Annotated in this window: 49 protein-coding genes (2 of these 49 only partly in view); 23 read left to right on the forward strand and 26 right to left on the reverse strand. The window is 71.9% G+C overall.

The features are described 5' to 3' along the window. The 5 genes from atpA to NYO98_RS05525 all read left to right on the forward strand — a co-directional run. On the forward strand, positions 1-617 hold the final stretch of the coding sequence (atpA, locus tag NYO98_RS05505) for a F0F1 ATP synthase subunit alpha (protein WP_268110513.1). The gene continues 1,024 nt to the left of window position 1, outside the view; 617 of the gene's 1,641 nt are visible here — the last part of the coding sequence; its start codon lies beyond the left edge, outside the window; the stop codon is at positions 615-617. Between the two features lie 4 nt (positions 618-621). Beyond that, complete coding sequence (locus NYO98_RS05510) at positions 622-1,548, forward strand: F0F1 ATP synthase subunit gamma (protein ID WP_268110514.1); 927 nt, start codon at positions 622-624, stop codon at positions 1,546-1,548. A gap of 6 nt (positions 1,549-1,554) precedes the next feature. Continuing rightward, a complete protein-coding gene (gene atpD / locus NYO98_RS05515) occupies positions 1,555-3,012 on the forward strand; it encodes a F0F1 ATP synthase subunit beta (protein WP_268110515.1) in 1,458 nt (485 codons plus the stop codon). Further along, the gene (locus tag NYO98_RS05520) at positions 3,012-3,416 is read left to right on the forward strand and encodes a F0F1 ATP synthase subunit epsilon (RefSeq protein WP_268110516.1); all 405 of its coding nucleotides are present in this window, start codon (positions 3,012-3,014) and stop codon (positions 3,414-3,416) included. The genes atpD and NYO98_RS05520 overlap by 1 nt, the downstream gene beginning before the upstream one ends. A 77-nt stretch (positions 3,417-3,493) precedes the next feature. Next, on the forward strand, positions 3,494-3,937 hold the full coding sequence (locus NYO98_RS05525) for a DUF2550 domain-containing protein (protein ID WP_268110517.1): 444 nt from the start codon (positions 3,494-3,496) through the stop codon (positions 3,935-3,937). Here NYO98_RS05525 and NYO98_RS05530 read toward each other — a convergent pair whose 3' ends face one another. Next, a complete protein-coding gene (locus NYO98_RS05530; RefSeq protein WP_268110518.1) occupies positions 3,938-4,921 on the reverse strand; it encodes a LacI family DNA-binding transcriptional regulator in 984 nt (327 codons plus the stop codon). It abuts the gene before it with no gap. A 66-nt stretch (positions 4,922-4,987) separates the two neighbouring features. On the opposite strand from NYO98_RS05530, the gene NYO98_RS05535 reads away from it, so the two are divergent. Beyond that, positions 4,988-6,160: an MFS transporter gene (locus NYO98_RS05535; RefSeq protein ID WP_268110519.1), complete on the forward strand. Its 1,173-nt coding sequence runs from the start codon at positions 4,988-4,990 to the stop codon at positions 6,158-6,160. Here NYO98_RS05535 and NYO98_RS05540 read toward each other — a convergent pair. Continuing rightward, positions 6,157-7,137, reverse strand: a complete 981-nt coding sequence (locus tag NYO98_RS05540; RefSeq protein WP_268110520.1) for a sensor domain-containing diguanylate cyclase — start codon at positions 7,135-7,137, stop codon at positions 6,157-6,159. The genes NYO98_RS05535 and NYO98_RS05540 overlap by 4 nt on opposite strands. A gap of 83 nt (positions 7,138-7,220) precedes the next feature. Continuing rightward, on the reverse strand, positions 7,221-7,793 hold the full coding sequence (locus NYO98_RS05545; RefSeq protein WP_268110521.1) for a cob(I)yrinic acid a,c-diamide adenosyltransferase: 573 nt from the start codon (positions 7,791-7,793) through the stop codon (positions 7,221-7,223). A gap of 166 nt (positions 7,794-7,959) precedes the next feature. Between NYO98_RS05545 and NYO98_RS05550 the strand changes: the two genes are divergently transcribed. The 4 genes from NYO98_RS05550 (at position 7,960) to NYO98_RS05565 (ending at position 11,979) form a co-directional block, all read left to right on the forward strand. Next, entirely contained in the window at positions 7,960-8,280 is a 321-nt protein-coding gene (locus NYO98_RS05550) for an STAS domain-containing protein (RefSeq protein WP_268110522.1), read from the forward strand. A gap of 70 nt (positions 8,281-8,350) precedes the next feature. Next, the gene (locus tag NYO98_RS05555; protein ID WP_268110523.1) at positions 8,351-10,381 is read left to right on the forward strand and encodes a protein meaA; all 2,031 of its coding nucleotides are present in this window, start codon (positions 8,351-8,353) and stop codon (positions 10,379-10,381) included. 82 nt (positions 10,382-10,463) lie between these two features. After that, positions 10,464-11,375 carry an FAD-dependent oxidoreductase gene (locus NYO98_RS05560; protein WP_268110524.1) on the forward strand — a complete coding sequence of 304 codons (912 nt, stop codon included), beginning with the start codon at positions 10,464-10,466 and terminating at the stop codon, positions 11,373-11,375. Further along, a complete protein-coding gene (locus NYO98_RS05565; protein ID WP_268110525.1) occupies positions 11,368-11,979 on the forward strand; it encodes a histidine phosphatase family protein in 612 nt (203 codons plus the stop codon). Before NYO98_RS05560 ends, NYO98_RS05565 begins: the two co-directional genes overlap by 8 nt. Positions 11,980-11,986: 7 nt before the next feature. On the opposite strand, the gene NYO98_RS05570 is transcribed toward NYO98_RS05565, so the two are convergent. Both NYO98_RS05570 and nucS read right to left on the reverse strand, forming a co-directional pair. Further along, complete coding sequence (locus NYO98_RS05570; RefSeq protein ID WP_268110526.1) at positions 11,987-12,430, reverse strand: DUF952 domain-containing protein; 444 nt, start codon at positions 12,428-12,430, stop codon at positions 11,987-11,989. Beyond that, positions 12,430-13,116: an endonuclease NucS gene (gene nucS, locus NYO98_RS05575; protein WP_268110527.1), complete on the reverse strand. Its 687-nt coding sequence runs from the start codon at positions 13,114-13,116 to the stop codon at positions 12,430-12,432. The genes NYO98_RS05570 and nucS overlap by 1 nt, the downstream gene beginning before the upstream one ends. A 24-nt stretch (positions 13,117-13,140) precedes the next feature. On the opposite strand from nucS, the gene NYO98_RS05580 reads away from it, so the two are divergent. Together NYO98_RS05580 and NYO98_RS05585 are read left to right on the forward strand one after the other, a co-directional pair. Then, positions 13,141-14,235, forward strand: a complete 1,095-nt coding sequence (locus NYO98_RS05580) for a GNAT family N-acetyltransferase (RefSeq protein WP_268110528.1) — start codon at positions 13,141-13,143, stop codon at positions 14,233-14,235. Positions 14,236-14,281: 46 nt separating this feature from the next. Further along, positions 14,282-16,075, forward strand: coding sequence for a 3-hydroxyacyl-CoA dehydrogenase family protein (locus NYO98_RS05585; protein WP_268110529.1), 1,794 nt, complete (start codon positions 14,282-14,284; stop codon positions 16,073-16,075). A 508-nt stretch (positions 16,076-16,583) separates the two neighbouring features. Here NYO98_RS05585 and NYO98_RS05590 read toward each other — a convergent pair. Continuing rightward, positions 16,584-17,045 (reverse strand): VOC family protein, encoded by a 462-nt coding sequence (locus NYO98_RS05590; RefSeq protein ID WP_268110530.1) that lies wholly within the window; start codon positions 17,043-17,045, stop codon positions 16,584-16,586. A gap of 76 nt (positions 17,046-17,121) precedes the next feature. Continuing rightward, positions 17,122-19,539, reverse strand: a complete 2,418-nt coding sequence (locus tag NYO98_RS05595; protein WP_268110531.1) for a LuxR C-terminal-related transcriptional regulator — start codon at positions 19,537-19,539, stop codon at positions 17,122-17,124. A gap of 235 nt (positions 19,540-19,774) precedes the next feature. On the opposite strand from NYO98_RS05595, the gene NYO98_RS05600 reads away from it, so the two are divergent. From NYO98_RS05600 to NYO98_RS05615, 4 genes are all read left to right on the forward strand, one after another. After that, positions 19,775-20,536 (forward strand): hypothetical protein, encoded by a 762-nt coding sequence (locus NYO98_RS05600; protein ID WP_268110532.1) that lies wholly within the window; start codon positions 19,775-19,777, stop codon positions 20,534-20,536. Positions 20,537-20,623: 87 nt separating this feature from the next. After that, entirely contained in the window at positions 20,624-22,105 is a 1,482-nt protein-coding gene (locus NYO98_RS05605) for an MFS transporter (protein ID WP_268110533.1), read from the forward strand. Next, entirely contained in the window at positions 22,102-22,341 is a 240-nt protein-coding gene (locus NYO98_RS05610; RefSeq protein ID WP_268110534.1) for a hypothetical protein, read from the forward strand. The genes NYO98_RS05605 and NYO98_RS05610 overlap by 4 nt, the downstream gene beginning before the upstream one ends. Positions 22,342-22,364: 23 nt before the next feature. Further along, positions 22,365-23,132, forward strand: coding sequence for an alpha/beta fold hydrolase (locus NYO98_RS05615; protein ID WP_268110535.1), 768 nt, complete (start codon positions 22,365-22,367; stop codon positions 23,130-23,132). 12 nt (positions 23,133-23,144) lie between these two features. On the opposite strand, the gene NYO98_RS05620 is transcribed toward NYO98_RS05615, so the two are convergent. Next, positions 23,145-23,681: a CGNR zinc finger domain-containing protein gene (locus NYO98_RS05620; RefSeq protein ID WP_268110536.1), complete on the reverse strand. Its 537-nt coding sequence runs from the start codon at positions 23,679-23,681 to the stop codon at positions 23,145-23,147. Between the two features lie 38 nt (positions 23,682-23,719). On the opposite strand from NYO98_RS05620, the gene NYO98_RS05625 reads away from it, so the two are divergent. Beyond that, entirely contained in the window at positions 23,720-24,724 is a 1,005-nt protein-coding gene (locus tag NYO98_RS05625; RefSeq protein ID WP_268110537.1) for an EamA family transporter, read from the forward strand. Here the strand turns inward: NYO98_RS05625 and NYO98_RS05630 are convergent. The 5 genes from NYO98_RS05630 to NYO98_RS05650 all read right to left on the reverse strand — a co-directional run bounded on the left by NYO98_RS05630 (position 24,702) and on the right by NYO98_RS05650 (position 30,281). Then, positions 24,702-25,895 carry an AI-2E family transporter gene (locus tag NYO98_RS05630; RefSeq protein ID WP_268110538.1) on the reverse strand — a complete coding sequence of 398 codons (1,194 nt, stop codon included), beginning with the start codon at positions 25,893-25,895 and terminating at the stop codon, positions 24,702-24,704. The genes NYO98_RS05625 and NYO98_RS05630 overlap by 23 nt on opposite strands. A gap of 149 nt (positions 25,896-26,044) precedes the next feature. Next, a complete protein-coding gene (locus NYO98_RS05635; protein WP_268110539.1) occupies positions 26,045-27,379 on the reverse strand; it encodes a hypothetical protein in 1,335 nt (444 codons plus the stop codon). A 151-nt stretch (positions 27,380-27,530) separates the two neighbouring features. Continuing rightward, entirely contained in the window at positions 27,531-28,871 is a 1,341-nt protein-coding gene (gene ccrA, locus NYO98_RS05640) for a crotonyl-CoA carboxylase/reductase (RefSeq protein WP_268110540.1), read from the reverse strand. 114 nt (positions 28,872-28,985) lie between these two features. After that, the gene (gene mce / locus NYO98_RS05645; protein WP_268110541.1) at positions 28,986-29,435 is read right to left on the reverse strand and encodes a methylmalonyl-CoA epimerase; all 450 of its coding nucleotides are present in this window, start codon (positions 29,433-29,435) and stop codon (positions 28,986-28,988) included. Between the two features lie 87 nt (positions 29,436-29,522). Next, positions 29,523-30,281 (reverse strand): LamG domain-containing protein, encoded by a 759-nt coding sequence (locus tag NYO98_RS05650; protein ID WP_268110542.1) that lies wholly within the window; start codon positions 30,279-30,281, stop codon positions 29,523-29,525. A gap of 259 nt (positions 30,282-30,540) precedes the next feature. On the opposite strand from NYO98_RS05650, the gene NYO98_RS05655 reads away from it, so the two are divergent. Next, positions 30,541-31,746, forward strand: a complete 1,206-nt coding sequence (locus NYO98_RS05655) for an acetyl-CoA C-acetyltransferase (protein ID WP_268110543.1) — start codon at positions 30,541-30,543, stop codon at positions 31,744-31,746. Between the two features lie 7 nt (positions 31,747-31,753). Next, a complete protein-coding gene (gene meaB, locus NYO98_RS05660; protein ID WP_268110544.1) occupies positions 31,754-32,737 on the forward strand; it encodes a methylmalonyl Co-A mutase-associated GTPase MeaB in 984 nt (327 codons plus the stop codon). Here the strand turns inward: meaB and NYO98_RS05665 are convergent. From NYO98_RS05665 to NYO98_RS05675, 3 genes are all read right to left on the reverse strand, one after another. Continuing rightward, positions 32,734-33,225, reverse strand: a complete 492-nt coding sequence (locus NYO98_RS05665) for a hypothetical protein (RefSeq protein ID WP_268110545.1) — start codon at positions 33,223-33,225, stop codon at positions 32,734-32,736. The two genes, meaB and NYO98_RS05665, sit on opposite strands and share 4 nt — an antisense overlap. A gap of 139 nt (positions 33,226-33,364) precedes the next feature. After that, a complete protein-coding gene (locus NYO98_RS05670) occupies positions 33,365-34,096 on the reverse strand; it encodes an SDR family oxidoreductase (RefSeq protein WP_268110546.1) in 732 nt (243 codons plus the stop codon). A 76-nt stretch (positions 34,097-34,172) separates the two neighbouring features. Beyond that, positions 34,173-34,748, reverse strand: a complete 576-nt coding sequence (locus NYO98_RS05675) for a GtrA family protein (RefSeq protein WP_268110547.1) — start codon at positions 34,746-34,748, stop codon at positions 34,173-34,175. A gap of 57 nt (positions 34,749-34,805) precedes the next feature. Between NYO98_RS05675 and NYO98_RS05680 the strand changes: the two genes are divergently transcribed. Further along, positions 34,806-35,741 carry a tetratricopeptide repeat protein gene (locus NYO98_RS05680; protein ID WP_268110548.1) on the forward strand — a complete coding sequence of 312 codons (936 nt, stop codon included), beginning with the start codon at positions 34,806-34,808 and terminating at the stop codon, positions 35,739-35,741. On the opposite strand, the gene ppdK is transcribed toward NYO98_RS05680, so the two are convergent. From ppdK to NYO98_RS05700, 4 genes are all read right to left on the reverse strand, one after another. Continuing rightward, a complete protein-coding gene (gene ppdK / locus NYO98_RS05685; RefSeq protein WP_407673850.1) occupies positions 35,727-38,414 on the reverse strand; it encodes a pyruvate, phosphate dikinase in 2,688 nt (895 codons plus the stop codon). The genes NYO98_RS05680 and ppdK overlap by 15 nt on opposite strands. 6 nt (positions 38,415-38,420) lie before the next feature. Then, positions 38,421-39,164 (reverse strand): NUDIX domain-containing protein, encoded by a 744-nt coding sequence (locus tag NYO98_RS05690; protein WP_268110550.1) that lies wholly within the window; start codon positions 39,162-39,164, stop codon positions 38,421-38,423. A 9-nt stretch (positions 39,165-39,173) separates the two neighbouring features. Beyond that, positions 39,174-39,905, reverse strand: coding sequence for a hypothetical protein (locus NYO98_RS05695; protein WP_268110551.1), 732 nt, complete (start codon positions 39,903-39,905; stop codon positions 39,174-39,176). Between the two features lie 256 nt (positions 39,906-40,161). Continuing rightward, complete coding sequence (locus NYO98_RS05700) at positions 40,162-42,009, reverse strand: multicopper oxidase domain-containing protein (protein ID WP_268110552.1); 1,848 nt, start codon at positions 42,007-42,009, stop codon at positions 40,162-40,164. Positions 42,010-42,183: 174 nt separating this feature from the next. On the opposite strand from NYO98_RS05700, the gene NYO98_RS05705 reads away from it, so the two are divergent. Continuing rightward, positions 42,184-43,050 (forward strand): hypothetical protein, encoded by an 867-nt coding sequence (locus NYO98_RS05705; protein WP_268110553.1) that lies wholly within the window; start codon positions 42,184-42,186, stop codon positions 43,048-43,050. A gap of 25 nt (positions 43,051-43,075) precedes the next feature. Here NYO98_RS05705 and glgB read toward each other — a convergent pair whose 3' ends face one another. The 5 genes from glgB to NYO98_RS05730 all read right to left on the reverse strand — a co-directional run bounded on the left by glgB (position 43,076) and on the right by NYO98_RS05730 (position 54,081). Beyond that, on the reverse strand, positions 43,076-44,998 hold the full coding sequence (gene glgB, locus NYO98_RS05710) for a 1,4-alpha-glucan branching protein GlgB (RefSeq protein WP_268110554.1): 1,923 nt from the start codon (positions 44,996-44,998) through the stop codon (positions 43,076-43,078). Further along, positions 44,995-46,404 (reverse strand): maltokinase N-terminal cap-like domain-containing protein, encoded by a 1,410-nt coding sequence (locus NYO98_RS05715; RefSeq protein WP_268110555.1) that lies wholly within the window; start codon positions 46,402-46,404, stop codon positions 44,995-44,997. Before NYO98_RS05715 ends, glgB begins: the two co-directional genes overlap by 4 nt. Then, on the reverse strand, positions 46,401-48,128 hold the full coding sequence (gene treS, locus NYO98_RS05720; RefSeq protein ID WP_268110695.1) for a maltose alpha-D-glucosyltransferase: 1,728 nt from the start codon (positions 48,126-48,128) through the stop codon (positions 46,401-46,403). Before treS ends, NYO98_RS05715 begins: the two co-directional genes overlap by 4 nt. 23 nt (positions 48,129-48,151) lie before the next feature. Next, positions 48,152-50,131, reverse strand: coding sequence for an alpha-1,4-glucan--maltose-1-phosphate maltosyltransferase (locus NYO98_RS05725; protein ID WP_407673851.1), 1,980 nt, complete (start codon positions 50,129-50,131; stop codon positions 48,152-48,154). Between the two features lie 104 nt (positions 50,132-50,235). After that, positions 50,236-54,081, reverse strand: a complete 3,846-nt coding sequence (locus tag NYO98_RS05730; RefSeq protein ID WP_268110557.1) for a M36 family metallopeptidase — start codon at positions 54,079-54,081, stop codon at positions 50,236-50,238. Between the two features lie 105 nt (positions 54,082-54,186). Here NYO98_RS05730 and glgP point away from each other — a divergent pair, with 105 nt between their 5' ends. Together glgP and NYO98_RS05740 are read left to right on the forward strand one after the other, a co-directional pair. Next, positions 54,187-56,769 carry an alpha-glucan family phosphorylase gene (gene glgP / locus NYO98_RS05735; protein ID WP_268110558.1) on the forward strand — a complete coding sequence of 861 codons (2,583 nt, stop codon included), beginning with the start codon at positions 54,187-54,189 and terminating at the stop codon, positions 56,767-56,769. A 340-nt stretch (positions 56,770-57,109) separates the two neighbouring features. After that, positions 57,110-57,442, forward strand: coding sequence for a hypothetical protein (locus NYO98_RS05740; RefSeq protein ID WP_268110559.1), 333 nt, complete (start codon positions 57,110-57,112; stop codon positions 57,440-57,442). Between the two features lie 111 nt (positions 57,443-57,553). On the opposite strand, the gene NYO98_RS05745 is transcribed toward NYO98_RS05740, so the two are convergent. Then, a protein-coding gene (locus NYO98_RS05745) for a hypothetical protein (protein ID WP_268110560.1) crosses the window boundary here: on the reverse strand, positions 57,554-57,671 show its end. It continues 251 nt past the right edge of the window; 118 of the gene's 369 nt are visible here — the last part of the coding sequence; its start codon lies off the right edge, out of view — the gene reads right to left on this strand; it ends in the stop codon at positions 57,554-57,556.

Below are 57,671 nucleotides of genomic sequence, written 5' to 3' on the forward strand. Positions count from 1 at the left end.
TCCCGACCAACGTCATCTCCATCACCGACGGCCAGATCTTCCTGCAGTCCGACCTGTTCGCGGCCAACCAGCGCCCGGCGATCGACGTCGGTGTGTCGGTGTCCCGCGTGGGTGGCTCGGCGATGACCAAGGCGATGAAGGCCGTCACCGGCTCGCTCAAGGTCGACCTGGCGCAGTTCCGCGCGATGGAGGCCTTCGCGATGTTCGCCTCCGACCTCGACGCGGCCTCGCGCCAGCAGCTCGACCGCGGTCAGCGCCTGATGGCCCTGCTCAAGCAGCCGCAGTACTCGCCGTACCCCCTCGAGGAGATGACGGCCTCGCTGTGGCTCGGCACCACCGGTCGCCTCGACCGCGTGCCGACCGACGACGTCCTGCGCTTCGAGCACGAGTTCATCGACTACCTGCGCCGCAGCCACGAGGGCATCCTCGCCGGCATCCGCGAGACCACGAAGTTCGACGACGACGCCGAGGCCGAGCTCGCCGCGGCCTACGACTCCTTCCTCGACCAGTTCGAGACTTCCGACGGCCAGAGCATCAAGGCCGGCAAGGAAGAGCACGTCGCCCTCGAGGACGAGGACGTCGAGCAGGAGCAGATCGTCAAGCAGAAGCGGGGCTGACGCCATGGCTCTCTCCGTACGCGAGTACCGCGCGCGGATCAAGTCGACGGAGTCGATGAAGAAGATCACGCGCGCGATGGAGCTCATCGCGGCCTCGCGGATCATCAAGGCCCAGCAGCGTGCCCAGGCCGCGGCGCCCTACGCCCGCGAGCTGACCCGCGCGGTTTCGGCCGTGGCGACGTTCTCCAACGTCGACCACGCGCTGACCACCGAGCCGGAGGACCCGAAGAAGGCAGCCGTCCTCGTGGTCACCTCCGACCGCGGACTGGCCGGCGCCTACTCCTCCAGCGTCATCAAGGAGGCCGAGCGCCTCGTCGAGAAGCTCAAGGGCGAGGGCAAGGACGTCGACCTCTACACCAGCGGTCGCAAGGGTGAGGCCTACTTCAAGTTCCGCCAGCGCGAGGTCGTGCAGGCGTGGACGGGCTTCTCCGACCAGCCGACCTACGACGTCGCGGCCGAGATCGGCGCCACGCTGATCGCGGCGTTCCTCGCCGACGCCGACGACCCGGACTCCGACGTCCGGGCGGTCGACGAGGTCCACGTGGTCTACACGCGGTTCCGCTCGATGCTGAGCCAGGAGCCCACGGCCGTACGCCTCCTCCCGCTGGAGGTCGTCGAGGGCACCGAGGCGCCCGACAAGGACGACCTGCTGCCGCTCTACGAGTTCGAGCCGTCCCCCTCGGAGGTGCTCGACTCCCTGCTGCCGCGCTACGTCCAGAGCCGGATCTTCTTCGCACTCCTGCAGGCCGCAGCCTCCGAGCTGGCCGCCCGCCAGAAGGCGATGAAGTCCGCCACGGACAACGCCGACGAGCTCATCAAGAAGTACACCCGCATCGCCAACCAGGCCCGACAGGCCGGTATTACCCAGGAAATCAGCGAGATCGTCGGTGGCGTCAACGCCCTTGCCGACGCCAACGCCGGGAGTGAGTGAGAGAACATGACTGCAACCGTCGAAGAGACCCAGACCAGCGGCTCTGCCGGCTCGGTCGGGCGTATCACGCGCGTCATCGGCCCGGTCGTGGACATCGAGTTCCCGACCGACGCGATGCCGGCGATCTACAACGCCCTCAAGGTCGACCTGACCCTCAGCGGCGAGACCACCACCATCACCCTCGAGGTCGCCCAGCACATCGGCGACGGCATGGTCCGTGCCATCTCGATGAAGCCGACCGACGGCCTCGTCCGCGGCGCCCAGGTGACCGACACCGGTGAGTCCATCACCGTGCCCGTCGGCGACGCCACGTTGGGCAAGGTGTTCAACACCACCGGCGACGTGCTCAACCTCGAGGAGGGTGAGACCTTCGAGGTCAACGAGCGCTGGGGCATCCACCGCAAGGCTCCGGCCTTCGACCAGCTGGAGTCCAAGACCCAGATGTTCGAGACGGGCATCAAGGTCATCGACCTCCTCACCCCCTACGTCCAGGGCGGCAAGATCGGCCTGTTCGGTGGCGCCGGTGTCGGCAAGACCGTGCTCATCCAGGAGATGATCGCCCGCGTGGCGAAGGACCACGGTGGTGTGTCGGTGTTCGCCGGCGTCGGTGAGCGGACCCGTGAGGGCAACGACCTCATCGTCGAGATGGAGGAGGCCGGCGTCCTCGGCCAGACCGCCCTCGTCTTCGGCCAGATGGACGAGCCGCCGGGCACCCGCCTGCGCGTCGCCCTGTCCGCGCTGACGATGGCGGAGTACTTCCGCGACGTGCAGAAGCAGGACGTGCTGCTCTTCATCGACAACATCTTCCGCTTCACCCAGGCCGGTTCCGAGGTCTCCACGCTGCTGGGCCGCATGCCGTCGGCGGTGGGCTACCAGCCCAACCTCGCCGACGAGATGGGCCAGCTTCAGGAGCGCATCACCTCGACGCGTGGTCACTCGATCACCTCGATGCAGGCCATCTACGTCCCCGCCGACGACTACACCGACCCGGCCCCGGCCACGACGTTCGCGCACCTCGACGCGACGACCGAGCTGTCGCGCGAGATCGCCTCGCTCGGCATCTACCCGGCCGTGGACCCGCTGACGTCGACCTCGCGGATCCTCGACCCGCAGTACATCGGCGACGAGCACTACCGCTGCGCGGTGCGCATCAAGCAGATCCTGCAGCGCAACAAGGAGCTCCAGGACATCATCGCGATCCTCGGTGTCGACGAGCTCTCCGAGGAGGACAAGATCATCGTCTCCCGGGCCCGCCGCATCCAGCGCTTCCTGTCCCAGAACACCTACGTCGCCAAGCAGTTCACCGGCATCGAGGGTTCGACCGTTCCGGTGGCCGACACCATCGAGGCGTTCAACAAGATCGCCGACGGCGAGTACGACCACGTGGCCGAGCAGGCCTTCTTCATGTGCGGCGGTCTGGACGACGTCGAGCAGAAGTGGGCCGAGATCCAGAAGAGCCTCTGATGGCTGACTCCACCGACAAGGCCCTCCAGGTCGAGCTGGTCGCCGCCGACCGGCTCGTCTGGTCGGGTCAGGCCACCATGGTCATCGCCCGCACCACCGAGGGTGACGTCGGCATCCTGCCCAACCACGCGCCGATGCTGTCCTCGATCATCGAGGGCGTGGTGGACGTGCAGACGGCGGAGGGCGAGACCTGGATCGCGGCCGTCGACGCCGGGTTCATCTCGGTCGCCGACAACCGCGTCTCCATCCTCGCCGAGCGCGCCGAGATGTCCCACGAGATCGACCTGGAGAAGGCACGCCAGGAGCTCGAGCGGGCCAAGGCCTCGGGCGAGAACGACGACGAGGCCCAGGAGGCCGTGCGTCGTGCCGAGGCACGGATCCGCGCCGTGGAGCGGGCCTCCTGACGAGGCCCTGAACCCGACCGCTAGGGTGAGCGCACGAACCGCTGGGTTCGTGCGCTCACTGCGTTCGGAGGGTGTGGATGCCGGTCTGGGAATGGGCGCTCGACATCGTCGGGCTCTGCCTGCTCCTCGCCCTGCTCTACGGCATCGCCCTCATCGTCCGGCGCCGCCTCCTCGCCCGGCACGGCGGCACGTTCGAGCTGAGCTACCGCGCCCGCACCGAGCACCCGGGGCGCGGCTGGCTGCTCGGCATCGGCCGCTACTCCGGCCAGTCGCTGGAGTGGTTCCGGATCTTCTCGCTGTCGCCGCGGCCCAAGCGGGTGTGGGCCCGTGACCTGCTGGAGTACGCCGGTCGTCGCTCGCCGGAGGGCGCGGAGGAGATGTCGCTCTACGACGGCCACGTCGTGGCGTCGTGCCGCTACGCCGACGAGCCCCTCGAGGTGGCGATGAGCGAGGCCTCGCTCACCGGCTTCCAGTCCTGGCTCGAGTCCGGCCCGCCCGGGACGGACTGGAACCGCCGCTAGTCAGACCGTGGAGGGCGCCGGCCCCGTCGAGCCGCCCACCCGCATGCGGACCGGGAGCAGCACGTCGTCCGCCACCTCGCCGGCGATGCGTGAGAGCACGGCACGCGCCGTGGCCCGTCCCTTCTCGGCGAGCGGCTGCACGACGGTCGTCAGCTCGACGTCGAGCCACGGGGTCGCGACCCCGTCGAACCCGGCCACGCTGAGGTCGGCAGGGACGTCCATCCCGCGCCGTCGGGCCTCGAGCACGACACCCGCGGCCTGGACATCGCTCTGGCAGACCACGGCGGTCGCCTCGCCGCCGCGGTCCCACCACGCGCCGACCGCGAGCTGGGCGGCGACCAGGTCGCTGTCGCACGGGCCGATGACCTCCGCGTCCGGGAACACCTCGCGCAGCCCGGCCTCGCGCTCGCGCTGCGGGTGCGAGGAGTCGAGGGTGAGGGTGGCGACCCGGCGGTGGCCGAGGTCGTGCAGGTGCCGCGCGACGTCGGCGGCGCCGCGGCGGTGCTCGACGTCGACGTAGGTGGCCCCGGCCCACGCCGGGCCCTCGACGACGACCAACGGCACGCCGCGGGCGACCAGGTCGTCGTACGGCCCCCAGGTCTCGCAGCCGCAGATGTCGTAGATGACCGCGTCGAGGGGGAGCCCGGCGTGCTCGTCGCCGTGGGGCATCAGGAGCAGGCCCAGCCCGGCGGCGTCGAGCACCTCCGAGACGGCGTCGAGCATCGGCAGCGCCGCCGGGTCGCGGAAGGCCGTGCTGAGCCGGCCGACGGCCACGCCCACCACGCCGCTGCGACCGCGGCGCAGGTTGCGGGCCAGCGGGTTGGGACCGGCGTAGCCGAGGGCCCCCGCGGCGGCCAGCACCCGGTCCCGGGTCTCCTCGGAGACCGGCTTGTTGCCGGAGAAGGCGAGCGAGGCGGTGGACAGCGACACGCCGGCGGCAGCGGCGACGTCGGCCATGGTGGGGGTGCGGGTTGGACCGGACACGGTGGTGACGATAGCATCGAAACGATTCGATCGAAACGATTCGCCCCGCACCCGAGGAGCAGGACCGTGCCCACCCTGACCGCCGCGCGCAACGCCGTGGGGCTGAGCTTCTTCCTCAACGGGCTGGTGTTCGCCAGCTGGGTCTCCCGCATCCCCGAGGTGCGCGCGAGCTTCGACCTCACCAACGGCCAGCTCGGCCTGGTGCTCCTCGCCATCGCCCTGGGGTCGGTCCTCGCGCTGCCGACGACCGGTGCCGCGATCAACGCCCTGGGCACCGTGCGGATCCTGCGGCTCGGCGCGGGCGCGGCGACCCTCGGGATGGTGGCCGCGGCGTTCGGGCTGGGCCACGTGCTGCCCCTCACCGTCGCCGGGCTGTTCGTCTACGGGCTGGGCATCGGCGTGTGGGACGTGGCGATGAACGTCGAGGGCGCCGAGGTCGAGCGCGGCCTGCGACGCACGATCATGCCGCGCTTCCACGCAGGCTTCAGCGGGGGCACGGTCGTGGGCGCCCTGCTCGGCGCGCTGCTGATCGAGCTCGGCGTGCCGGCTGTGGTCCACCTCGTGGGGATCGTGCTGCTCGCCGTCGTGCTGGTGTGGCGCACGTCCCCGTCCTTCCTGCCCGTGGTGGAGCGGCACGAGGAGAGCGCCACCTCGGCGGCGCGCGCCTGGCTGGAGCCGCGCACCCTCCTGATCGGCGTCATGGTGCTGGCGCTGGCCATGACCGAGGGCACGGCCAACGACTGGCTCGCGGTCGCCCTGGTCGACGGCCACGACGTCTCGCACGCCGTCGGCGTGGCCGGGTTCGCCGTCTTCGTGCTGGCGATGACCGTCGGCCGCTTCGCCGGAACCGGCCTGATCGACCGGTTCGGCCGCGTGGTCGTGCTGTGGGGCACCATGGCACTCGCCGGTGCCGGCGTCCTGCTGATCGTGCTCGCGGACCAGCCGGTGCTCGTCGTGCTCGGCATCGTGCTCTGGGGCGTGGGCGCCTCGCTCGGCTTCCCCGTCGGCATGAGCGCCGCGGCCGACGACCCGGTCCGGGCCGCGTCGCGGGTCAGCGTCGTGTCGACCATCGGCTACGCAGCGTTCCTCGCCGGCCCGCCGCTCCTCGGCTTCGTCGGCGACGAGGTCGGCACGCTCAACGCGCTGCTGGTCGTCGCCGTGCTCCTGATGCCCGCGGCGCTCGTCGTCCCGGCCGCCCGCGAGCAGCGCGAGGTGCCGTCCGGCCAGCCGGTCGGCTAGGCCCGTCCCGCCCGGCGTCGACGCTTGTCGGCGTACATCGCCACGTCCGCCGCGGCCTCGGTCCGGGTCATGGTCCCTGCCCGCTCGAGCGTGGCGGTGCCGATGCTGGCCGACAGCCCGGCCGCGGCCAGCTCGGCGCGGATCCGGTCGGCGTACAGCGCGACCTGCGACGCCGTCGTCTGTGGGCACAGGACCGCGAACTCGTCGCCGCCGAGCCTGGCCACGACGTCGGTCTGGCGCGAGGACCCGCGCAGGACCTCGGCCGCTCGCCGGAGCATCGCGTCGCCGGCCGCGTGACCGTCCCGGTCGTTGACCAGCTTGAGGCCGTCGAGGTCCAGGACCACGATGCTCGCGTGGTCGCCCAGCCGGTGGTGGCGCGTCTCCTCCGTCTGGCAGGCACGCTGCCACGAGCGCCGGTTGCGCAGCCCGGTCAGGTGGTCGGTCTCGGACTCCTGGAGGGTCAGCTCGAGGCGCCGGGCCAGCGCGACGGCGCGACCGTCGAGGTTGCGGACCACGCTGAGCAGCTGGCCGAGCAGCTCCAGCTGCGGGCCGATCTCGGTGAAGGAGTCGGGACGGGCCTGGGAGTCGAGGCCGCAGATCGTGCCGAAGAGCGTGTCGTCGTGGTTGTAGACCGGGATGCCGACATAGCTCGCGACCGACAGCTCGCGCGCCGCGCGGTTGGAGGAGTAGGCGGGGACCCGGGAGATGTCGGGAGCCACCGACGGCCCGTCGTTGTCCCACATCTCGTGGCAGAGCGACTCCTCCCAGGCAGGTCCGTCACCGACGTCGAGGCCGAAGGCGTTGTCGGGCGTCACCTCGAGGTACACCTGCCGGCCCTCGATCACCCGCGACACGGTCCACATGCCCATCGGCACCTGGGCCTGCAGGTAGTCGAGGACCAGCCGCGAGGCGTCCTCGAAGCTGGTCATCGTGGCAAGGGCCGGCGCGAGGGCGAGGGCAGGGCTCTGGGCGGGCACGTCTCTCCTCGAACGTGTCGTCGGCAGGTCCGGAACATTGTCGCCGCATCCGGGTGGGTGCGCAGGCGGATGCGCAGGAAAGGTCAGCGCTCGCCGCCGGGCACCCACAGGACGTCGCCGTTGGCCCGGTTGGCGTGGCGGGCCAGGATGAAGAGCAGGTCCGAGAGGCGGTTGAGGTAGGTGATGGCGAGCACGTTCATGGTGTCCTCGTGCTCCGCCCACGCGGCCCACCCGGCGCGCTCGGCACGGCGTACGACGGTGCGCGCCACGTGGAGGTGGGCGGCCGCGACCGTCCCGCCGTTGAGGATGAACGACCGCAGCGCCGGCAGGGCCTCGTTGTAGTGGTCGCACCAGGCCTCGAGCCGGTCGACGTAGTCCTGCTCGATCCGCAGCGGCGGGTACTCCGGGTCCGCGACGACAGGGGTGCAGAAGTCGGCGCCGACGTCGAACAGGTCGTTCTGCACGCGGGTGAGGACCGCGACGACGTCGTCCTCGAGGCCGCCGTGGGCGAGGGCGACGCCGATGTGGGCGTTGCCCTCGTCGACGCAGGCGTACGCCTCGAGGCGCAGGTCGGTCTTCGACGTCTCGCTCATGTCGCCGAGCCGGGTGCGGCCGGCGTCGCCGGTGCGGGTGTAGATGCGCGTCAGGTTGACCATGTCACGACACTAGCGGCGCGACGGTGCGTCGAGAGCACGAGCCCGGTGCCGCAGACGCGCCGTAAAAGGTGAGGCATCGATGCAACCGAACGGGGTACAACAGCGTCAGGAGAAGTGACAGCAGTCACAGGCAGGCGTCGGGGGACGCCGGTGAGGAGCACACCGGATGGACATCGTCTCGGACATCGCACGTGACGGGCACGTGCTCGTGCTGCACGGGGACTTCGACGTGCGCAGCACGTGGGAGGTGCGCAACGCCATCTACGAGTGCATCGACGTCCACGACGACGACGTCGTCATCGACATGACCGACGTCTCCGCGATCGACGCCACCGCCCTGCGCCTCCTCGCGGTCGCCACCCGCCACGCGTGGCTGGCCGGCCACCACCTGGTCGTCCGCAACCCGGGCCCGGCCGTGCGCCGCATGGCTCACCTGACCCGGCTCGCCCACGCCATCGAGGTCGAGCGGGTCGCCGCGACCGCCTGAGCACGCTGAGGCATCCGTCACACGTCGGAGGCGGTGACTGGCGGGTAACCGTCGCCCTACCCTGTCGAGCATGACCGAGACTGGTGAGCCGGACCGCCCCGTCAAGGACCGGCCCTGGGTGATGCGCACCTACGCCGGCCACTCCACGGCCGAGGCGTCCAACGCGCTCTACCGCACCAACCTGGCCAAGGGCCAGACCGGGCTCAGCGTCGCCTTCGACCTGCCGACGCAGACCGGCTACGACCCCGACAGCCCGCTCAGCCGCGGCGAGGTCGGCAAGGTCGGCGTGCCGGTCCCGCACCTCGGCGAGATGCGCAAGCTCTTCGCCGACATCCCGCTGACCGGGATGAACACCTCGATGACCATCAACGCCACGGCCATGTGGCTGCTCGCGATGTACCAGGTCGTGGCGGAGGAGCAGAACCCCGACCTCTCGCCCGAGGAGGTGGCCCACCAGCTCGCCGGCACCACCCAGAACGACATCATCAAGGAGTACCTCTCCCGCGGGACCTACGTCTTCGGGCCCGAGGCGTCGCTGCGGCTGATCGCCGACATGATCGCCTACACGGTCCACGAGATCCCGAAGTGGAACCCGATCAACATCTGCAGCTACCACCTGCAGGAGGCCGGCGCGACGCCCGTGCAGGAGGTGGCCTACGCGATGTGCACCGCCATCGCCGTGCTCGACCAGGTGAAGGGCTCCGGCCAGGTCTCCGACGACGACTTCGAGAAGGTCGTCGGCCGGATCTCGTTCTTCGTCAACGCGGGCGTCCGGTTCATTGAGGAGACCTGCAAGATGCGGGCCTTCGTGCAGCTGTGGGACGAGATCACCCGCGAGCGCTACGGCGTGCAGGATCCGAAGATGCGGCGCTTCCGCTACGGCGTCCAGGTCAACTCGCTCGGCCTCACCGAGGCCCAGCCCGAGAACAACGTGCAGCGCATCGTGCTGGAGATGCTCGGCGTGACGCTGTCCAAGGACGCCCGCGCCCGGGCCGTGCAGCTGCCGGCGTGGAACGAGGCGCTCGGCCTGCCGCGGCCGTGGGACCAGCAGTGGTCGCTGCGCTTCCAGCAGGTGCTCGCCTTCGAGTCCGACCTGCTGGAGTACGACGACATCTTCGCCGGCAGCCACGTCATCGAGGCCAAGGTCGCCGAGCTGGTCGAGGGGGCGAAGGCCGAGATCGACCGGGTCCAGGAGATGGGTGGCGCGATCGCCGCGGTGGAGTCCGGCTACATGAAGCAGAACCTCGTCTCGGCGCACGCCGCCCGCCGGGCCCGGATCGAGTCCGGCGAGGAGGTCATCGTCGGGGTGAACCGGTTCGAGACCACCGAGCCCTCGCCGTTGACCGCCGACCTCGACTCGGCCATCCAGGCCGCCGACCCCGAGGCCGAGCGGGCGGCCCTGGCCAGCCTCGAGGCCTGGAAGGCCCAGCGCGACGGGACCGAGGTCGCCGAGGCGCTCGCGGCCCTGGCCGAGGCCGCCAGGACCGACGCCAACCTCATGGAGGCCACCCTCGTCGCGGCCCGCGCGGGGGCGACGACGGGGGAGTGGGCCGGAACGCTCCGCGAGGTGTTCGGTGAGTTCCGGGCGCCCACCGGGGTGAGCGGTGCGGTCGGCGTCGCGAAGGCCGGGGCCGACCTGTCCGCCGTGCGCGAGCGGGTCAGGGCGACCGGCGAGGAGCTCGGCGGCCGGTTGCGCGTGCTGGTCGGCAAGCCGGGGCTCGACGGTCACTCCAACGGCGCCGAGCAGGTCGCCGTACGCGCGCGCGACGCCGGCTTCGAGGTGATCTACCAGGGCATCCGGCTCACCCCCGACCAGATCGTGGCCGCCGCGGTGGCCGAGGACGTGCACCTCGTGGGGCTCTCCATCCTCTCCGGCTCGCACATGGAGCTGGTGCCCGACGTGCTCGACGGCCTCGCCGCCGCGGGGCTCGGCGACCTCCCGGTCATCGTCGGCGGGATCATCCCGGCCTCGGACGCCCGGGCGCTGGTCGAGCGGGGGGTGGCCGCGGTCTACACCCCCAAGGACTTCGGGCTGACCGAGATCATGAACGGCATCGTCGACGTGATCCGGGCCGCCCACGGCCTGGACGAGGACAGGTAAGGCTGTCCGCGAGCACGGCGCCGAGGGGGACGACCCCACCGCGCCGCGACAGGCCGGCGCCGGGGGCTGACAGACTGCCGCCATGGGGCGTGTGATCGTCGTCGGGGCCGGAGTCGTCGGACTCACGTGCGCGGTGCGTCTGCTCGAGGCCGGGCACCGGGTGGACGTCGTCGCCCGCGACCTGCCGCTCGAGACGACGTCGTCGGTCGCGGCGGCCGTGTGGTCGCCGTACTCCCACCCCCAGCAGCACGTGGTGCGCTGGGCGCGGGCGGCGTACGACACCTTCGCGGCGCTCTGCGACGACGACACGTCCGGTGTCGTCATGCGGACCGGCACGGAGCTCTTCCGGGAGGAAGGTGGCGACGTGTGGTGGCGCGAGGCGCTGCCGCCGGGCGCCGGCCCCGACCGCGAGACCAGCCTGCCGCCGGGCTACGCGTCCGGACTCACCATGCGCACGCCCGTCGTCGAGATGCCGGTCTACCTCGGCTGGCTCTCGGGCCGCGTCCACCAGCTCGGCGGGTCGGTCACCCGGCTGAACCTCTCCGCCCTGCCGGCCGGGGACGCCCTCGTCGTCAACGCCAGCGGCATCGGCTCGCGGCTGCTGGGCGGCGACCCGTCCGTCGTGCCGGTGCGGGGCCAGGTCGTGCTCGTCGAGCAGGTCGGGATCGACCACTGGTGGATCGATGCCGCGACACCGGCGTACGTCGTGCCGCGCAGCCGCGACGTCGTCCTCGGCGGGACCGCGATCGAGGGTGAGTGGAGCCGCACCCCCGATCCGGCGGTCGCGCGGACGATCCTGGAGCGGGCCGCGGAGATCGAGCCGCGGCTGGCCGGCGCCCGCATCCTGCGCCACAAGGTCGGGCTGCGGCCCGCCCGCCCGGCCGTGCGGCTGGAGCGTGAGGGCGACGTGATTCACTGCTACGGCCACGGGGGCTGCGGGGTCACCGTCAGCTGGGGCTGTGCCGACGACGTGGTGGCGCTGGCCGATGGGTGACCTCCAGTGTGCGGCGCGGATCCTCGTCGCGCGCCACGGTGCCGCCGACTACGAGAGCGAGCTCCTCAGCGACGCCGGCGGCTGGCTGAGCCCCGCCGGCCGGCTGCAGTCGCGCGACCTGGCCGACCAGCTGGCGGGGGAGCGGATCGCCCGGGTCTGGACCAGCGACATGTCGCGTGCCGTGCAGACCGGCGAGATCGTCGCTGCCCGGCTCGACGTGGACGTCATCGTGCGCACCGGGCTGCGCGAGTTCGGGGTCGGCGACGCCGCCGGGACCACGGGCGACCCCGATCCCTTCGCCGCGACCTTCGCGGCCTGGCTCGACGGCGACCTCACCGCCCGGATCCCCGGCGGCGAGAGCGGCCTCGAGGTGGTGGCTCGCTACGAGGCCGTCCTCGACGAGGTCGCCGACGCGCACCGCGGGGAGTCGGTGCTGGTGGTCAGCCACGGCGGGGTGATGTGCCTGGTCCTGCCGCTCCTGGCCCGCAACCTGGCGCCCGACCACACCCGCGAGCTCCCGCTGCCCAACTGCGGCCTGGTCGCCCTCGAGGTCGACGACGACGGCTGGGTCGCTCGCTCCTGGGCGGGCCGGGCGCTGGGCTGACGGCGCGTCAGCGCGTGACGCCGACGACCCACAGCAGCAGCGCCACGGCTGCCATGGCGACCAGCGCCAGCCCCATGCGTACGGCCATCCCCTTCATCCACAGCGACATCAGGGTCTCGGTGCGGCCGTTGCGGCTGAGTGGCGTGACGTCGATGACTGCGCCGCGGGCGATCGGGCCGTAGACGTGGGGGTAGGTGTCGTCGCCGACCGGCTCGACCCGCACCTCCACGTCGCCGAGTCGTGCCGTGTCGATGGTGAGCAGCACGAGGTGCTCGCCCGCGTCGCGGTAGTAGCGGTCGAAGACCCCAGCCACCTGGTCGCGCCGGCTGGCGTGGATGAACCCCTCCTCCTCGAGGCTGCGCCCGATGGTGGAGGTGGTGTACGTCCCGGTCTCGAGCGTCCGCCGCCAGTCCGCCGCCGTGGCGATGTGGAAGATGCGCTCGGGCACCATCAGAAGAGCCGGTGCTCGGCGTCGTCCATGCCGCGCAGGGCGTCGTAGTCCACGAGCGCGCAGGCGATGCCACGGTCGGTGGCGAGCACGCGGGCCTGGGGCTTGATCTCCTGGGCGGCGTAGATGCCGCGGACCGGGCCCCTGCTGGTCAGCAGCGGGTCGCGGTTGAGGAGCTCGAGGTAGCGGGTGAGCTGCTCGACGCCGTCGATCTCCCCGCGCCGCTTGATCTCGACAGCGACGGACAGCCCGTCGGCGTCGCGGCACATGAGGTCGACGGGGCCGATGGCCGTCATGTACTCGCGGCGGACGAGGGTGAGGCCGTCGGCGAGGGTGGCGGGGTGTTCGGCGAGCAGCTCCTGGAGGTGCTTCTCGACGCCGTCCTTCTGCAGCCCGGGGTCGACCCCGAGGTCGTGCGAGGTGTCGTGGAGCACCTCGTCGATGAGGATGCGCAGGGTGTCGTCGGACTTCGTCGCGGTCACCAACCACTCGGCGCGACCGTCCTCGGAGAGGCCCTCGCGGACGGTGCACGGCGGCGACATCCAGTTGAGCGGCTTGTAGGAGCCGCCGTCGGAGTGGATCAGCACCGACCCGTCCGACTTGAGCATCAGGACGCGGGTGGCGAGCGGCAGGTGGGCCGAGAGACGTCCGGCGTAGTCCACCTGGCAGCGTGCGACGACGATCCTCACGACGGGCGAATCTACAGTGACCCCGTGACCGACCACACAGTACGCCCCGCACGGGCGCGCGACCTCCCGCTGCTTGCCGCGATCGAGGACTCGGGGCTGGCGATGTTCGAGGAGGTGCTGGGCGACCTCACCGGCGACGCGCTGGCGTCCCCGGCCGTCAGCGGGCACGACCGGGCGGCCGAGCCGGGCTTCATCCTGGTCGCGGGCGACCCGGCCGTCGGCTTCGCGCACGTGCGCGACCTCGAGTCCCACGCGCACCTCGACCAGATCTCGGTGCACCCCGACCACGCCCGGCGCGGGGTGGGCGCCGCACTCCTGGAGGCGGCGGCGGAGCGCGCGACCCTCAAGGGGCACGGCTCGCTGACGCTGACGACGTACGCCGACATCGCGTGGAACGCGCCCTTCTACGCCCGCCACGGCTTCGTCGAGGTCGGCGCCGACGAGCCCCGCACGGCGACCCAGCTCGCGATCTCGCGCACGGAGGACGAGCTGGGCCTGGGCCGCCACGGTCGCCGGATCTGGATGCGACGGGTGCTGCGCGCCCACCGGACCACGGACGAGATCGCCGGCTTCCTGCCGACGGTCGACGCCAGCCCGCGCGAGGTCGGCATGCTGCGCGCCGTCGTACGCCGGCCGGGGCCGGGGCAGCGCGAGGTGCTCGACGTCGGGCACCTCGACGTCGCCGAGGGCCTGGTCGGCGACACGTGGATCGAGCGGGGGAGTCGCCGGATGCCGGACCGCTCCCCGCACCCGGACATGCAGCTCAACCTGATGAACCACCGCCTCGTCGAGTTCCTCGCCCAGGACCCGGACCGCGAGCGGCTCGCCGGCGACCAGATGTTCGTCGACCTCGACCTCTCGCACGACCACCTGCCCGCCTGGAGCGAGCTGCACATCGGCGGGCCCGATGGCGCCGTCATCGTGGTCACCGACCAGCCCCACAACGGGTGCGGCAAGTTCATCGCGCGCTTCGGCAAGGACGCGCTGGCGTTCGTCAACGGCCCCGAGGGCGCGCCGCGCCGGCTGCGTGGGCTGTGCGCCAAGGTCGTGCGTCCCGGCCCGGTCCGGCCGGGCGACGAGGTGCGCGTCGTACGACCGGCGGGCGCCCCGGCGGAGTGACGGTTGCCACACCCGAGATGCCGGGACGGCATGGGAGCATGCGTCCATGACTGACACGGCTACCCGCGAGTTCACCACCGTCGGCGTCATCGGCCTCGGCACCATGGGAGCCGGCATCGCCGAGGTCTTCGCGCGCAACGGGCACGCGGTCATCGGCGTCGAGGTCAGCGACGCGGCCGTGCAGCGCGGGCGCGAGCACCTCGAGCACTCCACCGGCCGCGCGGTCAAGCGCGAGAAGATGACGCAGGAGCAGGCCGACGAGCTGCTCGGCCGCATCACGCTCACGACCGCGATGGAGGACCTCGCCGACGCCGACCTCGTCGTCGAGGCCGTCGTCGAGTCGCTGGAGGTCAAGAAGTCGATCTTCCGCCGGCTGGACGACATCGTCCGTCCGGACGCCGTCCTGGCGACCAACACCTCCTCGCTCAGCGTCACCGAGATCTCGACCGCGAACGCGCGCCCCGGCCGGGTGGTGGGCGTCCACTTCTTCAACCCCGCGCCCGTGCAGAACCTCGTCGAGATCATCCGCACCGTCGTCACGGAGCCCGACGTCCTCGCTGACGTGCAGTCCCTGCTGGTCGACCTCGGCAAGAACCCCGTCGTCTGCGGCGACAAGGCCGGCTTCATCGCCAACACGCTCCTCTTCGGCTACCTCAACCACGCGGTCGCGATGTACGAGGGCAAGTACGCCTCCCGCGAGGACATCGACGCCGCCATGCGCTTCGGCTGCGGCTACCCGATGGGGCCGCTGGCGCTGCTCGACCTGATCGGCCTCGACACGGCCTACGAGATCCTCGACACGATGTACAAGCAGGGCCGCGACCGGCTGCACGCGCCGGCCCCGATCCTCAAGCAGTACGTCACCGCGGGCCTCCTCGGCCGCAAGTCGGGCCGCGGCTTCTACACCTACGAGGCGCCCGACAGCCCGGTCGTCGTCGCTGACGCCCACACCCCGAGCGCGGACGACAAGCCGCAGCTGCACCACGACATCCGGCTCGTCGGCGTCGTCGGCACCGGCACGATGGCCTGCGGCATCGTCGAGGTCTTCGCCAAGGCGGGCTACGACGTGCTCTTCACCGGTCGCGGCCAGGACAAGGTCGACGGCGTCGTCGCCGCCATCACGAGGAACTTCGACAAGCAGATCCAGCGCGGCCGCGCGACCGAGGAGCAGAAGGCCGAGGTGCTCGGGCGGGTGCGCGGCACGACCTCGCTCGACGACCTCGCAGACGTCGACCTCGTGGTCGAGGCGATCGCCGAGGACCTCGCGATCAAGACCACGCTCTTCGAGAACCTCGACGAGATCTGCAAGCCGGGCGCGATCCTGGCGACCACCACCTCCTCGCTGCCGATCATCGCGATGGCGAAGGTGACCAAGCGTCCGCAGGACGTCATCGGGATGCACTTCTTCAACCCCGCCGCGATCATGAAGCTGGTCGAGGTCGTGTCCACCGTGGCCACCGACGAGGCGGTCACCGAGACCGTCCTCGCGCTGTGCGAGAAGGTCGGGAAGGTGGCGGTGCGCTGCGGTGACCGCTCCGGCTTCATCGTCAACGCGCTGCTCTTCCCCTACCTCAACGACGCGGTGAAGATGCTCGAGGCGCACTACGCGACGGCCGACGACATCGACACCGCCATGAAGCAGGGCTGCGCGCTCCCGATGGGGCCGTTCGAGCTGCTCGACGTGGTGGGCAACGACGTCTCGCTCGCCATCCAGCGCGAGCTCTACCTCGAGTTCCGCGAGCCCGGCTTCGCCCCGGCCCCGCTGCTCGAGCACCTCGTCACCGCCGGCTACCTCGGGCGCAAGACCGGTCGCGGCTTCCGCGACTACAGCGCGCGCTGAGGCGCCCGCTGGGATCGTCCGACGCTGGCCCGGTCCCGCGTCATACGAACCGGTACACATAGGTGCGGGTTCGCATGACGCAGCGGGGTCGACGCGCAGGACGTCATACGGACCGGCACTCATAGGTGCGGGTCCGCATGACGCAGCGGGGTCGACGTGCAGGACGTCATACGGACCGGCACTCATAGGTGCGGGTCCGCATGACGCAGCGGGGTCGACGTGCAGGACGTCATACGAACCGGCACTCATAGGTGCGGGTTCGCATGACGCAGCGGGGTCGATGCGCAGGACGTCATACGAACCGGGACCCATAGGTGCGGGTTCGCATGACGCAGCGGGGGCGGTGCGCAGGACGTCATACGAACCGGGACCCATAGGTGCGGGTTCGCATGACGCAGCGGGGTCGATGGGCAGGACGTCATACGAACCGGCACTCATAGGTGCGGGTTCGCATGACGCTGAGGCGCCAGCCGGGACGTACGACGACCGGCGGCCGTCGTCCGCGGGGTCAGTCCAGGCAGAACTCGTTGCCCTCGGGGTCGGTCATGACGATGTGGCCGGCGCTCATCGGCGGGGCGGGCTCGCGCCGCTCCACCCGGGAGGCGCCGAGGCCGACGAGTCGCTCGCACTCGGCCTCCAGGGCCGCCATCCGCTCCTCGCCCTCGAGGCCGGGCGCGGCCCTGAGGTCGAGGTGGACGCGGTTCTTCGCCGTCTTGCCCTCGGGCACCCGCTGGAAGAACAGCCGCGGCCCGTCGCCGTCGGGGTCCTGCGCGGCGGACGCGGAGTTCCACTCCGACTCCGGGACACCGACGTCACGGAGGAAGTCGTGCCAGGCGTCGAAGGGGTCCTGGCCCGGCGCGAGCTCGCGCCCGGGCGGCGGCGGGTTGACGTAGCCCATCGCGTCGGCCCAGAAGCGGGAGAGCGTCTCGGGGTCGTGGGCGTCGAAGGTCACCTGGATGGTCCGGCTCATGCCGGTCATCCTGCCGCGCACCACCGACAGCGGCCACCGGGAAGGGACGGGCTACGTCCCGCCGACGGCGAGCGGGTCAGCGGTCGTCGACGACGAGCGCCGCGAGACGGGCGCGGGTGTTGATGTCGAGCTTGCGGTAGATGTGGGTCAGGTGCGCGTCGACGGTGCGCGGGGAGACGTAGAGCTCCTCGGCGATCTGCCGGCTCGTCAGCCCGTGCGCCACGCGCTCGGCGACCTGGCGCTCGGCGGCCGTGAGCGCGTCGAGCACCGACGGTCGTGCGGGCGTGGCGCGGTTGAAGACGGCCGTGATGAGCGGGACCGCGTCGGCGGACAGGTCGTCGCCGTCGAGCCACTCGGCGGGGGCCCGGTTCGCCGGCACCACGTCGTAGTCGGCGGAGTAGCCCCAGCGGACCGCCTTGCGCGGTGTGCGGAGGGCGAAGGCGGCGGCGGCGAGCGAGCGCGCCTCCGGGAGGTCGCGCGCCCGCGCGACCCCGGCGAGCCCGTCGAGCACGTCGGCGGCGCGCAGCGGCAGGCGCATCGTGCGGCAGTGGTCGAGGGCGGTGAGGTAGGTCGTCGTGGCCTGGTCGAGGTCACCGAGGTCCACCAGCGCGCGGCCGAGGAGGAGGCGGGCGTCGACCCCGTCGCGGCCCAGGCGCGCGGAGTCGGCCAGGGCGACCACGTCCGCGGCCAGCCCGGCCGCCCGCTTGGCGTCGCCCCGCTCCAGCAGGTCGCGTCCGTCCTGGGCGAGCACCGGCAGGCGTACGGCCCAGGGAAGGGTCTCGCGCACCACGTCGGTGGCGACCCACGTCGGGTCGAGGTTGCGCAGGAGCGTCTCGGCCAGCAGCCCGACCCGGTCCTCGGCGAGCTCGCGGGCCTCCACGACGACCGCCCGGGTCCCGGCGACGGCCTCGGCGATGCGCCCCTGCTCGAGGGCGATGCGGGCCAGGAGGGTGCGCAGCGACAGGTCGATCCAGCGCTCGTCGCCGGTGGCGCGCGCCGGCATCGCGGCGACGGCGGCCTCGGTGGCCTCGGCGAAGCGCCCCTGCGAGGTGTAGACGTCGGCGAGCGTGCGGGTGGCCTGACGGGTGATCGACCCGTCGGGGTCGAGCTCGATCGCCCGCTTCGCCTCGACCTCCGCGCTGGCGAGGTCGCCCGCGTCGAGGTGCATCTCGGCTCGGATCGACGCCGTCTTGGAGAGCTGCTCCTCCGGGATGGGCGCGGCCGAGGCGTGCTCGTCGGAGCGTGCGAGCAGCCACAGCCCCTCGTAGGTGCCGCGCACCTCCGAGGCCGCGATCCCGGCCCGACGCGCGATCTGGGCGCCGATGCCGGGCGGGCCGTCCCCGCTGGCGAGCGCGCCCTCGAGGATCTCGACGGCCTCGCGGGCACGCATCGAGGTGTAGAGGGAGGAGAAGATGCGGTTGGCCACGGAGTAGCCCTCCGCGCGGGTCTCGGGGTCGGCGCAGGCCGTCAGCACGGCGTGCCGCATGGCCGGCAGGTCGCCCAGCCACTCGGCGTCGGCGGCGCCGTAGTTGTCGTGCGCCGGCGCGTTGGCCTGCGCCCAGGTGAGCAGCCCGGCGTTGACCGCGGCCACGTCGTCCGGACGGGCGAGGGCGCGCGCCCGGCCGCGGATGGGCGAGAGCATGTCGAAGTGGCCCTGCGCGTCGACCTCGAGCAGGCTGCGCCGCACGAGGTTGCCGGCGAGCTCGGCGGCCTCCGGGACAGAGACGTCGAGCACGTGCGCCAGCACGCCCAGCCCAGCGTGGAAGTCGAGCAGGCCGATGCGGCGCAGGGCGGCCGCGCTGCGCTCGTCGAGGAGGTCGTGGGCGGAGTCGACGGCCTGGTCGAGGCTCACCGCGGACATCGCGTTGCTGAGCCCGACGAGGGCGGACTGCACGGCGACCTGCTCGATGAGCAGCGGCAGCCCCCCGGTGGCGCGCAGCAGCCGGCGTACCTCGTGCGCCTGCTCGGCGAGGTCGACCTGCTGCCCGCCCGCGGCGCGGATGCGGCGGAGGAACAGCTCGACGGCGGGGCCCTCCAGCGGGGCGCGCGGGGAGGGCACGGGCAGCGGGCCCACTCGCACGACGGACTCGGCCGGCTGGCCGGCGGTCGTCAGCGCTGTCACCACCACGCGCGCGTCGCTGGTGGCCTCGAGCACGGACTGGAGGACGGGTCCGGCCTCCGTCGTGTCGAGGTCGAGCCCGTCGAGGACCAGCAGGCACTCGCGACCGTCGACCGCGCGACCGAGGGCTCCGGTCAGCGAGTCGCCCGGTGCCGTCTCCGACTCGAGGCTGGCCAGGGCTGCGACGAGCACCTCGTCGATGGTGTGCAGGCTGCGCGCGTCGACCCACGAGGCGACCACGGTCGCGGCGACGTGGCGCACGAGCAGCGTCTTGCCGCTGCCGGGCGGACCCACGACGGTGACCCACCGCGACTCCTCCAGCGCCTCGTGCAGCGCTCGCTGGACGTCCTCGCGACCGAGACAGGGGGACAGCACGACCTGAATCTATCGCTCCTACGCACCTGAGTTACGTAGGACTACGGATGCCGGGACGTGCGGGTTCGCGGGAGTCTTCTCGTACGCCGATGGCATCGAGGCCGCACGAGGGGATGGCCCCGCTGCCCACCGGCCGCTTGTCGGAGCAGGTCGCACATCGTCGGGGGTCGATGGGCGGCCTGCTCTTGCAGGTTCGTGGCCGGGCGACCTTGTCGTCGATGCGTACCCTGTGGCCATGGAACTCGTGCTCCTGCTGGTCGTCATCGGCGGCCTCGTCGCGGTGGCCGTCACGGCCGGCAAGACGGGCAAGAGGCGTGAGCTCGCGCGTGTCGAGTCCGAGGTCGCCCCGGTGAAGAGGCTCGCCGAGGAGGACGTGACCGCACTCGGCGTGGAGCTGCAGGACCTCGACATCGAGCTGGCCGGGCACCCCCTCGACGCGGGCGCCAACGCCGACTACCAGCGCGCCCTCGACTCCTACGAGTCCGCCAAGGTCGCCGCCGCTGCACTCACCCGCCCCGAGGACGTCAAGCACGTCACCGTGATCCTCGAGGACGGCCGCTACGCGATGGCGTGCGTGCGCGCCCGGGTGGCGGGCGAGCCCCTGCCGCAGCGCCGCCCACCGTGCTTCTTCGACCCGCGCCACGGCCTGTCCGTCGCCGACGTCCCGTGGACCCCGCCGGGCGGCGCGCCGCGCGAGGTCCCGGCGTGCGCGCTCGACGTCGAGCGCGTGCGCGCCGGCGCCGAGCCCGACATCCGCAAGGTGATGGTCGGCTCGCGACGCGTCCCCTACTGGCAGGGCGGCCGGGCCTACCAGCCCTACGCGCAGGGCTACTTCGGCGCCTTCTCCCCGATGGACTGGATGTTCATGGGAATGCTCTTCGGCGGTGGCTTCGACGGCCTCGGTGAGGGCATCGGGGCGATCGGTGAGGGCATCGGCGACATGTTCGGCGGCATCGGCGACGACATCGGCGGCATGTTCGACGGCTTCGACTTCTGAGCCGTTCCACCCCCAGGGAGGGCGTCTTCGAGCGACCCCCCTCCGGGGTGTGCTGGGAGGCGCACCGCGGGCCTAGCGTCGCGAGGCATGGCCGGAGTCGAGACAGGCACCATCACCACTGACATCCCCGCGCGCATGGACCGCCTCCCGTGGGCGCGCTGGCACTGGCTGGTCGTCATCGGCCTCGGCACCGTCTGGATCCTCGACGGCCTCGAGGTGACGATCGTCGGCTCCATGTCGGAGGCCCTCAAGCCGGAGGACACCGGGCTCGGCCTGTCGAGCAGCGACATCGGCCTCGCCGGTGCGATGTACGTCGCCGGCGCCTGCATCGGCGCCCTGTTCTTCGGCCAGCTCACCGACCGGTTCGGCCGCAAGAAGCTCTTCCTGATCACCCTCGGCGTGTACACCGTGGCCACGGTGCTGACGGCGTTCTCGATGAACCCGACGTGGTACTTCGCCTGCCGGTTCCTCACCGGCATGGGCATCGGCGGGGAGTACGCCGCCATCAACTCCGCGATCGACGAGCTGATCCCGGCGAAGTACCGCGGCCGCGTGGACGTGGCCATCAACGGCTCGTTCTGGGTCGGCGCGGCCCTGGGGTCGCTGTTGACCATCCCGCTGCTCGACCCCAACGTGGTCGACCCCAGCTGGGGATGGCGTGCCGCGTTCGGGCTCGGCGCGATCCTGGCCGTCGGCATCCTGGTCGTGCGCCGCCACGTGCCCGAGAGCCCGCGCTGGCTGTTCATCCACGAGCGGGAGGACGAGGCCGAGGACATCGTCCGGGACATCGAGCACACGGTCGAGGAGGAGACCGGCAAGCACCTGCACGGCGTCGACCAGACGATCACCATCCGGCAGCGCAAGACGATCAGCCTGCCGCTGATCGCCAAGACGGTGTTCACGATGTACCCCCGGCGCACCATCCTGTGCTTCTCGCTGTTCGTGGGCCAGGCGTTCCTCTACAACGCCTTCTTCTTCACCTACGGCGACACCCTGAGCACCTTCCTGGGCGTCGAGCAGACCGGCTGGTACCTCGCGATCTTCGCGGCCAGCAACTTCGTCGGCGCGCTGGTGCTCAGCCCGCTCTTCGACACCGTCGGCCGGGTGCGCATGATCGCCGGCACCTACATCCTCTCGGGCGTCCTCCTCGCGGTCGCGGGCACGATGCTGGGAGGGCTGACGGCCGTCACGCTGACGCTCTTCGGCGCCGTCATCTTCTTCTTCGCCTCGGCCGGCGCGAGCGCGGCGTACCTCACCGCCTCCGAGATCTTCCCGATGGAGACGCGCGCGCTGTGCATCGCGTTCTTCTACGCGATCGGGACCGCGGCCGGCGGCATCACCGGTCCGCTGCTGTTCGGCCGACTCATCGACTCGGCCAGCGAGGACGGTGACATCACCGGGATCGCCATCGGCTACTTCATCGGCGCCGCGCTGATGATCGTCGGCGGCATCGTCGAGATCTTCCTGGGCGTCAAGGCGGAGGGCCAGTCGCTCGAGGACATCGCCCAGCCGCTCACCGCGGAGGACCAGCCGGCGGACGACCAGTCGGCGGAGAGGAGCCGGGCATGAGCCCGATGCCACCCCCCAAGCCGACGACGGAGGGCCGCCGCGACCGGCAGGTCTTCCACGAGATCGGCCAGATCGTCCGGGCGCTCGAGGCGCAGGGGCCCACGCCGCCCGAGCAGCTGCGCGAGGTCGTGGGCGGCCGCTGGTGGGAGGAGGGGCGGTTCGACCGTGCCCTCGCCCTCGCGGCCAGCGACGGGCTCGTGCACCTCACCGACGACGGGTCGGTTGTCGCCACCTGAGCGTCCTGCGGGAGGATGGCCGCGTGAGCCTGCACCGCATCGAGCTCGGCGAGTCCGGGCCCCGCGTCGTCTTCTGCCACGGCCTCTTCGGGCAGGGCAAGAACTGGACGCAGGCCGCCAAGGCCCTCAGCGCCGACCACCGGGTGATGCTGCTCGACATGCCCAACCACGGTCGCTCGGCCTGGACGGAGACCTTCGACTTCCTCGAGCTAGCGGACCTGGTCGCCGCCGAGATCGGCGACGAGCCGGTCGCGCTCGTCGGGCACTCCATGGGCGGCAAGATCGCGATGTGCCTCGCCCTGCGGCACCCGGAGCTGGTCGAGCGCCTGGCCGTGGTCGACATCGCCCCGGTGGCGTACGACAGCGGGCGCGAGTTCGTCGGCTACATCGAGACGATGCGGGCCCTCGACCTCCGCTCCCTCGAGAGCCGCGGACAGGCGGAGGCCGCCCTGGAGGAGGCGGTGCCCAACCGGGTGGTGCGCAGCTTCCTGCTCCAGAACCTCCGGCGCACCGACGACGGCTGGCACTGGCAGGTCAACCTCGACCTGCTCGGCGAGCACATGGCCGAGCTCGTCGGCTGGCCCGGCGACCGGCTCGGTGACGCGTCGTACGACGGTCCGGTGCTTTGGGTCGGTGGCGCCCGCTCCGACTACATCTCCGACGACCACGCGGGAGAGATGGACCGTCGCTTCCCGCGCAACCGGCGGGTGCTGGTCAAGGACGCGGGCCACTGGGTCCACTCCGAGCAGCCGGAGGTGTTCCTCGAGGTGCTGCGGCGCTTCCTGCCCTGAGCCCGACCGGCGTCAGGTCCGCTGGCGCGCGCGGTAGGCCGCGACGGCCTCGCGGTTGCCGCACGTGGTGGAGCAGTAGCGCCGCGAGCGGTTGCGCGACAGGTCGAGGACGACGTCGTCGCAGTCGTCGGCCGCGCACGTGTCGAGGCGCGACATCTCGTCGGCCCGGATGACGTCGACCATGGCCATCGCGGTCTCCACCACGACCCGCTCGTCGAGCGGGCGGTCGGGGTCGACGGCGTGGAGGTGCCAGTCCCAGTGGTGGTGGCGCTGGAGCTGGGGGAGGGCCTTGGCGCGGGCGAGCATGTCGTTGACGATGCCCGCCGCCTCGTCGCGGTCGGCCAGCAGCAGGGCCCTCAGGGCGGGCCGCAACCGGCGCACGGACTCCAGCTCCTCCGCCGTGGCGTCGTGGCGGCCCGTGTAGGGCCACGAGGCCAGGAACGCCGACAGGTCGTCGACCGATCCCAGGGGCGCCCCCGGCTCGTCGGTGGAGTTGACCAGCGCGACGGCTGCCTGCAGCGCCGCGTCCGTGTCATCCGTGAAAAGCATGTTGACACATTACATGGGGCCCGCCTACGGTCATGACCGTGACGGCTTTGACTCATGACACCTCCTCGAACCGGACCGCGGTCGGGCTGGTGCTGGCGGTCGCCTCGGCGGTGACGTTCGGCATGTCGGGCGCCCTCGCCCGGGGACTGCTGGACACCGGGTGGAGCGCCGGCGCGGCGGTCACCCTGCGCACCGTCATCGCGGCGGTCGTCCTCCTGGTGCCGGGCCTGCTGGCCCTGCGCGGCCGGATGCACCTGCTGCGGGCCAACGCGGGCCTCGTCACCGTCTACGGCCTCACGGCGGTCGCCGGAGCGCAGCTCTGCTACTTCTACGCGGTCACCTACATGCAGGTCAGCGTGGCGCTGCTGCTGGAGTACACCGCGCCGGTCGCGGTCGTCGTCTGGCTCTGGGCGCGCCACGGCCACCGCCCGTCGGGGCTGACGCTCGTCGGCGCAGCCCTCGCGGCGGCCGGGCTGGTGCTCGTGCTGGACGTCGTGTCCGGGGCCGAGCTGAGCACGGTCGGGGTGCTGTGGGCGCTGGGGGCCATGGTCGGCGCCGCGAGCTACTTCATCATCTCCGCCGACGAGGGCAACGGGCTGCCGGGCATCAGCCTGGCGGCGGGCGGTCTGTTCGTGGCCAGCGTCGTGCTCGGCGCCGCCGGCGCGATCGGCGTGCTGCCCTTCCACACGTCGTCGGCCGACGCGACGTACGACGGGTTCACCCTCCCGTGGTGGGTCACGGTCCTGCTGCTGGGGCTGGCGACGGCGGCCTTCGCCTACGTCACCGGCATCGAGGCCGGCCGGCGCCTGGGGAGCCGGCTGGCGTCCTTCGTCGCGCTCGGCGAGGTCCTCGCCGCCGTGATCTGGGCGTGGCTGCTCCTCGGCGAGCTGCCCCGCCCCGTCCAGCTGGCCGGCGGCCTGCTGGTGCTGGCCGGTGTCGTCGTGGTCAAGCTGGGCGAGTCGCGAGCACCGCTCGCGGTGGAGCCCCTTCCGGAGCCCGAGCGCGACCCGGAGCCCGACCTCAGTGGGCGTCCTGCCGCCTGAGGAACACCTCGCGGTGCAGCAGCAGCAGCGCCGCGGCGACCGGGACCGCCAGCAGGGCACCGATGATGCCCATGAGGGAGCCGCCGACGAGCGCGGCGACGACCGTCACCGAGCCCGGCAGGTCGACCGACTTCCGCATGATGCGCGGGTAGATCACGTAGGACTCGAACTGCTGGTAGGCGATGTAGTAGACGAGCGCCACCAGCGCGACGGTCGGGGAGATGGTCAGCGCGAGGAGCGTCATCAGCGCCCCTGACACGAAGGCACCGACGACCGGGATCAGCGAGAAGAGCCCGACGACGAACGCCAGCGCGAAGGCGTACTCGCTGAGGCCGACGACGAACGAGAAGATCAGCGTGCTGATGCCGGCGCAGATGGCGACGACGAACGCGCCGGCGACGTAGGCGCCCGTGGACCGGATGATCCGGTCGCCGAGCTCGCTGACGCGGGGACGGCGCGAGGCCGGGGCGAGGGAGTAGGCGGCGTGCTTGATGCTCGGCAGCGAGGCCAGGAAGTAGATCATCAGCACGATGACGATGAGGCTGTTGGTCACCGCGGACAGCACCCGCAGGCCGACGCCCAGGGCGCCGCCGAAGACCCGCTGCCCGAAGTCGCCGTTCTGGATGTACTCCCGCGCCTTGGCGATGACGTCGAACTGGTCGTCGAGCCTCTGCATCTGCCGGTTGGCCTGCAGCTCGTCGAGCCAGTCGGGGGCGTTGCGGGTGATGAGGGCGATCTGGTCGCTGATCACGGGAGCCACGGCGACGACGAAGAGGGACAGCACGGCGATGACCGCGACCAGCACGAGCAGCACCGACAGGCCGCGGCGGATGCCGCGCCGCATGAAGAACTCCACGACCGGGTTGAGCCCGATGGCGAGGAACATCGACATCACGAGCAGCACCAGGACCGAGGAGATGCTGAGCAGCTGCTCGGTCAGGAAGATCGCGGCGACGGCGCCGAGGGCGCCGAAGAAGCCGATCTTGAACGGCGAGTGGCGCAGCAGCAGCGGCGTGGGAGCGGGCTCCGCCGGGACGTAGGGGGCGGGGGCCTCCTCGTCGACGACGAGGTCGGTGGCGTCGTCGATCTGCTCGGCGATCGCGGCGGCCGACACCGCGGACGCCTCGGCCGAGTCGGCAGCCTTCTCGGCCCGATCGGCGTCGTCGGACACCTGGTCGACGACCTCCTCGAGCGCCTCGGGCAGCTCGGCCGGGTCGGCCGCCGCCGCGCGCAGCGCAGCGGCGGCATCCGGTTCGGCGGTCCGCTCCGCGGTGCCGTCCGCTCCGGAGGTGACCAGCTCGCGCAGCCGGACCCGCCAGCTCAGGACTCGTCCTCGTCGAAGCCCGCGACCACGTCGCGCAGGGCACCGAGCTGGGCGGTGATGGCGTCACGGCGCTTGGCGGCGCGCTCGACCTCGGCCTGGATGTTGGTCAGCTCGCGCTCGGCCTCGGCGACCCGGGTGGCTCCGATGGAGTCCGCCTGGGTGCGGGCCGAGGCGACGATCTGCTCGGCCTCGCGCCGGGCCCGCGTGAGGAGGCCCTCCGACTCCGACTGGGCCTGCTGGCGGTGCGTGTTGGCCTGGGCCGTGGCCTCGCGGGCGCGCTGCTCGGCGGCGTTGGCCCGCGCCTCGGCCTCCGCGACGAGCCGCTGGGTCTCGGCGGTGGCGTTGCTGTGGTGCTCGGCCGCCTCGCGGGTCAGCCGCTCCTTCTCGACCGCGAGCGTGCGCCGGGCCTCCTGGACCTCGCGGTCCGCGGCGGCGCGCGCCTGCTCCGCCTCGCGGGTCGCGGTCACGCGCATCTCGTTGGTCTCCTGCTGCGCGGCGAGGCGGACCTGGTCGGACTCGCGGCGCGCGGAGGCGAGGAGGTCCTCCGCCTCGGCCTTGGCGAGGCTGCGCTCGGTCTCGGCGTCGGCGGTGAGCCGCGAGCGCATCTCGTCGAGCTCCTTGAGCTGCACCATGCGCATGTCGTCGGCCTCGCGCGCGGCGTCGGCACGGATGCTGTGGGCGTCGCGCTCCGCCTGGGCGAGGATCTCGTCGGCCTCCCGGCGGGCGGCGGTGCGCACGTCGGCGGCCTCGTCCTCGGCCATCTTGAGCATGGAGGTGGCGCGACCGCCGAGCCCGGCGTAGGTCGGGTTGGTGTTCTCGGCGACTTCGCGGCGCAGCCTCTGGAGCTCGTCCTCGAGCTCGATGACGCGCTCCTCGCTGCTGGCGAGGCTGGTCGCGAGGCCGGACTTCTCGCTCTGGAGCTGGTGCAGGCGCTGGTCGACCGCTCCCTTGTCGTAGCCACCACGGCGCACGACGGGGAGGGGGGTGGCGGCGGCCGGGGTGGGCATCGCGGGACGCGGTGCGGCCGGGGGGATGACCGGCGAGCGCCGGGTCGTCTCGTCGGCGGCAGCGGGCGCCGGGGAAGAGGCCGGGGAGGCAGCCGGCGAAGCAGCCGGGGGAGAGGCCGGCTTCGTGGGCGTCTGCGCGGACCGAGGCGGGGCCGGCTCGGCCGGGGTGTCGTCCGCGGCGGCCGGGGGTTCGTCCTTCGGGGTGACCGGCAGCACCTGGGTCTCCTCGCCGGCGGTCCCACGGGCGGTCGAAGCGCCGGATGTGGCCTTGCCGTCGGCGGACTCCGGCTCGTCGAAGATGGACAGGCCCTGGTCGGAAGCCATGGTGAGGCACCCTCTCTCACGTCGTACGGACTGCGTCTGGGCCAGTCTCGCCGATGCGTCGGGAAGAACCCACCCCGGCTCGCGGGCGACTTCGTGCGAGTCGCGCGAACCGGGGTGGGAAAGGTCTCAGACCCGAGATCCCGAGCGTGGATCAGACGCCGCGGAACCGGTTGATGGCGGTCTCGTGCTCGGCGCGCATGTCCTGGTCGAGCACGCCGAGACCCTCCGAAGGGGCGAGGCAGAGGACGCCGACCTTGCCCTGGTGGGCGTTCTGGTGGACGTCGAGGGAGGCCTGGCCGACCTCGTCGAGGGTGTAGGTCCTCGACAGCGTCGGGTGGATCTTGCCCTTGGCGATGAGGCGGTTGGCCTCCCACGACTCGCGGTAGTTGGCGAAGTGGCTGGAGATGATGCGCTTGAGGTTCATCCACAGATAGCGGTTGTCGTACTCGTGCATGTAGCCCGAGGTCGAGGCACAGGTCGTGATGGTGCCGCCCTTGCGGGTGACGAACACCGAGGCGCCGAAGGTCTCGCGGCCGGGGTGCTCGAAGACGATGTCGATGTCCTCGCCGCCGGTCAGCTCACGGATGCGGGCGCCGAAGCGCTTCCACTCGCGCGGGTCCTGCTCGGTGCCCTCGTCGTTCCAGAACTTGTAGCCCTCCTCGGAGCGGTTGATGATCAGCTCCGCGCCCATGCTGCGCGCGATGTTCGCCTTCTCCTCGTTGGAGACCACGCACACCGGGGTGGCGCCGCCGTTGAGGGCGTACTGCGTCGCGAAGCCGCCGAGCCCGCCGGAGGCACCCCAGATGAGGACGTTGTCGCCCTGCTTCATGTCGCCCCCGTTCTTGCTGACGAGCTGGCGGTACGCCGTGCAGTTCACGAGGCCGGGGGAGGCGGCCTCCTCCCAGGTCAGGTGCTCGGGCTTGGGCATCAGCTGGTTGGCCTTGACCATCGCGACGTCGGCGAGGCCGCCGAAGTTCGTCTCGAAGCCCCAGATGCGCTGCTCGGTGTCGAGCATCGTGTCGTTGTGCCCGTCGGGGCCCTCGAGCTCCACGGACAGGCAGTGGGCCACGACGCGGTCACCGGGCTTCCATCGGGTGACGCCGGGACCGGTCTTGAGCACGACGCCGGAGAGGTCGGAGCCGACCACGTGGTAGGGCAGGTCGTGCCGCTTGGTCAGCTCGCTGTTGCGGCCGTAGCGCTCGAGGAAGCCGAAGGTCGAGACCGGCTCGAAGATCGAGGTCCAGACGGTGTTGTAGTTGATGGCGCTGGCCATGACGGCTACGAACGCCTCACCGGGACCGAGCTCGGGCAGCGGCACGTCCTCGACGTGGAGCGACTTGCGCGGGTCCTTCTCCTTCGACGGCACCCCCTCGAACATGTCGACCTCGTCCTTCTTCACGAAGGCGGCGCGGTAGGACTCCGGGAGCTCGAGGCTCGCGAAGTCCTCGGAGGTGGCGTTGCCGGACTGGATGGCGTCGAGGATGTTCTGCACGGGTGTCTCCTGGTGAGGCATCGGGTGAGGCATCGGTGGCACGGATGGCGGTGAAGATACCGGCGAGTAACCTCGAGCGGTCGATGGTGTGACGTACGTCGCTCGGCTCGGGCGTCAGTGCGCCCCGGCGGCCGGCTCGACCAGCTCCACCAGCACGCCGCCGGCGTCCTTGGGGTGGATGAAGTTCACGCGGCTGTCCGACGTGCCGCGTCGGGGGGCGTCGTACAGCAGGCGCAGGCCGCGCCCGCGCAGCACGTCGGCCACGTGCTCCACGTCGTCCACGCGGAAGGCGAGCTGCTGGATGCCCTGGCCGTTGCGGTCGAGGAACTTGGCGATGGTCGACTCGGGCGTCAGCGGCGCGAGGAGCTGGATGCACGACCCGGAGTCGCCCACCCCGACCATCGCCTCGCGGACGCCCTGCTCCTCGTTGACCTCCTCGTGGAGCACCTCCATGCCGTAGGCCTCGCGGTAGAAGGTCATCGCCTCGTCGAGGTCGGGCACGGCGATCCCGACGTGGTCGATGGCGGTGAAGAGGTGCCGGACGTCACTCAGCTCGGGGGTCATGGGGTCATGCTGTACGACGGCGGGCCCGGGGGCGAGGGTGTGTGACCGTCGCCACTCTGCTGCCCGGACCCGGCTCGTCGAGATCGCCTACTGGGGCAGGCTCGCGTCGAGGTCGTAGTGGCCGATGACGGCCGCGGCGTCGATGTCACCCACGAAGCCGAGCGGGCTCGCGCACGGCCCCATGTAGTCGCCGAGGAAGAAGTCGTCGCCCGTGGGCATGCCGTAGTAGATGCTGACGGGGGCGGACACGGGCGTGCCCACCTGGGCCCCGTCGACGTACAACCGGAGCTGCTGGCCGTCGAACGCGCCCCGCACCGTGTGCCACGCGCCGTCCCAGAGCCCGGCCCCGGCGTCCGCCGACAGGTGCACCCGGGTCCCGTCGGAGACGTAGAACCGGAGCCCACCACCCTCACCGGTGTAGAGGCCGTAGGACGCGTTCTCGCACTGGAAGGCGCCCTTGGACATCACGTAGCGGAACGCGCCCGGACCCGTGCTGCGCACCCGAGCCACGACGGTGACGCCGTCGGGCTCGAGCGACGGAGCGTCGGGCATGCGGACGCTCTGCGCGCCGTTGAAGCGCAACGCGGCCCGCTTGAGCAGGAGCAGCCGGGGGAGCGAGACCCACTGCGGGTCCTGCGGGTCGGCGGTCGCGGACGACCCGAGCTGGCCGCCGTTGCCACTGAAGGAGAGGTCGTTGGCCACCTGCCCCGCGCCCTCGTTGAGCGGCCACCAGCCGGCCAGGTCGTTCGTGCCGGCGCCGGCGGGGGGTGCGGTGAGGGCCACAGCGAGAGCGGAGGCCGTGGCAAGGGCCGCGACGGAGGTGAAGGGACGGCGGAACGGGTTCATCGACTCACTCCTCGGGAAGCGACGGATGCGATCCCCGAGGACCAGTGACGAGGTCAAGCCCACCATGTGCGTCCACCCGTAGGGGTGGGTCGGTTCGGGGGCTCCCACAAATTGGTGACGGCTCGGACTGCCGGGCAGTCGTGTGACGAGCGCCTCATCCCGGGCGCCGGGGCCACCCTCCCGGCGGCGGTGTCACGGTGGGTAGTGTCCGAAGGAGCAGGACCCCTCAATCTCGCACGGATCGCTGGAGGCACCCGTCATGTCCGACTCAGCCCGCTCAACCTCGGTCATCGTCGCCGGGGCCCGCACCCCGATCGGCCGCCTGCTCGGCGGGCTCAAGGACCAGTCGGCCGCCGACCTGGGCGGCGTCGCCATCAAGGGCGCTCTGGAGAAGGCCGGTGTCACCGGCGACCAGGTCGACTACGTGATCATGGGCCAGGTCATCCAGGCCGGCGCGGGCCAGAACCCCGCGCGCGTGGCCGCGGTGAAGGGCGGCATCCCGATGACGGTGCCCTCGATCACCATCAACAAGGTGTGCCTGTCCGGCCTCAACGCCATCGCGCTGGCCGACCAGCTCGTGCGGACGGGCGAGTGCGAGATCGTCGTCGCCGGTGGCATGGAGTCGATGACCCAGGCCCCGCACTTCCTGCCCAAGTCGCGCGAGGGCGTGAAGTTCGGCGACGTGAAGCTGGTCGACTCCATGGCCTACGACGCCCTCTTCGACCAGTTCACCTCCCAGGCGATGGGCCTGCTCACGGAGGAGTGCAACGCCGCTGGCGCCAACCTGACGCGCGAGGAGCAGGACGCCTTCGCCGCCTCCTCGCACCAGAAGGCCGCGGTCGCCTGGAAGAACGGCGTCTTCGCCGACGAGGTGGTGCCGGTGGAGATCCCGCAGCGCAAGGGTGACCCCGTCGTGGTCAGCGAGGACGAGGGGGTCCGGGGCGACACCACCGTGGAGTCCCTCGCCAAGCTCCGTCCGGCCTTCAGCAAGGACGGCACCGTCACCGCCGGGTCGGCCTCGCAGATCTCCGACGGCGCCGCCGCGGTGGTCGTGATGAGCAAGGCCCGGGCCGAGGAGCTCGGCCTGACCTGGCTCGCCGAGATCGGCGCCCACGGCCAGGTGGCCGGACCCGACTCCACGCTCCAGCTCCAGCCCGCCGCGGCGACCGCGAAGGCCTGCGAGAAGGAGGGCATCTCGCCCGCCGACCTCGACCTCGTCGAGTTCAACGAGGCCTTCGCCGCCGTCGGCATCGCCTCCGCCCGCGAGCTCGGCATCGAGGACGCCAAGGTCAACGTCAACGGTGGCGCGATCGCCCTCGGCCACCCCGTGGGCATGTCCGGCACGCGGGTCGTGCTGACGCTGGCCCTCGAGCTCCAGCGCCGCGGTGGCGGCGTGGGCGCGGCCGCGCTCTGCGGCGGCGGCGGCCAGGGCGACGCCCTGATCGTCCGCGTGCCCACTGCGTGAGGAGCGCATGACCCCGGGCGGGACGAGGCGGGGCGCCCACGCGGTCCCCGACCTCGTCGCGCGCGCCCGCGAGGGTGATCCGGCCGCGGTGGCGCGGCTCATCAGCCTCGTCGAGGACGCCTCGCCGCTCCTGCGCGAGGTGATGTCGGCCCTCGGGCCCGACGCCGGCCGGGCGCACGTCCTCGGCATCACCGGCGCCCCGGGCGTCGGCAAGTCCACCTCGACCAGCGCCCTGGTCGCGGCGATGAGGCGCGCCGACAAGCGCGTCGGCGTCCTGGCGATCGACCCCTCCTCACCGTTCTCCGGCGGTGCGCTCCTCGGCGACCGGGTGCGGATGGGCGACCATGCCCTCGACCGTGACGTCTACATCCGATCGATGGGCGCCCGCGGGCACCTGGGCGGCCTGGCCTGGTCGACCCCGCAGGCGGTCCGCGTCCTCGACGCCGCCGGCTGCGACGTGGTCGTCGTGGAGACCGTCGGCGTCGGGCAGAGCGAGGTCGAGGTGGCCGGCCTCGCCGACACCACCCTGGTGCTCCTCGCGCCGGGGATGGGGGACGGCATCCAGGCCGCCAAGGCGGGGATCCTGGAGATCGGTGACGTGTACGCCGTCAACAAGGCCGACCGCGAGGGCGCCGACCGCACGCGGCGCGAGCTCCGCACGATGCTCGCGATGGCCGAGCGACGCGACGGGGCCTGGCGTCCGCCGGTGCTGCAGACGGTCGCCAGCACGGGGCAGGGCATCGACGAGCTGCTGGCGGAGGTCGACCGGCACGCGGCCTGGCTGCGCGCGTCGGGGGAGCTCGCCCGGCGTCGTACGCTCCGGGCCAGGCGCGAGGTGGAGGCGATCGCCCTCGCCGCGTTGCGCGAGCGCTGGGGACGTGCCGGTGCCGGCACCGACCTCGACGCGCTCGCCGGACGGGTGGTGGCGGGCGAGGTGGACCCCTACGCCGCTGCCGACGAGCTGCTGGCCGACGGACGGGTGTCCGGCTAGGCCGTCGCCGACAGGGCCAGGTGGATGTCGTCGGCGAGCCGGCGGGTCCACGCCTCGAGCACCTGCACGCTCACGCCCTGGGCGGTCACGGTGAGCAGGTGGCGCCCGTGCTCGGGTGCGGGCACCGACGCGATGACGGTGTGGCGCAGGCCGAGGGTGAGCTCGACCGTGTCGACGGCCTGCTCGGGGTCCGGACCGCCGGGGGCGCGTGCTGCGAAGGCCGCCCGGCTCTGGCGCGCGACCCGGGCGACGTCCCCCTGGGCGAGGCCGTGCACCGCCACGGCGTCGCCGTCCGCGGTCGCGAGCAGCGCGGACGACGGACCGTCGATGGCACCGAGCACGTCGACGAGGGAGGCCCACAGGCAGCCGATCGGCGAGTCGGGCCCCGGCGTGTGCTCGAGGAGCGGCTCACGACCGCGCCGGGAGGCTCGTCCGGTCCACGAGCACCCCCGCGCGAGCGGGTGCGGGGTGACCAGGTCTGCGGTCAAGAGGGCACGTCCTTCCGAGCGACGAGGGAGCGGCCGACCCGAGACGGCGGCGGGGTCTGTGGCTCCCGCGTGGCTTCCGTGTGGGTGAAATGTAACCGTGCCGGTCGCCGTCGCGCGGCGTTTCGGAGATGTTTCCCGGTCAGCTGAGGCGCAGCGTCTGCCCGGTGATGCGCGCGGCGGCGCTGCTGGCGAGGAACAGCGCGGCATCGGTCACGGCGTCGCCGATGCGGGGCTGGTTGCGGACCAGGGTGTCGCCGGAGACCCGGCTGCCGTGGACCGGGGCGGCGCCCGGGGCGTACTGGCGGGGGAGGACCGAGCGCCCGTCCGGGAGCACGGAGTTGACCCGCACGCCCAGGCCCGCCCAGTTGCGACCCGCGCGCGCGGTCGACTCGGCCAGCTCGCGCTGCGCCGCCTCCGGCGTGCTGGCCAGCTGCAGCCAGCTGGTCACCGCGCCGGTGTTGACGACGCACCCGCCGCCGAGGGCGGGGCTCTGGCTGAGCTTGAGCCGGAGCCGGGTCGTCAGGAACGTCGGTCCGAGCAGTCCGGAGCGGGCGGCCTCGGCGATGAAGGCGTGCTCGCTGGGGGGCAGGCCGTAGGGCAGGCTGCAGGACGCTGCGAGCACGAGGACGTCGAGGTGGCCGACCGTGCCGACCAGGTGGTCGATCGACTCCTGCCGAGCGAGGTTGACCGACTCGTAGTCGAACGCCGAGAGGTCGGTGTCGTAGAGGGAACGCAGCATCATCGTGCCGGTGACCGTCACCGATGCCCCCGACGCGGCGAACGCGGAGGCGATGCTGTGTCCCTCGCCGCGCGTGCCACCGACCACCAGCACCTGGTAGCCGTTGAAGTCGTACGACCCCGCTGTCGTCATGGCGTCGTGTCCTCCCGTCCGAACCCCGGCATGTTCTACCACGCAGTAGCTGTCGGGCGACAGGCGCCCGAGGGCGTCAGTCGACGCGGACGTCGTCGGTGCGGCGCTCCTCGAGCAGGCCCAGCCGGGCGCTGCGCACGGCGGCGAAGGTCCACAGCTTGTTGAGGACGAACGACACGGGAGTCACCACCGCGATCACGATCAGCTGCGCCCAGTAGAGGCGGTTGCGCAGACCCGAGGAGTCGTCGAAGACGTCGCTGGGGAGGCTGATCGGGGAGCCGGGATGCATGAGCAGCGTCAGCAGCGCCAGCCCGATGACCTGGCACGCCAGCCCGACCGCGAGGAAGGGCCAGTACTCGCGCCACCACGGGGCGGCGAGGTTGCTCTTGAACGTCCACGTGCGGTTGAGCTGGAAGTTCGACAGGTTCGCGACCAGGAAGGCGATCGTCGAGTAGACGTGGTACCAGCGCAGGTTGAACCCGGACGAGCCGAGAGCGACGACCGCCTCGTCGAAGTGGGGGCCGAAGCGGCGCAGCACGACCAGGGTCAGCAGGTTGACCACCACGCCCGAGGCGCCGACGACGCCGAACCGGACGAGCTGGCCGACGTTGCGCCGGTGCCGCGTGACGAGCGCGGCTCCCCGGGATCCCATGCAGCGAGGCTACCGACCCCCGCGCCCCCGCGAGGCCCACCTCCCTAGGATTGGCCCATGACGCAGCAGCCGTTCAGCCGCCCAGGTGCCATCGACCTCTCCGGGCTCGGCCGACCGCCGGCGCCGCAGCAGGCGGCCCCGAGCGCCGGCAGCGGGTCCGCCGGAGGCGCGTACTCCGTCGCGATCACCCAGGACAACTTCCAGCAGGTGCTGCAGGAGTCGATGACGGCGCCCGTCGTCATCGTGTTCCACTCCGCGCGCCAGGCGCCGGGCAGCGAGCAGTACGCCGCCGACGTGGCCGCCGAGGCGGAGCGGCTCGAGGGCCGCCTGCTGGCCGCGCTGGTCGACGTCGACGCGCACCCCGAGATCGCCCAGGCCATGCAGATCCCGCAGGTGCCGCTGACGATGGTGATCCTCGACGGCCGGCCCGTCAGCCAGCCGATCCCCGGGGCCCTGTCGCCCGAGGAGCTCTCCACCCTGTTCGGCCAGCTCGGCCAGCAGCTGACCGCCCAGGGGATCACCGGGCGGCACCAGCCCCGCGCCGGCCGCGCCCCGGCGGCCGAGGGCGAGGAGGACGTCGTCGACCCGCGCTACGCGCCCGCCCAGGACGCGCTCGCGGCCGGCGACATCGACGGCGCGGTCGCGGAGTACCAGAAGCTGCTCGACGCCAACCCGGCCGACGTGGAGGCCGCCGGCGGCCTCGCGATCGCCAAGGTCATGCAGCGCACCCAGGGCGTCGACCCGACCGCCGCCCGGTCCGCGGCGGCCGACGAGCCCGACGACGTCGACGCGCAGACCCTGGTGGCCGACCTCGACATGCTCGGCGGGCACGTCGAGGACGCCTTCACCCGCCTGGTCAACCTGGTGGCCCGCACCTCCGACAAGGACCGGGAGAAGGCGCGCGACCACCTGCTGGGCCTCTTCGCGGCGGTCGGCAACGACGACCCGCGCGTGCTGGCGGGCCGCCGCAACCTGGCGTCAGCGCTCTTCTGAGTCCCGCTTCCCGAGCACCGAGCGTCCGGCCTCGAGGCGGGCGACCGGCACCCGGAAGGGGGAGCACGAGACGTAGTTGAGCCCCACCTCGTCGAAGAAGTGGACGGACAGCGGGTCGCCGCCGTGCTCGCCGCAGACGCCGACCTTGAGGTCGGACTTGGTCTTGCGGCCCTTCTTCGTCCCCATCTCGACCATGCCGCCGACCCCGAGCTGGTCGAGCGACTCGAACGGCGAGACGTCGAAGATGCCGTGCTCGAAGTAGCGCGAGAAGAACGACGCCTCCACGTCGTCGCGGGAGAAGCCCCAGGCCATCTGGGTCAGGTCGTTGGTGCCGAAGGAGAAGAAGTCGGCGGACTTGGCGATGCGGTTGGCCAGGAATGCCGCGCGCGGCAGCTCGATCATCGTGCCGATCGCGATGTCGAGCTTGACCCCGCGCTCCTCCTCGACCTCGGCGATCTGCTGGTCGATCTCGGCCCGGACGATCTCCAGCTCGCGCACGCTCGCCACCAGCGGCACCATGATCTCGGGCCGTGGCGTGCCGTGGGCCGCCTTCCGGTCGGCGGCGGCCTCCGCGATCGAGCGCGCCTGCATGCGGAAGAGCCCGGGGATCTGGATGCCCAGGCGCACGCCGCGCAGGCCCAGCATCGGGTTCTGCTCGTGGAGCCTTCGGACGTGGGTCAGCAGGCGCTGCGCGTGCTCGTCGACCTCGCCGCGCTCCTCCGCGACCGCCACCTCGACGCTGAGCTCGGTCAGGTCGGGCAGGAACTCGTGCAGCGGAGGGTCGAGCAGCCGGATCGTGACCGGCAGCCCGTCCATCGCCTCGAGGATCTCGGTGAAGTCCTGCTTCTGCAGGGGGAGCAGCTCGTCGAGCGCGGCCTCGACGCCGGCCTCGTCCTCGGCGACGATCAGCTTCTCCACCAGCGCCCGGCGTTCGCCGAGGAACATGTGCTCGGTCCGGCACAGGCCGATGCCCTGCGCGCCGAAGCGGCGGGCGCGGGCGGCGTCGTCGGGGGTGTCGGCGTTCGTGCGCACGCGCAGTCGACGGGCACCGTCGGCGTGCGCCATGATCCGCGCGACCGCCTGGGCGAGGTCGTCGTCGATCTTCTCGCCCTCGAAGTGGCGCACCACCACCGAGTCGGCGACCGGGACGGAGCCGGCGAACACCTCGCCGGTCGTCCCGTCGATGGAGATGACGTCGCCCTCGCGGATCGTCTCGCCGTCGCGGACCCGGAACTCCTTGGCCTTGGTGTCGACGTCGAGCGACTCGGCGCCGCACACGCACGTACGACCCATGCCGCGCGCCACGACCGCCGCGTGGGAGGTCTTGCCGCCGCGGCTGGTGAGGATGCCGCGGGCCGCCACCATGCCGCGCAGGTCGTCGGGGTTGGTCTCCTTCCGGACGAGGATGACGTCCTCGCCCCGGCCGGCCCACTCCACGGCGGTGTCCGAGTCGAAGACGGCCTTGCCGACGGCCGCGCCGGGGGAGGCGTTCATGCCCTTCGCCAGCAGCGTGCGGTCGGCGGACTCGTCGAAGCGCGGGAACATCAGCTGCGCCAGCTGGTCGCCGGTCACGCGGAGCACGGCCTCGTCCATCTGGATCATGCCCTCGTCGACCATGTGCACCGCGATCCGGAACGCAGCCTCCGGCGTGCGCTTGCCGACGCGGGTCTGCAGCATCCAGAGCTTGCCGCGCTCGACGGTGAACTCGATGTCGCACATGTCGCGATAGTGGCGCTCGAGCCGCGTCATGATCGTCATCAGGTCGTCGTGGGACTTGCGGTCGATCTCGGCCATGTCGGCCAGTGACACGGTGTTGCGGATGCCCGCGACGACGTCCTCGCCCTGGGCGTTCTGGAGGTAGTCGCCGTACTCACCCTGGGCGCCGCTCGCCGGATCACGCGTGAAGGCGACGCCGGAGCCGGAGTCCATGCCGAAGTTGCCGAAGACCATGGCCTGCACGTTGACCGCGGTGCCGAGGTCCTCCGGGATCCGCTCCTGGCGCCGGTAGAGCCGCGCCCGGTCGGTGTTCCACGAGTCGAACACGGCGCGGATCGCGAGGTCCATCTGCTCGCGCGGGTCCTGCGGGAAGTCGCGTCCGGTCTCGGTCTTGATGATGGACTTGAACGTCTCGACGACCTCGCGCAGGTCGTCGGCGTCGAGGTCGAGGTCGTTGTCGGTGCCCTTGGCCTTCTTCACCTCGTCGAGGGCCTCGGAGAACAGCTCGGAGTCGACGTGGAGCACGGTGCCGCCGAACATCTGCAGCAGGCGGCGGTAGGAGTCCTGCGCGAAGCGGTCGGACTCGCTGCGGGCCGCCAGGCCGCCGACCGAGGTGTCGTTGAGGCCGACGTTGAGGACCGTCTCCATCATCCCGGGCATGGAGAACTTGGCGCCCGATCGCACCGACACCAGGAGCGGGTCGTCGGCATCGCCGAGCTTCTTGCCCATCGCCTCCTCGAGAGCCGCGAGGTGCTCGGTGACCTCGTCGGCGAGCCCGTCGGGCTCGCCCCCCTCGGAGAGGTAGGCGCGGCACGTCTCGGTGGAGATCGTGAACCCCGGCGGCACCGGCAGGCCGAGGTTGGTCATCTCAGCCAGGTTGGCGCCCTTGCCGCCCAGGAGGTCCTTCTGGTCCTTGCTTCCCTCTGCGAAGTCGTACACCCAGGTCATGAGTGGCATCCTGCCTCAGCGACCGGACTCCGTATACGGCTGACCGCCCTCGACCGCCGCGCGCACCCTCCGAGAGGTGAAGTCGGCCGCGAGCTCGTCGACCTCCTCCAGCGTGCAGAACCGGACGTCACGGATCTCGCGCTCCTGCATGACCACGCCGGCGAGCACCTCGGGACCGTGGGTGCCGCCGTCGAAGACGAGGCACACGGCGTCGTCCCAGCCACCCCACGCGGGCAGCCAGTCCGTGAGCACGAGCTCACCGGCCGCGAGCGCGAGGCCGAGCTCCTCCTCCACCTCGCGCTGCACCGCGACCCGAGGCGACTCGCCGACCTCGACCACGCCTCCGGGGAGGTCCCAGTCGCGCTTGTAGGTCAGCTGGCAGAGCAGCACGCGGCCCTCCGGGTCGCGCACGAGCATCTGCGAGATCGCCCGCTTGCGCGGGAGGAAGGAGTTGAGCAGCGACCGGAAGCCCTCCGGGTGGTCCACCGGGCGGTCGTCGCGGACCCGGGCGTACACCACGCGGTCCGCCACCTCGCCGTCGAGCGTCAGTCCTCTGCTGACACCCTCCCTGAGCAGGCCGGCCCACGTCGCGGAGCGTTGCGCGTCGCGGTCCTCGAGCCCGACCAGCGCCTCCACGCGTGCGTGCTCGACGAGCGCGGTCGCCACCTCGCGGCGCAGGTCGTCGACGGTCGCCCGGCCGTCCCAGTCGATCCTCGCCACGCCGTCGGTCACCGTGGTCACGCGGATGGATGAGGGCACTCCCTCACCCTAGCGAGGCGCGGCCAGCGCCAGCGTCGCCACGTGGGCCCGTGCGAGGCACGCCGCCTCGCCGGGGTGCAACCGCCCGACGCTGACCGCCACGCCCAGCCCGTCCACGAGCGCGTGGAGCACTTGTGCGTGGTGTGCGACCGCAGACGCATCGAGCTCGGGCGCCGTGACCCGCACGACGATCTCGAGTCGGTCCGCGAGATCCTCTTCTCGCGTGTGCCGCGCGGCGACCACCACGTCCAGCTCGCCGTCGTCCGTCGTGGGCGGCCGGGGCGACTCGACGCGGGCATGGAGCACGTCGGACGGGATGTAGCCGTGGTTCGCGACCGCGAAACGGTGGTGCAGCGGGCCGTCGTCGTCGCCGTCGCCGTCGGCCGTCAGCCGCGCGGTCGTCGGCGCTGCGAGGACGAGCCTCCACCACACCAGCTCCTCGGCGACCTGGTCCGGCACGGCCGGGATCAGTGGCAGCAGCAGGCGGGCGCCTTCGTCCGGCCCTGTTGCTGCCGTTGCCGGCCTGAGCCGTCGCCGACGCCGGTAGGCGATCTCGTTGAGCGCGAGCTGGCGCAGGTCGGCCTCGGGGTTGAGCAAGCGCCGGACCGTGCTGATGGAGGTGGCCAGCACCCTGGCCAGCCCGTGCCGGCTGAGCCGGTCCACCCCGTGGTCGCGCACGAGCGTGAAGCTCGCCAGCTCGAAGAAGGCGAAGCGACCTACGTAGTCGACGATCTTGGGCACGCGCCCATTGCAGCAAGCCGGGCGAGGATGTGCGATCCGTCCTCCACAGGCGTCGCGGTGGTGGCACACGCTGAGCCATCACTCGTCGCGCAGTCGTCGGCGTCGTGGCACGGCCCGGGTCGGATCCGCAGCCACGGTCGACTCGATCCCGTCACGCTCTGTGACACCTCGACACGATCCTGAAGCAGGGTCGTAGCACAGGGGGTGTCAGAACAGGGACAGACCCGCGAAGGGTGACGGTCGGCGCCGTGTCACATCAGCGGACGACGTCGAAGCGGGCCATCATGCCGTGGTCCTCGTGGTCGAGCATGTGGCAGTGGATCATGAAGGGACCGGTGTAGTCGGTGAACCGGGCGGCGACCTCGACCTCCTCGCCGGGCTCGAGCCGCCAGGTGTCCTCCAGGCCGCGCTCCCACGGGGGCGGGCGCTCGCCGTTGCGCAGCACGGTGCGCCACTGCTCGGCGTGGATGTGGACGTAGTGGGTGACATCGCTGGTGTTGCGGAAGCGCCACCGCTCGACCGTGTCGAGCCGGGCGCGGTGGTCGACCCGGGCGGGGTCGAACGCGCGGCCGTTGATGGACCAGAAGCTGCCGTGGTGCGAGGAACCCTCGAGGCCGAAGGTCCACGTCTTCGACACCTTCGCCGGGACCGGCGAGACCAGCTTCGGTGACGGCAGCCGCGACGGCAGGCGCGAGGCGTCCCGCGCCGGCTCACCCACCCGGAACTCCATCACGGGGGTCTCGCGGGCATCGTCCCCGGAGGTCCCGCTCGGGGCCGGCTCCGATGCGAGCACGAGCCGCTGGCCCGTCGCACCGCTGAAGTCCACGACCACGTCGGCGCGCTGGGCCGGCCCGAGCAGCACGCTGGACCGCACGACGGCCTTCGGGAGCAGTCCGCTGCCGGTGCCGACCTGGAGGAACGGCCTGCCGTCGGACAACGTGAAGTTGTAGCTGGAGAAGGGCGAGGAGTTGAGCAGGCGCAGGCGGTAGCGGGTCGCCGACACGTCGAGGTACGGCGCGTAGCGGCCGTTGACCAGGACCTTGTCGCCGACCGTCGCGTCGTCGGGCGGGGCGTGGGGGCCGGTCCACGCCATCTGGCCGTGGTGGCCCACCATCTCCGGGCCGTCGGCGAACGGGTTCGTCAGCTGGTTGTCGGAGGTGAAGGAACGCTCGGAGACCATCAGCGGCAGGTCGCGACGGCCCGTCGGCAGCCGCACGTCCCGCGAGGGCGGATCGGTGACGATGAACATGCCCTGGAGGCCGCGCCAGTTGTTGCGGGCGGTGCGGTCCATCCGGTGGTCGTGGTACCAGAAGAACGAGCCGGGCTCGGGACGTCCGTCGACCACGAGCGGGTAGTCGTAGGTCCGTTCGCTGCCTCGCGCGATGAGGTGGGTCGTCGGCTGGCCGTCGTCCGCGGAGGCGTGGTGGTCACCGTGCAGGTGCGTCGACATGGAGCCCGCGCCGCGGGGGAGGCGGTTGACGACCGTCACCTCGGTGCCGCGCCCGCCCCGTCGCCGGATGGTGGGCCCGGGGTAGCTGCCGTCGTAGGTCCACATCGACGTGCGCCGCCCGTGGGGGAGCATCCGGACCTCCGCCCGCTTCATGACCAGTCGGATGTCGGCGCCGGTGCGCGTGGGAGGCACGACCAGTGGCTGCTCGAAGCGCGTGTCGACGGGCTCGACGCCACCGGCGACGCCCTCCACGGTGAGCATGCCGCGCATGTTGGGGTGGAACTTGCAGAAGAAGGCCCACGCACCTGCCGCGAGCGCCTCCACGCCGGGGACGGTGGCGCTCGTGCCGGCAGGAACACGTACGTCGAACAGCGGGGCCCCGTCGGCCCCGCGTGCCACCGACGTGACGGTGTGGTCGAAGGAGTCGAGGTTGACCACGGTGACGGCGCCCCCGCCGCCGACGGTCACCTCGGGTGTGGCGAAGCCGCTGTGGGCGCCACCCGCCTCGATCAGGATCGTGGCGTTGCGCACCGGCTCCGCGGACGCCGTGCGCGTGTCCTGCCCCGGTCCCACGTCGAGGGCCACGAGCGCGGTCGCGCACGCCACCATGCCGACCAGCCAGGCCGTCCTCCGGCCGCGCAGGATCCCCGTCATCGTCCCGAGTGTGCAGCAGCGACCGGGTGCCGGCATCCCCATAAATCGGTGGTCTGGACCTCGCCCGGACGTCATCGAAATCGGTGATGACGCGCCCGCCGACACGTGCAACTACTGGAAGGTGGTGCCGAGGACGGCACCGCACCTCTCGAGAAGGGTTGGACCATCATGCACGTGCCCACCGGAATGCGCAGGGTGGTGGCGGTCGTGTGCGCAACAGCGCTCGCGAGCTCGCCCGTCCTCCTTGCACCCACGACCGCCGGTGCCGCCGGTGCCGCAACGACCAGCGCACGGGCAGCAACGCCGCACCTCAGCGCGCTGCTGACCAAGAAGACGATCGTGGTGAAGGGCGCCGACGACCTCAAGGCCGGACGGGCGCACCTCGAGGTCCGGGGCCGCGGGATCGTCGAGTTCGCGACCTTCAAGGCCGGGTACGACGTCGCGGACTTCACCGCCGACGTCAACAAGTTCGGCGCGAAGAACGACATCAAGGCGTTGAAGCGGGCCCTCAAGAACACCACGATCATCGGCGGCCTGGCGGGCGGGGGCAGCGGCACGATCGTCTTCCCGAAGCCCGGCGCCTACACGCCGTTCTCCCTCGGCGATCGCGGTGTGGTGACCGGCAAGACGCTCGTCGTCGCCGGACCCAAGCGCTCGTCCAAGACACCCCGCACCGACGGCTCCATCATCGGCAAGAACGGGCCGGCGTGGGGAGGAGCCTCGCAGCTGCCCGCGAAGGGCCGCTTCGAGTTCAAGAACAAGGCCGACCAGCCGCACTTCGTGGCCATGCAGCAGGTGCAGCCCGGCACGACCACCGACCAGGTGCTCGCGTTCCTGCAGAGCGAGGAGGAGGGGCCGCCCCCGTCGTGGTTGCTGCCCGCATCGATGGAGACCGGGACGCTCAGCCCGGGCCGCAGCATGACGGTGGACTACGACCTGCCCGCGGGCCAGTACGTCGTCATGTGCTTCTTCCCCGACCCGAAGATGGGCGGCATGCCGCACGCCCTGATGGGGATGCTGAGGATGGTCACACTCAGCTGACCGGCGGTCCGGCTCCGGGTCGCCGTCAGTCGGCGGCCCGGAACCAGACCGTGGCGAGCGGGGGCACCACGATGTCGGCGTGGGCCGGCTGGCCGTGGTGCTCGCCCTCGACCGCCGTGATGGAGCCGAGGTTGCCCACGCCCGAGCCGTGGTAGACCTCGGCGTCCGTGTTGAGAACCTCCTGCCACGTGCCGGCCGATGGCAGGCCGACGCGGTAGCCCTCGTGGGGGTTGCCGGCGAAGTTGGCCACGCACACCAGGTCCGGCTCACCGGGGGAGCGGCGCACGAACGAGAAGGTGTTGGCGCCCGCGTCGTTGGCGTCGATCCACTGGAAGCCGGCCGGGTCGTTGTCGCGACCCCACAGCGCGGCCGTCTCGGCGTACGTGCGGTTCATGTCGCGCACCATCGCGTGGACGCCCGCGTGCTCCGGGTGCTCGAGCAGCCACCAGTCGAGCTCGCGGCTCTCGGCCCACTCGGCCTCCTGGCCGAACTCGCAGCCCATGAAGAGCAGCTGCTTGCCGGGGTGCGCCCACATGTAGGCGAGGTAGGCGCGCAGGTTGGCCAGCTGCTGCCAGCGGTCGCCGGGCATCTTGCGCAGCAGCGAGCCCTTGCCGTGCACGACCTCGTCGTGGCTGATCGGCAGGACGTAGTTCTCCGCGAACGCGTAGACGAGCGAGAACGTCATCTGGCCGTGATGGTGGCTGCGGTAGAGAGGGTCCTTGGAGACGTAGTTGAGCGAGTCGTGCATCCAGCCCATGTTCCACTTGAAGCCGAAGCCGAGGCCCCCCTCGCTGGTGGGACCGGTGACGCCCGGCCAGGCGGTGGACTCCTCGGCGATGGTGACGATGCCGGGCACCCGCTTGTAGACGGTGGCGTTCATCTCCTGGAGGAACTGCACGGCCTCGAGGTTCTCGCGCCCGCCGTGCTTGTTGGGCGACCACTCGCCGTCCTCGCGGGCGTAGTCGAGGTAGAGCATCGACGCGACGCCGTCCACGCGGAGGCCGTCGGCGTGGTACTCCTCGAGCCAGTAGACCGCGTTGGCGTAGAGGAAGTTGCGGACCTCGTTGCGGCCGAAGTTGAAGATGTGGGAGCCCCACTCCTTGTGCCAGCCCCGCTGCGGGTTGGGATCCTCGTAGAGCGGGGTGCCGTCGAAGCGGGCCAGGGCCCACTCGTCGGTCGCGAAGTGCCCGGGGACCCAGTCCAGGATCACGCCGACGCCCGCCTGGTGCAGGCGGTCGATGAGGCGCTTGAGCCCGTCGGGGTCCCCGAAGCGCGAGTCGGGGGCGAAGTAGGAGGTGACGTGGTAGCCCCACGAGCCGCCGAAGGGGTGCTGCATCACCGGCATGAGCTCGACGTGGGTGAAGCCGAGGTCGGAGACGTAGGGGACCATCGCGTCGGCGATCTCGTCCCACGAGTAGAGCTCGCCGGAGTAGTGCTTGCGCCACGAGGCGAGGTGCACCTCGTAGGTCGACATCGCCTCGTCGACGGGCTGCTTGGTGCGGCGCGCCTCGATCCACGCGTCGTCGTTCCACTGGTGCTGCGAGCGCCACACGCGCGAGGCGGAGCTCGGCGGCTTCTCGGCGTACTGGGCGAGGGGGTCGGCGCGGTCGACCCACTGGCCGTCGGCGCCGCGGATGCGGAACTTGTACTGCGACCCGACGCCGGCGGCCTCGACGTGGGCGTGCCACACGCCCGAGCCGTCGAGGCGCGTCATCGGGTGGGCCGCGCCGTCCCAGCCGGCCCACTCGCCGGCGACCTGGACCTCCAGCGCGTTGGGGGCCCAGACGCGGAAGGAGGTGCCGTCCTCCCCGGCCTGCGCGCCGAGCACCCGCCAGAGCTCCTCGTGGCGGCCCTCGCCGATGAGGTGGAGGTCGAGCTCGCCGGGCGCGTGCGCGTCCCGCTCGGGGGTCGCGGGGGTGGGGGTGGGCTTGCTGGTCGACCTCGTCATGACGTCTCCTCCAACGCTGCGAGAGGGATGGCGAGCCATCCCGGACGGTTGCGTGCTTCGTAGACCGCCTCGTAGACGACCTTGTCCGCGAGGTAGGCGTCGAGCAGTACCCCGTTGGCACCGTCGAGCTCCTCACCTCGCTGCGCGGTGTAGGCAGCGAGGAAGGCGGCGCGGTTGCGTGCGGCCCACTCGGCTGCGCGGTAGGCCCGCTGCTCGGCCTCGCCGCCGGCGTCGGCGCCACCGGTCATGGCGACCACCCGCGGGGCGTAGTCGAAGGAACGGACCATGCCGGCGACGTCGCGCCAGACCGAGTCCGGGCGGAGCCGCTCGGCGAGCGGCTTGGCCGGCTCGCCCTCGAAGTCGACGATCTTCCAGCCCTTGACGGTGCGCAGCGTCTGGCCCAGGTGCAGGTCGCCGTGCACCTGCTGCACCTCGACGGCGTCGAGGTCGCGCAACCGCCCGAAGGTCTCGCGCAGCCGCGCCTCGTGCGGCGCGAGCGCCGGTACGACGTCGAGGGCGGCACCCAGGCGGCCCTCCATGGCGGCGGCCAGCTCGCCGAGGGCGTCGGCTTCGCGCCGCTCGACCGGGAAGTGCTCGGCGAGGTCGGCGTGCACCTCGGCCAGGGCCACGGCGAGGCGGGCGGCCTCGCCGGCGAAGTCGCCGCCGACCTCCTCGGCGTGGAGGTCGGCCTCGGCGAACAGGTTGCGCACGCTGGCCAGGGCGAGGTCCCAGCCGTCGCTCGCGGTGCGGAGGAACTGCTGGAGCATCGCGAGCTGGATGGTCGTGTTGGTGTCCTCGTCGACGAGGTCGAGCCAGCCGTAGAGCGCGGCCACGTGGGTCGACCCGGCCTCGGTGAGGACCTGGTGGATCGCGATGTCGGGGTTGACGCCCGGGGTCACCTTGCGGAAGACCTTCATCAGCGCGTCCTCGCCGAAGGCGACCGAGGAGTTGGACTGCTCGCCGGAGAACAGCGTCGAGTGGGTCTCGATGTCGAGGTCGTGGCCCGGCAGGCGGTGGAACATGAGCTCGCCGCGCAGGTCGGAGGGCGGTGCGGGCGCGATGCCGTGACGGGCGAACGCCGCCAGCCACAGGGCCATCGACGCGCGGTCGTGCAGCGCGTCGTAGACGAAGGCCGGGCCGAGCTCGTCGTCCTCCCACTCACCGATGAGCGCGTGCGCGATCCGCTCCTGCGGCTCGGCGTAGAACGCCAGCGGCAGCTGGTAGAGGTCGCTCGTCCCGTCGGCGTAGGCGACCTCGGCGAGCTCGATGGTGACGTGCAGGCCCTCGGGGGCGTCGGGCAGCCGGCCCACCCGGCGCACGGCACCGAGCTCCCAGTCGCGTCCCTTGCCGCCGAACCAGCGCGCCTGGTCGATCCATGCCTTGATCTCGGTCCTGTTGTGGCTCACGGCTCCACCCCCGTGGTGCTCGGGTCCGTCAACCGCAGCCAGAGGAAGCCGTAGCCGCCCAGGGTCAGCAGGTAGGGCAGCTCGCCGACGGCCGGGAACGGCACGCCGCCCAGCAGCTCGACGGGGACCATGCCCTCCCACTGCCTCAGGTCGAGCTCGACGGGCTGCGGGAAGCGGGACAAGTTGTTGACGCAGAGGATCACGTCGCGGTCCTCGGCGCCGCGGTGCTCGCGGATGTAGGACAGGACGCTCGGGTTCGAGCCGCCGAGGTCGACGAAGTCGCCGAGCCCGAACGCCGGGTGGCGGCGCCGCGCGTGGACCAGGCGTCGCGTCCAGTGGAGCAGCGAGGAGGTGTTCTCCAGCTGCGCCTCCACGTTGACCGACTGGTAGCCGTAGACCGGGTCCTGGATGGCCGGCAGGTGGAGCTTGCCCGGCGTGGCGTTGGAGAAGCCCGCGTTGCGGTCGGGCGTCCACTGCATCGGCGTACGCACCCCGTCGCGGTCACCGAGCCAGATGTTGTCGCCCATGCCGATCTCGTCGCCGTAGTAGAGGACGGGCGAGCCGGGCAGCGACAGCAGCAGCGCGGTGAAGAGCTCCATGCGGTTGACGTCGTTGTCGAGCAGCGGCGCCAGTCGTCGGCGGATGCCGATGTTGGCCTTCATCCGTGGGTCGTGGGCGTACTCGGACCACATGTAGTCGCGGTCCTCGTCGGTCACCATCTCGAGCGTCAGCTCGTCGTGGTTGCGCAGGAAGATGCCCCACTGGCAGCCGTCGGGGATGGCCGGCGTCTGCTCGAGGATCTCCGAGATCGGGAAGCGCGACTCGCGGCGCACGGCCATGAAGATGCGGGGCATGACCGGGAAGTGGAAGGCCATGTGGCACTCGGTGCCGATCCAGCGGCCGTCCTCGGTCTCCTCGGGCCCGAAGTACTCGACGACGTCGGCCGGCCACTGGTTGGCCTCGCACAGCAGCACGCGACCGGGATAGTGCTCGTCGACGAAGCGGCGGCACTTCTTCAGGAAGTCGTGGGTCTCCTTGAGGTTCTCGCCGTTGGTGCCGGGGCGCTCGTAGAGGTACGGCACCGCGTCGAGGCGGAAGCCGTCGAGGCCCATGTTCAGCCAGAACGCCATCGCGTCCAGCATCGCGTCGTGGACCTTGGGGTTGTCGAAGTTGAGGTCGGGCTGGTGGTGGAAGAAGCGGTGCCAGAAGTACTGCTGGCGCACCGGGTCCCAGGTCCAGTTCGACGGCTCGGTGTCGACGAAGATGACCCGCGCGTCCTGGTAGAGCTCGTCGGTGTCGGACCACACGTAGAAGTCGCCGTAGGGCCCCTCCGGGTCGCTGCGGCTGGCCTGGAACCACGGGTGGGCGTCACTCGTGTGGTTCATGACGAAGTCGATGATCACGCGGATCCCGCGCTGGTGGCAGGCGTCGATGAACTCGTGGAAGTCCTCGACCGTGCCGCACTCGGGGAGGATGTTGTTGTAGTCGGCGACGTCGTAGCCGCCGTCGCGCAGGGGAGAGGTGAAGAAGGGCGGCACCCACAGGCAGTCGACGCCGAGCCACTCGAGGTAGTCGAGCTTCTCGATGAGGCCCTTGAAGTCGCCGGTCCCGTCACCGTTCGAGTCGCGGAACGACCGCACCAGCACCTCGTAGAAGACCGCCGTGCGGAACCACTCGGGCTCCGCGTTGAGCACGGCGGTCGCGCGGGTCGCGTCCGTCGGCATCTGGGCCGAGGTGGGGTGGTCGGTCAACGGGTCCTCCTGGCGGCGATCACGTGCGCGGGTTCGTAGCCGGGGTCGAGCCTGACGTAGTTGTGGGCGGTCCAGCTCCAGTCCTCGCCCGTGATCTCGTCGTGGGCGACGAAGGAGTCGTGCCACTCCATGCCCAGCGCCGGCATGTCGAGGTGGATCATCGTCTCGCGGGTGCCGTGCGGGTCGAGGTTGATGACGCTGATGACGACGTCGTCCTCGTGCTTCTTCGAGAAGACGAGGACGTGGTCGTCGTCGCTGGAGTGGATCGTCACGTTGCGCAGCAGCTGGAGGGCGGGGTGGTGCCGGCGGATCTCGTTGAGGCGGGTCAGGTAGGGGGCGAGCGTGGTGCCCTCGGCGTCGCGCTTCTTCCAGTCCCGGATGCGGATCTGGTACTTCTCCGAGTCGAGGTACTCCTCCGACCCGGGCTTCACGGCTACGTGCTCGAACAGCTCGTAGCCGGCGTAGACGCCCCAGCTCGGCGACCCGGTGGCGGCGAGGGCCGCCCGCACCTTGAACGCCGCCGGACCGCCGTACTGCAGGTAGGCGTGGAGGATGTCGGGGGTGTTGACGAAGAAGTTCGGCCGCATGAGGTGGTCGGACTCGTGCGCGACCTCGACGAGGTAGTCCTCGATCTCGCGCTTGCCGGTGCGCCAGGTGAAGTAGGTGTAGCTCTGGTGGTAGCCCACCGCGCCGAGGCCGTGCATCATCGCCGGCTTGGTGAAGGCCTCGGACAGGAAGATCACGTCTGGGTCCGTGCGACGCACCTCCGCCAGCAGCCACTCCCAGAAGGCGAGCGGCTTGGTGTGCGGGTTGTCGACGCGGAAGATCCGCACGCCGTGCGACATCCACAGCTTCACGATCCGCAGCACCTCTCGGCAGATGCCGGCCGGGTCGTTGTCGAAGTTGATCGGGTAGATGTCCTGGTACTTCTTGGGCGGGTTCTCGGCGTAGGCGATGGTGCCGTCGGCGCGGGTCGTGAAGAACTGCGGGTGGGTCGTAACCCACGGGTGGTCGGGCGCCGCCTGGAGCGCGAGGTCGAGGGCCACCTCGAGGTCGAGCTCCCGGGCGCGGGCGACGAAGGCGTCGAAGTCGTCGAACGTCCCGAGGTCGGGGTGGATGGCGTCGTGGCCGCCGTCCTTGCTGCCGATCGCCCAGGGGGAGCCGGTGTCGTCGGGGCCGGGGGTGAGCGTGTTGTTCGGGCCCTTGCGGTTGACCTCGCCGATGGGGTGGATCGGCGGGAGGTAGATGACGTCGAAGCCCATCTCGGCCACGCGCGTCAGCCGCTCCTTCGCGGTCTGGAAGGTGCCGCTGGTGACCTTGCCGGTCTTCTCGTCCTTCGTCGCGCCCTCCGAGCGGGGGAAGAACTCGTACCAGCTGCCGAAGAGGGCGCGGGTGCGGTCGGCCCGGAACCGGAACGGCCCGGTGACGGTGAGCAGCTCGCGCAGCGGGTGGGCGAGGAGCACGGCGTCGAGCCCGGGGTCCTGGAGGGTGGCGAGGCGCGCCGCGACCGGACGGTCGGTGTCGGTCGAGGCCGCGAGCGCGCCCGAGACGATCGCGGCCGACTGCTTGTCGAGCGCCTGCGGGCCCGTCCCGGCGGCGACGCGCTCCAGCAGGAGCCGTGCCTCGGTGAACATCAGCTCGACGTCGACCCCGGCCGGGATCTTGATGCCCGCGTCGTGCTGCCACGTCGCCACGGGGTCGGACCAGGAGTGGATCTCGAAGGTCCACTCGCCCTCGACGTCGGGCGTCACGTGGGCGACGTAGCGGTTGGGCTGCTCGCCGTCGGGTCGCATGCGCACCGGGGCGCGGGTGCGGCCGGCCGGGTCGGTGGCGACCACCTCGGCGGCGAGCTGGTCATGGCCCTCGCGGAACACCGATGCGCGCACGGGCAGCGGTTCTCCGACGGTGGCCTTGGCCGACTGGCGACCCAGGTCGACCACGGGAGAGACATCCATCACGGGTATCCGTCCAACCATGGCCCCACACTTGCGAACCCGAACCTCGCACGCAAGCCGACCACGGTCGAGGCCACCCCTTGGGACGTCTCGACCGCGGCCGGTGCCGGACGCGGGTCGCCCGGTCAGCGGACCCGCGCCACGGTGATGGTGCGCAGCCGCGTCCGCGACGGGGCGAGAGCCGTGTCGTCGGCGGGGACGAAGCGGGCCCGCACGGTCGTACGACGCTGCCGCAGCGCCTGCTTCGGCACCCGGACGCGCGCGGTCCCGTCCGCGGTGGCGACGACCTTCCAGGTCCGGCCGGCGAGGCGGACCACGAACCGCCCCGCCTCGCGGTCGGCCGCGGAGCGGACGGTCAGGAACAGCACCGGGGCGGGCTTGCGCCGTGTCTGGAAGGCGCGCTTGACGACCATCCGGGTGCGGGTCGCGAGGGCGCCGGGGGACGGGGCGGCCGTCGTCCCGGTCGTCCCGGTCGTCGTGCCGGTGCCCGGCGCGGTGCCGGTCGAGCCGCCGGTGCCGGTCGTCGTGCCACCGGGCTGGCCGGGCTGCGCGGGCAGCGTCGCGTCCTCCCCGAAGACCTGCAGCTCCGCGGCGTGCACGATCGTGCCGCGGTCCGAGCCCTCCTTGCAGTCGGTCAGCACGGTCGTGCTCGCGGTCTGCTGGCCGGCGTACGCCTCCTGGCCGGTGCACTGGTTCTCGAGCGTGACCAGTCGGACGGCGGCGGCCTCGGTGTCGGGGACGTCGAAGCCGCGCATCGTCAGGGTCGGCGCGACCGGGCGGGGGAGCGTGCTGGGGAACGCGTCGGCGGGGGAGGTGTAGAACCGCGTCCAGGTGGCGTCGGGCGACCCGCAGCCGCTGGTGCAGGCCTCCAGCGCGAACTGGCGCAGCGCGGTGAACCGCGACCCGGAGTCCGGGTCGTCCTGGGCCAGGGGGATGTCCGTGCCGGATGCGGGGGCGGGGGTGAGGTGCGCGCTCACCTGCACGCGGCGCACCGTGCTGACGTCGCCGGCGAGGTCGACCGCCACCGAGGGGTGGGACTCGTCGACCTGCGCCTCGGCCACGCCGCCCCAATTGGTGGTCTCGGTCCCGTCGATCAGCGCCTCGGGGTTGAGCGAGCCGTCGGTGGCGCCGATGACGGAGGCACCCGCCGCCGCGCTGGCGAGGTTGACCACGTCACCGACGGTCTCGGTGCGCGCGGCACCGTCGGCCGGGACGGTCATCGTCCACCGGGTGAACCCACGGTCGGGGGAGACGGCGAGCATCGCGTAGGTGCCCGGGGTGAACGTCGCGCTCGTGCCGAGGTCGGTGCTCGGGTCGGTGTCGGCGACCGGCGTCACGCGCGCCTCGTAGTCGCCGACGAAGATCCGGGCGCGACCGTTCGTGGCGAACGTGATCGTGCTGCCCGGGCCGGTCGGCGTCGTGAAGTCCGCGACCGGCTCGTGGTCGTCGGCGTCGGTGACCGAGGCGTTCGCGCCCATGCCGCGACGGGCGAACGCCGCCCACAGGAGGTCGCGGTTCGCATCGCCGAAGCGCATCTGGTCGGCGGCGATCATCGCGTCGCGGGCGTCGAGCATGGAGGTCGCACCCTGCTGGAGCAGGAACGCGTCGAACACCAGCTGCACCCAGCGCCGGTTGCCCGGGCAGGTGTCCACGGGGCGCGGCGTGCTGGTCGGCGTGGCCTGGGCGCACGCGAGCTGCAGGTCCGCGTCGTCGTACGGGTAGCGCTCGTCGTACCTCTCCACGAGCGCCTGCCGGACCTCCCACATGGTCCCGTTCCAGATCTCGCCGTCGGCGTGGACCTCGGGGCCGGTGGAGTCGAAGCCGTAGTCGGAGAAGTTCAGCGGGTTGTCGTCGATGGCGTAGTCGCGGATGGCGGTCTCGGTGTTGCCGGTGGCGTAGGCACCGACGGCCCAGACGTTCCCGCCGTTGCTGTAGCCGTGGGAGAACTGGTACTCGCCGGCGACGAGGTCACCCCACGACTCGCCCATCGCACCGCCCTGCTCGGACGTCAGGCCCTCGTCGGGTCCGGCGACCATCCGGTTGCTGATGGCGTGGGTGTACTCGTGGCCGACGATGCCCATGTCGAGGCCGCCGTCCGTGCACGGGGCGTAGAAGGCGCCGGCGATCGGCTCGAAGAGGTACTGGTTCGTGATGCCGGGCGTGCCGTCCTGCAGGGTGACCTGGTTGGCGTTGTCGCGGCCCAGGAAGCTCGGGCTGCCTCCGGTGATGGCGCCGGCCTGCGCGTTGCCGACCTCCTGGTCGCCGCCGACGCCGCCGCGACCGCCGTTGTCGAGCTGCAGGTTGTAGTTCTCCTCGGTGAAGCCGAGGTAGTAGGAGTAGTCGTGCATCCGGTTGTGGGCGGCGAAGAGGTTGCCGACCGAGGCGTCGATGTCGTTGCCTCCCGGCACCAGCTGGGCGACGTCGCAGCGACTGTTGTTCCAGTGGTCCTCGAACTCGCCGGTGTAGTGCCGCTCGGGGGAGACCGGGGCCTGCAGCAGTCCGCCGGGGGTCAGCGGGCTGGCCCACGCCTCGTGGGTGTTGGCGTTGTTGCCGACTGTGGTGAAGGTGGGCAGCGCGCCGATGGTGTCCCACGGCCCGAACGCCGCCACGTTGCGGAGCGGGGTCGGCGGAGCGGTGCAGCCTGCCTCGGCGTTCCAGCACCCGACGACCGAGTTGTCCGGCGTCTCGGTGGGGGAGTCGAGGGTCGGGTTGGCGGTGAACCAGCGCCAGCGCGGGTTGGCGGCGAGGTCACCAGTGGTGGGCGCCGCGGTGTCGCTGGTGCTGACGGCGACGGCGTACTGGCCCGCGACCACCGACGCGGCGTCGAACGGGCACACCTGCACGGAGTAGGTGCCGGCGGGCAGGGACGATGAGGAGTACGTCGCCACCTCGGGGTTGGTGGCCAGGTCGCCCGAGACCAGCACCTCGTCGCCGCGGAAGACCTTCACCACGAAGTCGTCCACCGGGAGGCCGGTCGCGACGGCGGTGATCGAGCGGGTCAGGTCGTCCTCGAGCTCGAAGGGGTGCTTCGGTCCGCACGCCGTCGAGGTGGCGGCCCCGGTGAACACGTCGTTGTAGACGAAGTTCTCGGTCTTGTTGTGGCGCACGAGTACCTCTCCGGTGACGCCGTCGACCAGTGAGGTGAAGGCGAGCGAGGCGCCACCGGCGACGTCGACGACGTTGGCCTCGAGGACGGGCCGCACGGAGCCGTCGGCCATCGGCAGGGCGCGCAGGCGCACCTGCTGCTCCTGGGCGAAGCCGGGGACGGTGAGCCGGGTCCACCCGCGGGCGACGGTGCTCGTGATGTCGCCGAGCCGGTCCTCCGGCACGCCGACCGACAGGTCGGTGGCGGCACGGAGCCAGCCCTGGAGCGGCGTCAGCGTGGCCTCCGGCACGGCCTGGGTGGTCCGGGCGAGGGAGGAGGAGACGTAGGCGACGCGGCCGTCCGCGACGCCGACCGTGACCAGGCCGCCGAGGGCGGGGGCGAGACCGCCGAAGTCCTGGCGGAGCAGCACGGCACGGGCGTCCGATCCCGCGAGCCGCTGCGAGCCGACGAGCACCAGGTCGTCGACCGCGGTGGTCGACATGCCGAAGGCGGCGGCGTGCTCGCGCAGCCAGGCGCGCGCCCCCTCCACCGGCGTGCCGGGAGCGGCGCCGAGGCTGCCGTCGGCGGGCAGGATCGAGGCGGGGGTGCCGAAGGCGTTCCAGCGGGCCGTCACGTCGCCGATCGCGGAGACGGCCGCGCGCTGGGGCGAGGTCGGGAGGGCCGAGCCGCGGGTGTCGATGTCGCGGGGACCGGCGACGGGGTCACCGAGGGTGCGGACGTCGGGCGGCGTCGGGCCCGGCGTGATCCTGCCGGTCCCGGCCGTGGCCGGGGAGGCGATCGTGGGGACGGTGCCCAGCGTGGAGATCGCGAGGAGCGTCGCGGCGGCGAGGGAGGCGCGGCCGACGCGGGGGCGGGGGATGGTCATGCCGCCACAACGCCGGGGTGGACCCGCGGGTTATGCCCGGATGTGACGCGTGTCGGGTGGGGCCGCTCTTGGATCGTTCCAAGAAATGGCCTAGCGTGCTGGTCCGTGCGAGCGTTCCGACGATTCACCGTCCGTCCCGTCCTGCCCGAGCCCCTGGGGGCGCTGGCCGCCCTGGCCGGCAACCTCCGCTGGTCGTGGCACCCGCCCACGCAGGACGTGTTCTCCTCGATCGACCCCGAGCTGTGGCGCCAGGTCAAGGGCGACCCGGTGCGCTTCCTCGGCGCCGTGGGGCGCGAGCGGCTCGACGAGCTGGTCGAGGACGGCGACTTCCGCGCGCGCCTCGGCGCTGCGCACGCCGACCTCCAGCGCTACCTCACCGAGGACCGGTGGTACGCCCGCAAGGCCGGTGACGACGCCCCGCGCGCCATCGCGTACTTCTCCTCCGAGTTCGGCATCACCTCGGTGCTTCCGCAGTACTCCGGCGGTCTCGGCATCCTCGCCGGCGACCACCTCAAGGCGTCCTCCGACCTCGGCATCCCGCTGGTGGGCGTGGGCCTGTTCTACCGTCACGGCTACTTCAAGCAGGCGCTCGACCGCGACGGCTGGCAGCAGGAGAGCTACCCGGTCCTCGACCCCGACGAGCTGCCGCTGTCGGTGCTCCGCGAGGCCGACGGCAGCCGGGCGACCGTCTCCCTCGCCCTCCCCGACGGTCCCGACCTGGTGGCGCGCATCCTCGTCGCCCAGGTCGGCCGGGTGCCGCTGCTGCTCCTCGACACCGACATCGAGGAGAACAGCGCCCACTACCGCGACGTGACCGACCGGCTCTACGGCGGCAACTCCGAGCACCGGCTGCGCCAGGAGCTGCTCCTCGGCGTCGGCGGCATCCGCGCCCTGCGCGTCTGGTCGCGCATCACCGGCGCCCCGGCCCCCGAGGTCTTCCACGCCAACGAGGGCCACGCCGGCTTCCTCGGCATCGAGCGCATCCGCGAGCTCACCGTCGACGAGGCCGGGCCCCACCTGGACTTCGACACCGCGCTCGAGGTCTCCCGCGCCGGCACGGTCTTCACCACGCACACGCCGGTGCCCGCCGGCATCGACCGCTTCCCGCGCGAGCTCGTCTCGCAGTACTTCGGCGGCAGCTCGCCCACGCCGGGCGTCCCGGTCGACCGCATCCTCGCCCTCGGTGCCGAGGACTACGACGGCGGCGACGCCGGCGTCTTCAACATGGCCGTGATGGGCTTCCGCCTCGCGCAGCGCGCGAATGGCGTCTCCGAGTTGCACGGCCACGTGTCGCGCGGCATGTTCAACGGCCTGTGGCCGGCGTTCGACGAGGCCGAGGTGCCGATCACGTCGATCACCAACGGCGTCCACGGCCCGACCTGGATCGCACGCGAGGTCATCGAGCTCGCCGCCAGCCGCGGCGCCGACATCGACGGCGACGACACCGACGCACTGTGGCCGCTCGTCGACGAGATCCCGGACCGCGAGATCTGGGACCTCAAGCGCACGCTGCGCACCCGGTTCGTCGAGGACGCACGCGACCGGATGCGCCGGTCGGCCTCCAAGCGCGGCTACGCCGCCGCGGAGACCACCTGGATCGACAGCGCGCTCGACCCCGACGTGCTGACCATCGGCTTCGCGCGCCGCGTCCCGACGTACAAGCGGCTCACGCTGATGCTCCGCGACCCCGCCCGCCTCAAGAAGCTGCTCCTCGACCCCGACCGGCCCATCCAGCTGGTCATCGCGGGCAAGGCGCACCCGGCGGACGAGACCGGCAAGCGGCTCATCCAGGAGATGGTGCGCTTCGCCGACGACCCGGAGGTCCGGCACCGCATCGCGTTCCTGCCCAACTACGACATCGCGATGGCGCAGCCGCTCTACCCCGGCTGCGACGTGTGGCTCAACAACCCGCTGCGCCCCTACGAGGCCTGCGGCACCTCCGGCATGAAGGCCGCGCTCAACGGCGGCCTGAACCTCTCCATCCTCGACGGCTGGTGGGACGAGTGGTACGACGGCAACAACGGGTGGGCGATCCCGTCGGCCGACGGCATCGACGACCCCGACCGGCGTGACGACCTCGAGGCCGCCGCGCTCTACGACCTCATCGAGAACGAGGTCGCGCCGCGCTTCTACGAGACCAACGACGAGGGCGTGCCCCCGCGCTGGCTGGAGATGGTCCGCCACACCCTGAAGTCGCTCGGCCCCAAGGTGCTCGCCACCCGCCAGGTCCGCGACTACGTCCGTGAGCTGTACGCCCCGGCGGCCCACACCGCGCGCACGCTCAACTCCGACTACACCGGCGCCCGCACCCTGTCGGGCTGGAAGCACGAGGTCCGCGCCGCGTGGCCGGGCGTCCGCGTCGAGCACGTCGACTCAGAGGGCGTGGGCGACCAGGCCGTCGTGGGGGCGACGCTCGCCGTCCGCGCCTGGGTGGCGCTCGGCTCGCTCTCGGCCGATGACGTCGAGGTGCAGGTCGTGCACGGGCGGATCGGCTCCGACGACGTCCTCACCGCGACCTCGGTGACGCCGATGCTGGTGGGGGAGTCGTACGACGGCAACCGCCACCGCTTCGACGCCGCCGTGCCGCTCGCGGTCTCCGGCCCCTTCGGCTACACGGTCCGCGTCGTCCCGCGCAACGAGTCGCTCGCCTCCGTCGCCGAGCTCGGCCTGGTGGCCGAGCCGGCCTGACGGTCCAGCTGGCTCCTTCGGTGGACTCCGTCAGTCGGCCGCGCTGGTCGCCAACGGGTTGCGTCGCCGGCAGCGGCAGAGGTCGCTGCACGGGAGGTAGGAGTGTGCAGCGTGGCCGCACCCCGGGCACGGCAGGTCGTGGCTGAGGCGGGACCGGCTCGGCTGGACGGTGTCCCACATGGTGCACCTCCTTCCGGCGCGTGGTGGTCCTCACAGCGTGCGCCTCCCCGTGCCCACTTCGCATCCGGGTTATTACGTACGTCGGCCCTGACCTTGCGCGCGAACGATGACCGGCGCGAAAGGCGTTGCCGGTCGGAGGCGTCGCGGGGACCATCGATCCATGCCCCCGACCCCACCGCCCGGCATCCTCGAGCCCTTCCTCGCAGCCGCGGACGCCGCTGCGTCCACGCGACCGGAGGTGGACGCGGAGATCGCGCGGGAGCTGATGGCCGAGGCGGCGGGCGTGCTGCACGACAGCCTGGCGCTCGACCACCTCGACGGGCACGACCTCGCGATCGTGGTCGGGGCCCTCGCCGACGACCTCACCGCCCCCGACCCGGGCGCAGCGGTGCGTGCACGGGCCGCAGCGGTGCCGGACGGCGACCCGGACCTCCACGACCCGGAGGGCGTGCGCGGGGCGTACCTCGTGTCCGTGCAGGTGCTCGGGCTCTGAGGTCCACGGACCGGTCCGACGGACCGAACCAGGGTCGCCGACCGCGTCGCGAGCGTCGGCGCCGGTGTGGTCGGTGCGTTCGGTCCGTCTGACCGCCCGGGTCGCGGGTGGTCAGCCGAAGGTGAGCCACAGCCCGACCGCGGTCGGGACGACGGCGAGCAGCAGCCAGGGGGAGACGATGCGCTTGCCGTGGATCGCGCGACCGACGGCGACGGCGAAGGCGCCGAAG

The sequence above is a fragment of the Nocardioides pini genome (assembly GCF_026712185.1).
GTDB lineage: Bacteria > Actinomycetota > Actinomycetes > Propionibacteriales > Nocardioidaceae > Nocardioides > Nocardioides pini.

Excerpts from the sequence above, each read along its gene's own strand:
- NYO98_RS05655 (WP_268110543.1), top strand. The coding sequence starts at position 30,541 with ATGTCCGACTCAGCCCGCTCAACCTCGGTCATCGTCGCCGGGGCCCGC.
- NYO98_RS05585 (WP_268110529.1), top strand. The coding sequence starts at position 14,282 with ATGACTGACACGGCTACCCGCGAGTTCACCACCGTCGGCGTCATCGGC.
- NYO98_RS05670 (WP_268110546.1), bottom strand. The coding sequence starts at position 34,096 with ATGACGACAGCGGGGTCGTACGACTTCAACGGCTACCAGGTGCTGGTG.
- NYO98_RS05650 (WP_268110542.1), bottom strand. The coding sequence starts at position 30,281 with ATGAACCCGTTCCGCCGTCCCTTCACCTCCGTCGCGGCCCTTGCCACG.
- NYO98_RS05560 (WP_268110524.1), top strand. The coding sequence starts at position 10,464 with ATGGGGCGTGTGATCGTCGTCGGGGCCGGAGTCGTCGGACTCACGTGC.
- NYO98_RS05510 (WP_268110514.1), top strand. The coding sequence starts at position 622 with ATGGCTCTCTCCGTACGCGAGTACCGCGCGCGGATCAAGTCGACGGAG.
- NYO98_RS05565 (WP_268110525.1), top strand. The coding sequence starts at position 11,368 with ATGGGTGACCTCCAGTGTGCGGCGCGGATCCTCGTCGCGCGCCACGGT.
- NYO98_RS05620 (WP_268110536.1), bottom strand. The coding sequence starts at position 23,681 with ATGCTTTTCACGGATGACACGGACGCGGCGCTGCAGGCAGCCGTCGCG.
- NYO98_RS05605 (WP_268110533.1), top strand. The coding sequence starts at position 20,624 with ATGGCCGGAGTCGAGACAGGCACCATCACCACTGACATCCCCGCGCGC.
- meaB (WP_268110544.1), top strand. The coding sequence starts at position 31,754 with ATGACCCCGGGCGGGACGAGGCGGGGCGCCCACGCGGTCCCCGACCTC.
- NYO98_RS05590 (WP_268110530.1), bottom strand. The coding sequence starts at position 17,045 with ATGAGCCGGACCATCCAGGTGACCTTCGACGCCCACGACCCCGAGACG.
- NYO98_RS05740 (WP_268110559.1), top strand. The coding sequence starts at position 57,110 with ATGCCCCCGACCCCACCGCCCGGCATCCTCGAGCCCTTCCTCGCAGCC.
- NYO98_RS05730 (WP_268110557.1), bottom strand. The coding sequence starts at position 54,081 with ATGACCATCCCCCGCCCCCGCGTCGGCCGCGCCTCCCTCGCCGCCGCG.
- NYO98_RS05555 (WP_268110523.1), top strand. The coding sequence starts at position 8,351 with ATGACCGAGACTGGTGAGCCGGACCGCCCCGTCAAGGACCGGCCCTGG.
- NYO98_RS05525 (WP_268110517.1), top strand. The coding sequence starts at position 3,494 with ATGCCGGTCTGGGAATGGGCGCTCGACATCGTCGGGCTCTGCCTGCTC.
- atpD (WP_268110515.1), top strand. The coding sequence starts at position 1,555 with ATGACTGCAACCGTCGAAGAGACCCAGACCAGCGGCTCTGCCGGCTCG.
- glgB (WP_268110554.1), bottom strand. The coding sequence starts at position 44,998 with ATGACGAGGTCGACCAGCAAGCCCACCCCCACCCCCGCGACCCCCGAG.
- NYO98_RS05545 (WP_268110521.1), bottom strand. The coding sequence starts at position 7,793 with ATGGTCAACCTGACGCGCATCTACACCCGCACCGGCGACGCCGGCCGC.
- treS (WP_268110695.1), bottom strand. The coding sequence starts at position 48,128 with ATGCCGACGGACGCGACCCGCGCGACCGCCGTGCTCAACGCGGAGCCC.
- NYO98_RS05550 (WP_268110522.1), top strand. The coding sequence starts at position 7,960 with ATGGACATCGTCTCGGACATCGCACGTGACGGGCACGTGCTCGTGCTG.
- NYO98_RS05610 (WP_268110534.1), top strand. The coding sequence starts at position 22,102 with ATGAGCCCGATGCCACCCCCCAAGCCGACGACGGAGGGCCGCCGCGAC.
- NYO98_RS05675 (WP_268110547.1), bottom strand. The coding sequence starts at position 34,748 with ATGGGATCCCGGGGAGCCGCGCTCGTCACGCGGCACCGGCGCAACGTC.
- mce (WP_268110541.1), bottom strand. The coding sequence starts at position 29,435 with ATGACCCCCGAGCTGAGTGACGTCCGGCACCTCTTCACCGCCATCGAC.
- NYO98_RS05520 (WP_268110516.1), top strand. The coding sequence starts at position 3,012 with ATGGCTGACTCCACCGACAAGGCCCTCCAGGTCGAGCTGGTCGCCGCC.
- ppdK (WP_407673850.1), bottom strand. The coding sequence starts at position 38,414 with ATGCCACTCATGACCTGGGTGTACGACTTCGCAGAGGGAAGCAAGGAC.
- NYO98_RS05635 (WP_268110539.1), bottom strand. The coding sequence starts at position 27,379 with ATGGCTTCCGACCAGGGCCTGTCCATCTTCGACGAGCCGGAGTCCGCC.
- NYO98_RS05680 (WP_268110548.1), top strand. The coding sequence starts at position 34,806 with ATGACGCAGCAGCCGTTCAGCCGCCCAGGTGCCATCGACCTCTCCGGG.
- NYO98_RS05725 (WP_407673851.1), bottom strand. The coding sequence starts at position 50,131 with ATGGTTGGACGGATACCCGTGATGGATGTCTCTCCCGTGGTCGACCTG.
- NYO98_RS05570 (WP_268110526.1), bottom strand. The coding sequence starts at position 12,430 with ATGGTGCCCGAGCGCATCTTCCACATCGCCACGGCGGCGGACTGGCGG.
- NYO98_RS05700 (WP_268110552.1), bottom strand. The coding sequence starts at position 42,009 with ATGACGGGGATCCTGCGCGGCCGGAGGACGGCCTGGCTGGTCGGCATG.
- NYO98_RS05600 (WP_268110532.1), top strand. The coding sequence starts at position 19,775 with ATGGAACTCGTGCTCCTGCTGGTCGTCATCGGCGGCCTCGTCGCGGTG.